This is a genomic window from Moorena sp. SIO3I6 (assembly GCF_010672095.1).
The window spans coordinates 1-57,671 of sequence record NZ_JAAHHU010000008.1; the positions used below are offsets into that span (position 1 = coordinate 1).

Annotated in this window: 49 protein-coding genes and 3 pseudogenes (1 of these 52 running past the window's edge); 24 read left to right on the forward strand and 28 right to left on the reverse strand. The window is 44.5% G+C overall.

Going from position 1 to position 57,671, the window contains the following annotated elements; genetic code table 11:
• Window positions 1-91 precede the first annotated feature (91 nt).
• Window positions 92-223: a hypothetical protein gene (locus F6K49_RS04990; protein ID WP_293094721.1), complete on the forward strand. Its 132-nt coding sequence runs from the start codon at window positions 92-94 to the stop codon at window positions 221-223.
• Between the two features lie 291 nt (window positions 224-514).
• Here the strand turns inward: F6K49_RS04990 and F6K49_RS04995 are convergent, their stop codons facing one another.
• On the reverse strand, window positions 515-769 hold the full coding sequence (locus F6K49_RS04995; protein ID WP_293017885.1) for a hypothetical protein: 255 nt from the start codon (window positions 767-769) through the stop codon (window positions 515-517).
• A 463-nt stretch (window positions 770-1,232) separates the two neighbouring features.
• Between F6K49_RS04995 and F6K49_RS05000 the strand changes: the two genes are divergently transcribed.
• The 5 genes and pseudogenes from F6K49_RS05000 (at window position 1,233) to F6K49_RS05020 (ending at window position 9,149) form a co-directional block, all read left to right on the forward strand.
• Window positions 1,233-3,656 carry an NB-ARC domain-containing protein gene (locus tag F6K49_RS05000; protein ID WP_293017883.1) on the forward strand — a complete coding sequence of 808 codons (2,424 nt, stop codon included), beginning with the start codon at window positions 1,233-1,235 and terminating at the stop codon, window positions 3,654-3,656.
• Between the two features lie 80 nt (window positions 3,657-3,736).
• Window positions 3,737-5,028: pseudogene (locus tag F6K49_RS05005) on the forward strand (IS701 family transposase).
• 28 nt (window positions 5,029-5,056) lie between these two features.
• A pseudogene (locus tag F6K49_RS05010) lies at window positions 5,057-6,688 on the forward strand (tetratricopeptide repeat protein); the annotation flags it as partial.
• A 68-nt stretch (window positions 6,689-6,756) separates the two neighbouring features.
• Window positions 6,757-7,641: an Rpn family recombination-promoting nuclease/putative transposase gene (locus tag F6K49_RS05015; protein ID WP_293080865.1), complete on the forward strand. Its 885-nt coding sequence runs from the start codon at window positions 6,757-6,759 to the stop codon at window positions 7,639-7,641.
• Window positions 7,642-8,228: 587 nt separating this feature from the next.
• Window positions 8,229-9,149 (forward strand): Rpn family recombination-promoting nuclease/putative transposase, encoded by a 921-nt coding sequence (locus F6K49_RS05020; RefSeq protein ID WP_293017881.1) that lies wholly within the window; start codon window positions 8,229-8,231, stop codon window positions 9,147-9,149.
• 144 nt (window positions 9,150-9,293) lie between these two features.
• Here the strand turns inward: F6K49_RS05020 and F6K49_RS05025 are convergent, their stop codons facing one another.
• Window positions 9,294-10,169 (reverse strand): Uma2 family endonuclease, encoded by an 876-nt coding sequence (locus tag F6K49_RS05025; protein ID WP_293017879.1) that lies wholly within the window; start codon window positions 10,167-10,169, stop codon window positions 9,294-9,296.
• Window positions 10,170-10,211: 42 nt separating this feature from the next.
• Window positions 10,212-10,421 carry a hypothetical protein gene (locus F6K49_RS05030; RefSeq protein WP_293017877.1) on the reverse strand — a complete coding sequence of 70 codons (210 nt, stop codon included), beginning with the start codon at window positions 10,419-10,421 and terminating at the stop codon, window positions 10,212-10,214.
• Here F6K49_RS05030 and F6K49_RS05035 point away from each other — a divergent pair.
• Entirely contained in the window at window positions 10,421-10,630 is a 210-nt protein-coding gene (locus tag F6K49_RS05035) for a hypothetical protein (protein ID WP_293017875.1), read from the forward strand. The genes F6K49_RS05030 and F6K49_RS05035 overlap by 1 nt on opposite strands.
• Here the strand turns inward: F6K49_RS05035 and purB are convergent.
• On the reverse strand, window positions 10,553-11,848 hold the full coding sequence (gene purB, locus F6K49_RS05040) for an adenylosuccinate lyase (RefSeq protein WP_293017896.1): 1,296 nt from the start codon (window positions 11,846-11,848) through the stop codon (window positions 10,553-10,555). The two genes, F6K49_RS05035 and purB, sit on opposite strands and share 78 nt — an antisense overlap.
• A 408-nt stretch (window positions 11,849-12,256) precedes the next feature.
• Here purB and F6K49_RS05045 point away from each other — a divergent pair, with 408 nt between their 5' ends.
• Complete coding sequence (locus F6K49_RS05045; protein WP_293017873.1) at window positions 12,257-13,735, forward strand: hypothetical protein; 1,479 nt, start codon at window positions 12,257-12,259, stop codon at window positions 13,733-13,735.
• A 121-nt stretch (window positions 13,736-13,856) separates the two neighbouring features.
• Here F6K49_RS05045 and F6K49_RS05050 read toward each other — a convergent pair whose 3' ends face one another.
• Together F6K49_RS05050 and F6K49_RS05055 are read right to left on the reverse strand one after the other, a co-directional pair.
• Window positions 13,857-14,594 (reverse strand): HAD family hydrolase, encoded by a 738-nt coding sequence (locus F6K49_RS05050; protein WP_293017872.1) that lies wholly within the window; start codon window positions 14,592-14,594, stop codon window positions 13,857-13,859.
• A 161-nt stretch (window positions 14,595-14,755) separates the two neighbouring features.
• Window positions 14,756-16,000 carry a S1 RNA-binding domain-containing protein gene (locus F6K49_RS05055; RefSeq protein WP_293017871.1) on the reverse strand — a complete coding sequence of 415 codons (1,245 nt, stop codon included), beginning with the start codon at window positions 15,998-16,000 and terminating at the stop codon, window positions 14,756-14,758.
• A gap of 715 nt (window positions 16,001-16,715) precedes the next feature.
• On the opposite strand from F6K49_RS05055, the gene F6K49_RS05060 reads away from it, so the two are divergent.
• The 3 genes from F6K49_RS05060 (at window position 16,716) to F6K49_RS05070 (ending at window position 19,357) form a co-directional block, all read left to right on the forward strand.
• Window positions 16,716-17,855, forward strand: coding sequence for a ferrochelatase (locus F6K49_RS05060; protein ID WP_293017895.1), 1,140 nt, complete (start codon window positions 16,716-16,718; stop codon window positions 17,853-17,855).
• A 598-nt stretch (window positions 17,856-18,453) separates the two neighbouring features.
• The gene (locus tag F6K49_RS05065) at window positions 18,454-18,777 is read left to right on the forward strand and encodes a phasin family protein (protein ID WP_008180024.1); all 324 of its coding nucleotides are present in this window, start codon (window positions 18,454-18,456) and stop codon (window positions 18,775-18,777) included.
• 22 nt (window positions 18,778-18,799) lie between these two features.
• A complete protein-coding gene (locus tag F6K49_RS05070) occupies window positions 18,800-19,357 on the forward strand; it encodes an FKBP-type peptidyl-prolyl cis-trans isomerase (RefSeq protein ID WP_293017867.1) in 558 nt (185 codons plus the stop codon).
• A 279-nt stretch (window positions 19,358-19,636) separates the two neighbouring features.
• On the opposite strand, the gene dnaB is transcribed toward F6K49_RS05070, so the two are convergent.
• From dnaB to F6K49_RS05095, 5 genes are all read right to left on the reverse strand, one after another.
• A complete protein-coding gene (gene dnaB / locus F6K49_RS05075) occupies window positions 19,637-20,983 on the reverse strand; it encodes a replicative DNA helicase (RefSeq protein WP_075901949.1) in 1,347 nt (448 codons plus the stop codon).
• A gap of 258 nt (window positions 20,984-21,241) precedes the next feature.
• Window positions 21,242-21,700 (reverse strand): 50S ribosomal protein L9, encoded by a 459-nt coding sequence (rplI, locus tag F6K49_RS05080; RefSeq protein WP_293094728.1) that lies wholly within the window; start codon window positions 21,698-21,700, stop codon window positions 21,242-21,244.
• A gap of 199 nt (window positions 21,701-21,899) precedes the next feature.
• Window positions 21,900-22,445 (reverse strand): EF-hand domain-containing protein, encoded by a 546-nt coding sequence (locus F6K49_RS05085; RefSeq protein WP_293029869.1) that lies wholly within the window; start codon window positions 22,443-22,445, stop codon window positions 21,900-21,902.
• A 120-nt stretch (window positions 22,446-22,565) separates the two neighbouring features.
• Window positions 22,566-23,339: a hydroxyacylglutathione hydrolase gene (gene gloB / locus F6K49_RS05090; RefSeq protein WP_293029866.1), complete on the reverse strand. Its 774-nt coding sequence runs from the start codon at window positions 23,337-23,339 to the stop codon at window positions 22,566-22,568.
• A 3-nt stretch (window positions 23,340-23,342) separates the two neighbouring features.
• Window positions 23,343-23,492: a hypothetical protein gene (locus tag F6K49_RS05095; protein WP_293094731.1), complete on the reverse strand. Its 150-nt coding sequence runs from the start codon at window positions 23,490-23,492 to the stop codon at window positions 23,343-23,345.
• Window positions 23,493-24,250: 758 nt separating this feature from the next.
• Here F6K49_RS05095 and F6K49_RS05100 point away from each other — a divergent pair.
• Window positions 24,251-25,489: an HhoA/HhoB/HtrA family serine endopeptidase gene (locus F6K49_RS05100; protein WP_293029861.1), complete on the forward strand. Its 1,239-nt coding sequence runs from the start codon at window positions 24,251-24,253 to the stop codon at window positions 25,487-25,489.
• A 255-nt stretch (window positions 25,490-25,744) separates the two neighbouring features.
• On the opposite strand, the gene F6K49_RS05105 is transcribed toward F6K49_RS05100, so the two are convergent.
• Window positions 25,745-26,917, reverse strand: coding sequence for a VCBS repeat-containing protein (locus tag F6K49_RS05105; RefSeq protein WP_293029859.1), 1,173 nt, complete (start codon window positions 26,915-26,917; stop codon window positions 25,745-25,747).
• Window positions 26,918-27,690: 773 nt separating this feature from the next.
• Between F6K49_RS05105 and F6K49_RS05110 the strand changes: the two genes are divergently transcribed.
• Window positions 27,691-27,828, forward strand: a complete 138-nt coding sequence (locus F6K49_RS05110; RefSeq protein ID WP_293029577.1) for a hypothetical protein — start codon at window positions 27,691-27,693, stop codon at window positions 27,826-27,828.
• A 116-nt stretch (window positions 27,829-27,944) separates the two neighbouring features.
• Here the strand turns inward: F6K49_RS05110 and F6K49_RS05115 are convergent, their stop codons facing one another.
• Window positions 27,945-28,670, reverse strand: coding sequence for a glycoside hydrolase family protein (locus tag F6K49_RS05115; protein ID WP_293071838.1), 726 nt, complete (start codon window positions 28,668-28,670; stop codon window positions 27,945-27,947).
• A gap of 100 nt (window positions 28,671-28,770) precedes the next feature.
• Complete coding sequence (locus F6K49_RS05120; RefSeq protein WP_293029583.1) at window positions 28,771-29,430, reverse strand: NAD(P)H-binding protein; 660 nt, start codon at window positions 29,428-29,430, stop codon at window positions 28,771-28,773.
• A gap of 420 nt (window positions 29,431-29,850) precedes the next feature.
• Between F6K49_RS05120 and F6K49_RS05125 the strand changes: the two genes are divergently transcribed.
• Entirely contained in the window at window positions 29,851-30,558 is a 708-nt protein-coding gene (locus F6K49_RS05125) for a DUF1997 domain-containing protein (RefSeq protein ID WP_293029586.1), read from the forward strand.
• Between the two features lie 249 nt (window positions 30,559-30,807).
• On the opposite strand, the gene F6K49_RS05130 is transcribed toward F6K49_RS05125, so the two are convergent.
• Window positions 30,808-31,272: a DUF4079 domain-containing protein gene (locus F6K49_RS05130; protein ID WP_071105518.1), complete on the reverse strand. Its 465-nt coding sequence runs from the start codon at window positions 31,270-31,272 to the stop codon at window positions 30,808-30,810.
• A 125-nt stretch (window positions 31,273-31,397) separates the two neighbouring features.
• Here F6K49_RS05130 and F6K49_RS05135 point away from each other — a divergent pair, with 125 nt between their 5' ends.
• Window positions 31,398-31,544 (forward strand): hypothetical protein, encoded by a 147-nt coding sequence (locus F6K49_RS05135; RefSeq protein ID WP_293094735.1) that lies wholly within the window; start codon window positions 31,398-31,400, stop codon window positions 31,542-31,544.
• A gap of 123 nt (window positions 31,545-31,667) precedes the next feature.
• On the opposite strand, the gene F6K49_RS05140 is transcribed toward F6K49_RS05135, so the two are convergent.
• The 3 genes from F6K49_RS05140 to F6K49_RS05150 form a co-directional block, all read right to left on the reverse strand.
• Window positions 31,668-32,792: a transposase gene (locus F6K49_RS05140; RefSeq protein WP_293029596.1), complete on the reverse strand. Its 1,125-nt coding sequence runs from the start codon at window positions 32,790-32,792 to the stop codon at window positions 31,668-31,670.
• Window positions 32,779-33,408 carry an IS607 family transposase gene (locus tag F6K49_RS05145; protein ID WP_293029599.1) on the reverse strand — a complete coding sequence of 210 codons (630 nt, stop codon included), beginning with the start codon at window positions 33,406-33,408 and terminating at the stop codon, window positions 32,779-32,781. Before F6K49_RS05145 ends, F6K49_RS05140 begins: the two co-directional genes overlap by 14 nt.
• A gap of 219 nt (window positions 33,409-33,627) precedes the next feature.
• Window positions 33,628-34,128, reverse strand: a complete 501-nt coding sequence (locus F6K49_RS05150; protein ID WP_293094738.1) for a peptidoglycan-binding protein — start codon at window positions 34,126-34,128, stop codon at window positions 33,628-33,630.
• 510 nt (window positions 34,129-34,638) lie between these two features.
• Between F6K49_RS05150 and F6K49_RS05155 the strand changes: the two genes are divergently transcribed.
• Together F6K49_RS05155 and F6K49_RS05160 are read left to right on the forward strand one after the other, a co-directional pair.
• Window positions 34,639-35,691: a GHMP kinase gene (locus F6K49_RS05155; RefSeq protein WP_293094741.1), complete on the forward strand. Its 1,053-nt coding sequence runs from the start codon at window positions 34,639-34,641 to the stop codon at window positions 35,689-35,691.
• Complete coding sequence (locus F6K49_RS05160; protein ID WP_293094744.1) at window positions 35,678-36,562, forward strand: UTP--glucose-1-phosphate uridylyltransferase; 885 nt, start codon at window positions 35,678-35,680, stop codon at window positions 36,560-36,562. Before F6K49_RS05155 ends, F6K49_RS05160 begins: the two co-directional genes overlap by 14 nt.
• Before the next feature lie 34 nt (window positions 36,563-36,596).
• On the opposite strand, the gene msrB is transcribed toward F6K49_RS05160, so the two are convergent.
• Together msrB and radC are read right to left on the reverse strand one after the other, a co-directional pair.
• A complete protein-coding gene (msrB, locus tag F6K49_RS05165; protein WP_293094747.1) occupies window positions 36,597-36,995 on the reverse strand; it encodes a peptide-methionine (R)-S-oxide reductase MsrB in 399 nt (132 codons plus the stop codon).
• Between the two features lie 524 nt (window positions 36,996-37,519).
• Window positions 37,520-38,251 (reverse strand): DNA repair protein RadC, encoded by a 732-nt coding sequence (gene radC, locus F6K49_RS05170; protein WP_293040279.1) that lies wholly within the window; start codon window positions 38,249-38,251, stop codon window positions 37,520-37,522.
• Window positions 38,252-38,356: 105 nt separating this feature from the next.
• Here radC and F6K49_RS05175 point away from each other — a divergent pair, with 105 nt between their 5' ends.
• A complete protein-coding gene (locus F6K49_RS05175; protein ID WP_293094750.1) occupies window positions 38,357-38,524 on the forward strand; it encodes a hypothetical protein in 168 nt (55 codons plus the stop codon).
• A gap of 388 nt (window positions 38,525-38,912) precedes the next feature.
• Window positions 38,913-41,717, forward strand: coding sequence for a hypothetical protein (locus F6K49_RS05180; protein ID WP_293094753.1), 2,805 nt, complete (start codon window positions 38,913-38,915; stop codon window positions 41,715-41,717).
• A gap of 32 nt (window positions 41,718-41,749) precedes the next feature.
• On the opposite strand, the gene F6K49_RS05185 is transcribed toward F6K49_RS05180, so the two are convergent.
• The 4 genes from F6K49_RS05185 to F6K49_RS05200 all read right to left on the reverse strand — a co-directional run bounded on the left by F6K49_RS05185 (window position 41,750) and on the right by F6K49_RS05200 (window position 46,186).
• Window positions 41,750-42,154 carry a hypothetical protein gene (locus F6K49_RS05185; protein ID WP_293023509.1) on the reverse strand — a complete coding sequence of 135 codons (405 nt, stop codon included), beginning with the start codon at window positions 42,152-42,154 and terminating at the stop codon, window positions 41,750-41,752.
• A gap of 26 nt (window positions 42,155-42,180) precedes the next feature.
• Window positions 42,181-43,182, reverse strand: a complete 1,002-nt coding sequence (gene secF / locus F6K49_RS05190; protein WP_293069538.1) for a protein translocase subunit SecF — start codon at window positions 43,180-43,182, stop codon at window positions 42,181-42,183.
• Between the two features lie 362 nt (window positions 43,183-43,544).
• Entirely contained in the window at window positions 43,545-44,936 is a 1,392-nt protein-coding gene (secD, locus tag F6K49_RS05195) for a protein translocase subunit SecD (RefSeq protein ID WP_293023503.1), read from the reverse strand.
• A 266-nt stretch (window positions 44,937-45,202) separates the two neighbouring features.
• Entirely contained in the window at window positions 45,203-46,186 is a 984-nt protein-coding gene (locus F6K49_RS05200; protein WP_293023500.1) for an alpha-ketoacid dehydrogenase subunit beta, read from the reverse strand.
• A 406-nt stretch (window positions 46,187-46,592) separates the two neighbouring features.
• Here F6K49_RS05200 and dnaK point away from each other — a divergent pair, with 406 nt between their 5' ends.
• From dnaK to F6K49_RS05215, 3 genes are all read left to right on the forward strand, one after another.
• Complete coding sequence (gene dnaK, locus F6K49_RS05205) at window positions 46,593-48,614, forward strand: molecular chaperone DnaK (RefSeq protein WP_293023520.1); 2,022 nt, start codon at window positions 46,593-46,595, stop codon at window positions 48,612-48,614.
• 227 nt (window positions 48,615-48,841) lie between these two features.
• The gene (locus tag F6K49_RS05210; protein WP_293094771.1) at window positions 48,842-49,885 is read left to right on the forward strand and encodes a DnaJ C-terminal domain-containing protein; all 1,044 of its coding nucleotides are present in this window, start codon (window positions 48,842-48,844) and stop codon (window positions 49,883-49,885) included.
• 922 nt (window positions 49,886-50,807) lie between these two features.
• Window positions 50,808-50,975, forward strand: a complete 168-nt coding sequence (locus F6K49_RS05215) for a hypothetical protein (protein ID WP_293094759.1) — start codon at window positions 50,808-50,810, stop codon at window positions 50,973-50,975.
• Here F6K49_RS05215 and F6K49_RS05220 read toward each other — a convergent pair.
• Window positions 50,946-51,101: pseudogene (locus F6K49_RS05220) on the reverse strand (glycosyltransferase); the annotation flags it as partial. The gene F6K49_RS05215 and the pseudogene F6K49_RS05220 sit on opposite strands and share 30 nt — an antisense overlap.
• 240 nt (window positions 51,102-51,341) lie before the next feature.
• On the opposite strand from F6K49_RS05220, the gene panB reads away from it, so the two are divergent.
• Together panB and F6K49_RS05230 are read left to right on the forward strand one after the other, a co-directional pair.
• Entirely contained in the window at window positions 51,342-52,124 is a 783-nt protein-coding gene (panB, locus tag F6K49_RS05225; protein ID WP_293094762.1) for a 3-methyl-2-oxobutanoate hydroxymethyltransferase, read from the forward strand.
• Between the two features lie 30 nt (window positions 52,125-52,154).
• On the forward strand, window positions 52,155-53,891 hold the full coding sequence (locus F6K49_RS05230; protein ID WP_293094765.1) for a glycoside hydrolase family 9 protein: 1,737 nt from the start codon (window positions 52,155-52,157) through the stop codon (window positions 53,889-53,891).
• A 65-nt stretch (window positions 53,892-53,956) separates the two neighbouring features.
• Here the strand turns inward: F6K49_RS05230 and fusA are convergent, their stop codons facing one another.
• The 3 genes from fusA to F6K49_RS05245 all read right to left on the reverse strand — a co-directional run.
• The gene (fusA, locus tag F6K49_RS05235; RefSeq protein ID WP_293017829.1) at window positions 53,957-56,044 is read right to left on the reverse strand and encodes an elongation factor G; all 2,088 of its coding nucleotides are present in this window, start codon (window positions 56,042-56,044) and stop codon (window positions 53,957-53,959) included.
• Between the two features lie 318 nt (window positions 56,045-56,362).
• Window positions 56,363-56,656 (reverse strand): hypothetical protein, encoded by a 294-nt coding sequence (locus F6K49_RS05240; protein WP_293017827.1) that lies wholly within the window; start codon window positions 56,654-56,656, stop codon window positions 56,363-56,365.
• Window positions 56,657-57,091: 435 nt separating this feature from the next.
• Window positions 57,092-57,671, reverse strand: partial view of an ABC transporter permease gene (locus F6K49_RS05245; protein WP_293094768.1) — the 3' portion only. 485 nt of this gene lie beyond the right edge of the window; the window shows 580 of its 1,065 coding nt (coding positions 486-1,065); its start codon lies beyond the right edge, outside the window; it ends in the stop codon at window positions 57,092-57,094.

The window sequence follows — 57,671 nt, forward strand, 5'->3', positions numbered from 1 at the left end:
TGGTGATAGGAGTGCAGGCGTGTGGTTGTCGGGGGAGGGGGAGATGGGGAGATGGGGAGAGGGGGAGAGGGGGAGATGGGGAGATGGGGAGGTGGGGAGATGGGGAGATGGGGAGATGGGGAGATGGGGAGATGGGGAGATGGGGAGAATTTTTATTAAGGGGAATTTCCGGATAATAACCTTAAACCTTGAACATCCCAACCTTAAACCTTCAACCGAATAACCTTTAACCTTCAACCTCCCAACCTTCAACCAAAAAAAATAGCCGCAGAAATACTTTCCACGGCTAGGAGTTATCCTTATGACTCAACTTTGTAAACCAAACCAGACATAATCCGATTTAATCAGACCGTAAGCTGTCAGCTTAAGCGCTACGCGAACAGTTATCAGCTATTATCATTCAGCTATTAGCTATTACCCAAAGGCCAAGGGCTGACCGCTGACCGCTGACCACTGACCACTGACATCAGACCTGATTTTTTTGCCAGGGGGGTAAAACCCCCCGCCAATTAGTTTAACCGATAATTAAGTACTTCGTCATCATCGTAATGAATTCCCCTGGGATTCCAGTGGGCTGAAGGGGGCTCCACTCCGAGATTTCCGCGTAACGCAGTGCATAAAGGGTATGCATGGTATTGAGTATTGCTTTACGTGACCCCTTCAAAATGTGCTTAACTGGGAATTTTTTTTGGGAAGGTTCCTGAGGAGTATTATCGGGAGTGGTCTCTTCAGGATTGTTGTTTTCGTTTGGCACAAAGTCTTCAGTCATAATTAAACTCGTGTTTGAAATTAATAGATATAATCATAACGATTATAGAATTAATTGTCAAGGGTTTTTAGAATTTTTTTTTTGAGGGGGTATTGAAAGAAATCCTACGGTAATGAAATGGGATATTGTTTTTTTAGGGAATCGGGAATCGGGAATCGGGAATCGGGAATCGGGAATCGGGAATCGGGAATCGGTAACAGAATAAAAATGTTAGCGATCGCGTAGCGTTGCCTTCGGTCAATCGCGTTTTTTTTTGAGTTTAGTTACTGATATCATCGGCAACAGTAACTAAAAAAAATGATAGATATCAGATAAATTGTGATAGGTATATAAAATGAATTGTTATAACTTTTGTTCCCTGTTCCCTGTTCCCTGTTCCCTGATTTTCCTGTGTTAGACTAAATCAAAATTGGGTTTCAAGCATCTACTGGTCAATGCAATATAGTTAACTGGCAGCTAATCGGTGAGTGATTCAACTAGCTTGGTCAAAATGTATGATCACACGGAGGTGATCCTTAGGTGGTTACATCTGACAGACCTTCACATGGGTATGAAAGGCTCAAAAACTCTCTGGCCAAATGTTGAGGAAATTTTCTTTAAGGATTTAGAGTACCTTTGTGAAACGGTAGGCCCAATCGATTTGGTAATGTTTACTGGCGATCTCACTCAGCGCGGCAGTGAATCGGAATTCCAACAGCTAGACAAACTCTTAGATAAGTTCTGGAAAAAGTTTCGCGAGATGGAATTTGAGCCAAAGTTTCTGGCTGTACCTGGCAACCACGACCTGGTTCGACCAGATCAGTCTGACTCCGTATTGATTAATCTCCAGGATCGGTGGGACGATCATGAATTCCAACAGGCATTTTGGGCTAACAGCAAATGTCCTGAGCGACAACTTGTAGACAAGGCTTTCGATAATTATCTTCAATGGTGGCAAAATACGACCGTACCTAAGCCCGACATCTATTCAAAAGGCATACTGCCAGGAGATTTTTCAGCAACAATTGAGAAGGATGGGTTCAAACTCGGAATTTTAGGACTCAATAGCGCGTTTCTGCAACTGATGGACGGTAGACACGGTAAGCTGGCTCTAGATATGTGCCAGTTCCATGAGGCATGTAATGAAAGTCATGACCATGGGCCGTCTTGGGCACAAGACCACGATGCCTGTTTGCTACTTACCCACCACCCCCAGGATTGGCTAAACAAAGAAGCCCAAGAGCAGCTAAAAGGGGAGATTTATAGCTCGCCGGAACGATTCGCTTTACATCTGTTCGGACATATGCACAAGTCCAACCTGAGCAGCTGGGCGGAAGGTGGTGCTAATCCTCGAAGCACACTGCAAGGCTGCTCCCTGTTCGGCCTTGAAAGCTGGGGGAAAGAAGAAGAGAAACGGCTCCATGGTTATTCACTATGTGAATTGAAGATCGAAGGAAACACCGCCTCCCTCCGCATCTACCCCCGTCAAGCAGGCAAAATACAGGACGGTGGGCGGGATATCGGTCCCGATCGTACCTTCAGATTGCCCAAAGGAAAGGACGGCACAAAACCAATACCAGTGGAGTTATTGCGCAAACGACCAAACAACCCGATTCCAAGGGGAATAAAAAAAAAATTAAATCCCCCCACTAACATTATCAATCGTGGCACTCCCTACTTTGTCGGTAGGGATGCTCAACTTGAGCAGCTCCATCGGGAACTTCAACAGACCAATAAACTAGCAATTTGTGCCATTGCCGGAATGGGTGGTGTGGGCAAAACCGAGTTAGCTCTACAATATGCTTTGAAAAATCAGGATAATTACCCTGGTGGTTTGTGCTGGTTCCAAGTGCGAGGGTTGGATCTCGGGACTCAAGTTGTTAGTTTTGCCCGTACAGAATTAGGATTAACCATTCCAGATCAACTAGAATTCAACGAGCAGGTAAGATACTGCTGGAGAAATTGGCCAGAAGGAACAGCATTGATCGTGTTGGATGATGTGCCTTCTTTCAGCAACGACTATAAACAGAGAATTCAGCCCTATTTACCTCCAGCCCAATCCCGCTTCAAAGTACTGGTCACCAGCCGTCAGCGTCCAGGGGCTTCTTACCGACGAATTGACCTGGATGTGCTATCCCCAGGGGCAGCATTGGAATTATTGGAATCCCTTGTTGGAAAAGAGCGCATTGAGAAGGAACGAAAAGAAGCAGAAGTCTTATGTGAATGGTTGGGTTATTTGCCCTTAGGTTTGGAGTTAGTCGGACGATATTTAGATATACATCCGAGCTTAACCATTGCTAAAGTTCAGAAACGTTTAGAGAAAAAGAAATTAGCAGCAAGGGCATTACTTGATCCAAAAGAACAAGGGGAGATCACAGCCCAGTTGGGTGTAGCAGCAGCCTTTGAGTTATCCTCGGAAGATTTGAAAGATTGTCCAGAAGCCCAGCAGTTGGGATGTCGTCTGAGTCTGTTTGCTCAAGCTCCTTTTGAGTGGTACCTGGTAGAGAATTGTGTGATCGAAACTGAAGATGAAGAGGAATGGGAAGAAGAACAGGAAGAATTGGAAGAATTACGCGATCGCTATCTGGTCAATCGTAATCTGTTGCAACTGACCGAACAGCAAACCTATCGGCTCCATCAATTAATTCGAGAATTTTTCCAGACCAAGCTGGCTCAATTACCAGAGGCCGATAGCTACAAGCGAAGCTTTTGTAAGACAATGGTGGCTAAGGCAAAAGAAATTCCCCAGATACCAACTCAAGATCAGATTGCAGTAGTTACCCCCGCTATCCCTCATTTAGCCGCAGCTGCCACAGTTCTAACTGACTGGCTGAAGGATGAAGATTTAATCTCGCCCTTCACGGGCTTAGGAAAATTCTATTACGGTCAAGGTACCTATTGGGACTAAGCGCGATAATCAGGGACAGAAATAGTGCTAATATATATAGGATAACCTTTTTAGGTTAGTCGGTTGTCCCAATCAATCCAATGAGAGAAACAATTTCGACAGCCATGCCTCCTTGCTTTGAGAGATGGTGTCAGCGTTTTGACGATGTCTTCCACAATAAAGCCCAGAGAAAAGAGTTTAGACACTATCTGGGAGGATTATTGGGAGAAAGTGAAAGGAAAAACCTATCTCAGCTCGCTATGAATGCCGTAGATGTGTCTTACCACAGCTTACGGCATTTTACCGTTCGGGCTTCCTGGTGTGAACAGGACATCAACGAACGCCGGTTGCAGGTGATGAATAGCTGTCGTCAGACGAAAATTCCCCGTGGTTTCTCTTTGATTGTAGACGACAGTGGACATAGAAAGAGTGGGAATTTCACCGATGGTGTGGGAAGGCAATATATCGGAGAGATTGGCAAAGTAGATAACGGCATAGTGGTGGTAACAACCCATCTGTATGATGGTCGAAAAAGCCTGCCGTTGGATATTGAGTTATATGAGCACGAGAATTCTTTACCCTCAGGAAAGAAAGACCCCTCATTTCTCAAAAAACCAGAGCGGGCATTAAAGTTAATTGAACGGACGTTAAGTCGAGGCTATCATCCGGGAATTGTCCTAATTGATGCCGGTTATGGAAATAATACATCTTTCCTTAATGAACTAGAAAATCGAAAATTAAAGTATTTAGGAGGAATCGCCAAAAATGCGCCAAAAGCGCACGCTACGCGAACGAAAAGTTACTGTCACCCGAGCCCAGGAATCTGTGGAAACTTATCGAGTGGATAAGTTAGCCGAAAGCTTACCCAAAGAGGCTTTCACCGAAGTCAAACTCAATCTCAATAAGTCAAAAGCCCTGTGGGTGGCAACAATGGAAGTTAAAATTTCCCGCTTGAGTGGAAAACGAAGTCTGGCCATCGTCATGAATCAACCGACATAAGCGTGAAGCCACAGAGATTGACTATTTTTTGACAAATGTTGAAGCGGATGTGGTGACTGCAGAATGGGTGGTGAAGACTTACGCTCAAAGAAATTGGGTGGAAGTCTTTTATCGGGAGCAAGCGGGATGGTTGGGACTCAAAGAATATCAAGTCAGGCACAAACGTAGCCTGATGAGACATTTCATCTTGGTGATGTGTGCCTATACTTTTATTCTTTGGCATCAACTCACAGGAGGATTGCGAAGGCGATGGAGCCACAAACCATTAAAGACATTTGCTGAAGCAATAGATGCATTTCGGAGTGCTATGTCTTGCCGTTTTGTCCATTGGATCCATCAGAACTGGGACGTATTTGTCGCTTATAAAGCGAGTAAGGGCTATATTTGGGCTTGAATTTCGCGCTTAGTCCCACTATGACCAGGCTGAATCATGGTATGAGCGATGTTTAGAAATAACTAGAACCCGCTTGGGTCACGACCATCCCGATGTGGCCACCACTCTCAACAACCTGGGATTACTCTACAACTCAATGGGGCGCTATGATCAGGCCGAACCCCTCTCTCATCAGGCTTTGGAGATGAGAAAGCAGCTGCTGGGTGAGAACCATCCCGATGTGGCCACCAGTCTCAATAACCTGGCATTTCTCTACAAGTCAATGGAGCGCTATGACCAGGCCGAACCCCTCTTTCAACAGGCATTTGAGCTGTTTAAACAGCTGCTGGGTCAGGAACATCCCCATGTGGCCACCAGTCTCAACAACCTGGCTGGACTCTACAACTCAATGGGGCGCTATGACCAGGCCGAACCCCTCTATCAACAGGCATTGGAGATCAGAAAGCAGCTGCTGGGTCACCACCATCCCGATGTGGCCACCAGTCTCAACAACCTGGCTGGACTCTACAACTCAATGGGGCGCTATGACCAGGCCGAACCCCTCTTTCAACAGGCATTTGAGCTGTTTAAACAGCTGCTGGGTCAGGAACATCCCCATGTGGCCACCAGTCTCAACAACCTGGCTGCACTCTACTATAATCAGGGGCGCTATGACCAGGCCGAACCCCTCTATCAACAGGCATTGGAGATCAGAAAGCAGCGGCTGGGTGAGAACCATCCCGATGTGGCCACCAGTCTCAATAACCTGGCTGCACTCTACAAGTCAATGGAGCGCTATGACCAGGCCGAACCCCTCTTGGTCCAGGCATTGGAGATCAGAAAGCAGCTGCTGGGTCACGACCATCCCCATGTGGCCACCAGTCTCAACAACCTGGCATTTCTCTACGACGAAATGGGGCGCTATGACCAGGCCGAACCCCTCTATCATCAGGCTTTGGAGATGAGAAAGCAGCTGCTGGGTGAGAACCATCCCGATGTGGCCACCAGTCTCAACAACCTGGCATTTCTCTACAAGTCAATGGGGCGTTATGACCAGGCCGAACCCCTCTATCAACAGGCTTTGGAGATGATAAAGCAGCTGCTGGGTCACCACCATCCCGATGTGGCCACCAGTCTCAACGGCCTGGCAAATCTCTACGACGAAATGGGGCGCTATGACCAGGCCGAACCCCTCTATCAACAGGCATTGGAGATGAGAAAGCAGCTGCTGGGTCACCACCATCCCGATGTGGCCTCCAGTTTCAACAACCTGGCATTACTCTACTATAATCAGGGGCGCTATGATGAGGCCGAACCCCTCTATCAACAGGCTTTGGAGCTGTATAAGCAGCGGCTGGCTCACCACCATCCTTTGGTGGCCACCAGTCTCAACAACCTGGCATTACTCTACTCCTCAATGGGGCGCTATGATGAGGCCGAACCCCTCTATCAACAGGCTTTGGAGATGGAAAAGCAGCTGCTGGGTCACGACCATCCCCATGTAGGCACCAGTCTCAACAACCTGGCTGAACTCTACCGATATCAGGGGCGCTATGACCAGGCCGAACACCTCTATCAACAGGCATTGGATATTTTAGAACACAGGTTAGGGTCAAATCATCCTAACACTGTAACCTGCCGTGAGAATCTAGAAAGTTTGCGCAATGATTTGTCACAGTAATCAGTAATATTATTCATTAATTAGTTAGAAATACTATATACTGACTTGGTCTTGCTTTTCCTAAGTGAATGACTTACGACAGTACCCTAAAATATTTAGTTGAACAATATCCCCAAGCCTTTACCCGTTGGTTGTTTAATCAAGAACCAGCAGAGGATATCGAAATTCTCAACACCGAATTAAGCACAGAACCAATTCGGGCAGATGCCTTGTTTTTTGTGCGAGTTGCTGATGCTATTTTGCATTTGGAATTTCAAACCTTACCCCAATCTGAACCTCCCTTACCCCTGCGGATGCTGGATTATTGGGTGAGGTTATATCGTCAGTATCGCTGTGATATTGAACAGGTAATAATATTCCTAAAACCAACCCGATTAGCCGGAGTATTTGTCAATCAATTTACCGAGATAAACCTATCCTTCCGCTATCGGGTGATTCGGATTTGGGAATGTGATCCACAACCGTTACTAACAACACCGGGGTTACTACCCTTGGCTGTGTTAGCACAAACTGAAGTGCCAGAAACCTTGCTATCCCAGGTAGCAGCCAGAATCGATATGATTGAAGATAGACAACAGCAGCGTAACCTATCTGCTTGCGTGCAACTGTTGGCTGGGGTGAAATTTGATGAGCAGTTAATTCAAGCCTATTTTCGGGAGGATATGATGCAAGAGTCGGTAGTTTATCAACGAATTATTCGCCAAGGATTAGAACAGGGATTAGAGCAAGGATTAGAACAAGGATTAGAACAAGGATTAGAAAAAGGAAAGCGCAATGAGCTTAATTTAATTATCCGTCAAATTAACCGTCGCCTAGGTGAAATCAATCCCCAATTACAAAATCAAATTGAGAAGTTATCCTTTGACCAGTTGGAGGATTTAGGAGAAGCTTTATTAGATTTTGAAACCGAAGTGGATTTGACCAATTGGTTGAACCAGTTTAGGGATAAGTAAAATCCGGTTAGGTGTAGCACTCAAAAGCAGTGCTATCAAGATCTGATTGAGTGGGTTTGGATTTGCCTTACCCACTCTACTATTGCCCAAAAATCCAGATAATTCTTGTTCCCCCCTTTTTTAAGGGGGGTTAGGGGGGATCTATATATTTAACTGAAGTAAGTCACTCCCGATTGCTTTTTTAAGGGGGGTTAGGGGGGATCTATATATTTAACTGAAGTAAGTCACTCCCGATTGCTTTTTTAAGGGGGGTTAGGGGGGATCTATATATTTAACTGAATTTAATCCCTCCCGATTGTAGCGAAAAAACTCTTAAAGTTATTAACTAAATCAAAAGTAACATTATGGCTAATAACTGTGATAAAATAGAATAATATTCCCCAACAATAGCCATAAGTTTCCCTGGTTTTTATCCCCCGATATACCGTTAATGATTGTCGGGATTTACTGGGATTTAAAGAGTTAGTTAAGTAGCCGATATTTCCGACATACCTTTCCCTGGGTTGATTGAAGATGATTTGGGATAGGTTCGAGTCGTCGAATTTGTGGCTAGAAACACTGCTTTCGATTAGTTAACCAGATGTGTAATGACTTACGACAGTACCCTAAAATATTTAGTTGAACAATATCCCCAAGCCTTTACCCGTTGGTTGTTTAACCAAGAACCAGCAGAGGATATCGAAATTCTCAACACCGAATTAAGCACAGAACCAATTCGGGCAGATGCCTTGTTTTTTGTGCGAGTTGCTGATGCTATTTTGCATTTGGAATTTCAAACCTTACCCCAATCTGAACCTCCCTTACCCCTGCGGATGCTCGATTATTGGGTAAGGTTATATCGCCAGTACCGCTGTGATATTGAGCAGGTAATAATTTTTCTGAAACCAACCCGATTAGCGGGAGTATTTGTGAATCAATTTACTGAGAGGAACCTATCCTTCCGCTACCGGGTAATTCGGATTTGGGAATGTGATCCACAACCATTACTTACCACCCCAGGGTTACTACCCTTGGCCGTATTAGCACAAACTGAAGTGCCAGAAACCTTGCTATCCCAGGTAGCAGCCAGAATCGATATGATTGAAGATAGACAACAGCAGCGTAACTTATCTGCGTGCGTGCAACTGTTGGCTGGGGTGAAATTTGATGAGCAGTTAATTCAAGCTTATTTTCGGGAGGATATGATGCAAGAGTCAGTAGTTTATCAACGGATTATTCGCCAAGGATTAGAACAAGGATTAGAACAAGGATTAGAACAGGGATTAAAACAAGGATTAAAACAAGGATTAGAACAAGGATTAGGACAGGGATTAGAACAAGGAAAGCGCAATGAGCTTAATTTAATTATCCGTCTACTTAACCGTCGCCTCGGTGAAATAAATCCCCAATTACAAAATCAAATTGAGCAGTTATCCTTTTCCCAGTTGGAGGATTTAGGAGAAGCCTTGTTAGATTTTGAAACCGAAGTGGATTTGACCAATTGGTTGAACCAGTTTAGGGATAAGTAAAATTCGGTTAGGTGTAGCACCTAAAAGTAGTTTGACCCGGTGGTGCGTTACGGAACGGGCTTTTCCAACGGTGACGACGAGGCTGAAAATGAGTGCGAGCCCGTCCCTAACGCACCCTACGAAATTAATTCTAAATTCTAAATTCTAAATTCTAAATTCTTCATTTTCTACTTCCTCAATAGATAAGCCTAACGCTGAACTCACTTGCTCCACTGTTAGTCCCATTGCCAATAGCTTAGGAATAGCCTCTCGTTGTGAACGTTCAGCTTGTTCAGCCCGTTGTTTTTCTTGTTCAGCCCGTTGTTTTTCTTGTTCAGCCCGTTGTTTTTCTTGTTCAGCTCGTTCACTGCCCATCAGCAGTAGATTACCTTCCGTATCCCACCACCTTAGCCACAAGTGATTCTGATTAAGATTCTGATATGAGCCTTCCCATACACCTAATTCTACCCCTAACTGTTCAATAGGATAATGTCCCCTTTCATTAGTCTTCATCTGGTGATATTTACCATTAACTAGATGATAGACCTCTAACTCTCCAGTATCAAAGATATAGATGCCGTAGTAGGGAATGCGAATAATTTGTTCATAAACCCAGAATTTACCTGGTTTAGTTTTTTCTTCCCCAGTAGCAGATAAAGGAGTAGAATCCCTTTCTTCGTCTCCATTACCACTAGCAAATTCCAGAGCAATCAGAGGTGCTAGGTGTTCTTGCCAAAGTACATAGGAACGACGAAGTTTACCATCTAGCAAAGGAGGTACTCCCGGTACATAAAACCAATCCGGAGCTTCTGCTCCTCTTTCTAAAGGTTCTGTAATCCGCCAATAGATACCTGAGTCTTGACCAATAGCGTATTGTTTGTCGGGATGAATTTTCTGGAGAACCGGTTCAATAGAATCAGTTAAAATAATGCTTTGGGGATGCTCATGGAAGTTCTTCACAAATTCGCCATTGGATTCTGGTAGTTGAGTATGATCCGGTAACGAAATAGTTAGACCTTTTCGCTCTAAGCTCTGGGTCATGACAACCTCATCTTGGGAAATGATTTAGGTATACTTACTATTCTATAGCGTTTGTATTTGATAGGTGAACATAGGATTGATCGGAAAAGGGAGTAGGGAGTAGGGAGCAGGGAGTAGGGAACAGGGAACAGGGAAAAAGGAAAAAAATAGGCGTTGCTGAATCAAGCAATGAATAGGAGTAGAATGGGCATCCTGCCCGCCCGAAAATAAGCATGAAACTGGCAAGATGCCAGTTCCACGCCTGATGCCCATTGCACAAAACTATTAAAATCATTCCATTATTAAGCAACGCCCTGCCTACTCCCTACTCCCTACTCCCTGCTCCCTACTCCCTAAAACCCAGAGAGTTGTACCTGACCGAATTGAAAACCGCTGAAAGCGAGCTAGATTCCCAACCGTTGATAAACCTCTTCCAAATGTTGCAAATGGTGCTGGGGATTAAAACATTCTTCTATTTCTGAAGGGGTTAGCTTACTAGTAACTTGAGGATCCTTAGTAATTAAATTGTAGAAGTCTCCCTCAGGTTTATTCCAGGCTTGATGGGCACAAGACTGAACAATACTGTAAGCATCTTCTCGAGTCATCCCCTTTTCTACTAAGGCTAACAACACCTTTTGGCTAAAGACGACACCGCCATAAACATTCATATTCCGCTTCATATTTTCTGGATAAACTAACAAGTGTTTCACTAAATCTGTGATTTCCACTAACATGAAGTGAGTTAAAATACACACATCTGGCAGAATCACTCGTTCTACAGAGGAATGAGAAATATCCCGCTCATGCCATAGGGCAACATTTTCTAAAGCAGCCACCGCATGACTCCGCAGAATTCGTGCCATCCCGCTTAGCCGTTCAGAACGAATTGGATTACGTTTGTGTGGCATAGCAGAAGAACCTTTCTGTCCTTTAGAAAAGAATTCTTCTACTTCTAAGACATCAGTTTTTTGGAGATTGCGAATTTCCACAGCAAACCGTTCAATGGTTGCCCCTAACAGAGCTAACTGTTGGACAAACTCACCATGGCGATCGCGGGAAATAATTTGGGTTGAGGCAGTATCAGGTTGCAGTGACAGGTTTCGACATGCGATCGCTTCCACTTGAGGATCAATATTGGCATAGGTTCCCACAGCACCAGAAATCTTGCCCACAGATATGTTTTGACGCAGAGCCACTAAGCGATCGCGATGGCGGCAAACTTCTGCTAACCAACCGGCCAGCTTAAAACCAAAGGTAATTGGTTCAGCATGAATTCCGTGAGAACGACCAATCATTACCGTGTAGCGATGTTGTTGTGCCTGGTAGCGAATCGCTTGAGCAAGCTTCTCGATCTGTTCGAGAATAAGATTTAGACTAGCAACCAGTTGCAGTGCCAAGGCAGTGTCTAAAACATCGGAACTAGTCAAGCCTAAGTGAATGTAGCGTCCCACATCCCCTACATACTCATTCACATTAGTCAGAAAGGCAATCATGTCATGGCGGACTTCTCGCTCAATCTCTTGCACCCGCTTGAGGTCAAAATTCGCCTTTGCCTTAATTTCCTCTACAGCTTCACTAGGAATCTTACCCAGTTCCGCTTGTGCTTCACAAACAGCTATTTCCACCTGAAGCCAGGTTTTGAGCTTGTAGGTATCCGTCCACAATTCCCCCATCTCGGGTAGGGTGTAGCGCTCAATCAATTCCAATATCGCAGAACACAACCTTACTATTGTAGCAGTTATCAATCGGGTAAGGGACTTTCGTCTTGAGTTTTAGGGAGTCGGGAGTCGGGAGTCGGGAGTCGGGAGTCGGGAGTCGTTAGTCGGGAGTCGGGAGTCGTTAGGTAGTGCGGTATTGGGGGTCTCCAGCAGGCTTACAAGGTATTGAATCTATCTGATTATTATAATTAACGCTATATAATTGATTAATCATTAATGATTAATCATTCGTTAAATCCCCTATCCCCTGTTGTCTGTTGCCTGTTGCCTATTGCTAGCATGCCTGTTACCTATTGCTTATTGCCTTTTGTCAGGTACCATCACCAATTTTACTCTCAATTATGGGTCTATATTAAGCTTTAGTACCAGATCAACAATCGGAGGTCACACTTGACTAAGACAGGTATGATTAAACACCATTACTGGGCTAAACGCCCTCTAATTGCTTTAATACTCCCAATTTTAATACTCCTATCGGCCCCACCAGCCCTTGCCCAAGCTGATCTCACCATCACCCCTAAAAGTATGACTGTAGCAGGTACCAGGGGTTCTAGCACAAGCCGCAGCTTACTCTTGCGCACGACTAACGCCGTCAAGGATTTACAAATCATCTCCCTAGACCTGAATACTCAGGATGGCCAAGAAATTTTCCCCGCTAAATTGATTCAGCCTACTTTACCAGACAAGGAGATTGAGGCCAATAGTCTACTATCTCTCCCGATCCAGTTTCAATTAGATGATGCCCCCAAAAGTGGAGAATTTAGTGGTGAATTCCTGATCAAGTTCTCAGAAACTGAACTAAGCGTACCATTAACAGTCCGAATCAAAGACCCCTTCCCCATACCTCTGGCAGTCATATCCATTGGGGTTATATTGAGCATAGCTGTGTCCAGCTACCGTAATCGAGGGAAACTACGGGACAAAATTCTGGTGCGGGTTGGTCAATTGCGTACCCAACTGCGCAGTGACCCCCAGTTAGCTGAAACATCACTAGTCGATCAATTCAACTCAATACCAAATCCCTTCAAGACCCGAATTGAAGCCCATCTGCTAGATGTCGAGATGGCTTTGCAGGGGGAACGTTGGAACGATGGTAATCAGGCAATTACCCAAGCAGAGTCAGTGTGGCTGAAATGGCGCAAAGGTCGTGAAGACTGGCTAGCACTCCTGAACTATTCTCAAACCCTGGAAGAAAAAATACCCACCACTCCTGATCTTGACCCCCCTTATCTACAGTCAGTACGCCGTAATTTGCCACTGGCAATCCGAGAGGCACCTGACCAAAATCCTCAAGACTTGTATGAGCAGTTAGATGACTGTGCAAAACAGATTAATAAATACCTGCAACTGGATGCTAAACTCAGGGACTTGGACAACTTGCTGCTGGAAACCACAATATCAACACAAGAGTTACAGAGTTGGCAACGTCAGCAAAAGAATTTGCGCAGTAAGTTGAATAATCTCGAACCTACCGATAAAAAAGCTGCTCAGGAGTTGAATGGTCAAATCGAAAAAGCGATCACTCTACTAGTCAAACAAATACCACCTAACTCCACTAAGTTAGGCTTTCTCATCACCCAACCTGAATTATTGCAGAGAGCACCAGGGATCGAGACACCACGCATAGTTATCCAAGAGCCAAGACTAGCAAAGATTCGCCTTTGGATTTTCTCTGCAATCAGTTATGCGATCGCAATTGTCCTGCTTGCTGGTAGTGGCTTCATTGAGCTATACACCTATAAATCCACCTTTGGCGCTAACCTCTGGGGTGACTATGGCGTCCTCCTGGCTTGGGGGTTTGGTGCCGAAGCCAGTCGGGATGCGATTACAAAAGTCGTGGCAAATTTGGACTTACCAGGATTGAAATAATCACTCGATCAGGTGAGCAGGTTGAAGGTTAGCAGGTTAGCAGGTTAGCAGGTTAGCAGGTTGTTCGCCAAAGGCGAACAACCGAACATAAGGAATTCAATTAATAAGTACCAATATGTTTTTAAATAATTTTAATGTCATCCAGGCTCGCGATCGCTATATCAGCTCCCTCTAAATGGGCAGCTTCTGGCTTTCCCCAGCAAATACCAATGCAACCCGCTGCACCAGCACCTTTTGCCATCTCAATATCACCTGCTGAATCTCCTACCATTAGGGCCGAAGCAGGTTTTACCCCTAAAGATTGGCACGCTTGTAGGAACAACCTGGGATCAGGCTTACTGATTTCAGAATCCACACCCTGCTGTAATTGGATATAGGGGTCTAGCTGGTGTCGATGGACAAAGGCTTGTACGCCAGCCGTAGAGTCTGCCGATAGAATACCCAGCTTTAAACCAGCTTCCGAGAGGAATTTAAGGACTTCCAGGCTACCGGCAAACATTGGGGAAGTTCCAGCCGCATCTTGCAAGTACTTCTCGGCTTCAACAAAGGCACTGCCAGCGATTGCCAATGACTCTAACCATCCCCGACCAGTCTCAGCAATATAAGCAGCAGCAGCAATTTCATTTTCCCGACGGCTACCTACTGCCATTAACCCGGTAGGGTCAAGGGTGTCATCTTGGACACCAAAGGCCATCAGGAGGGGTTCTCCAATACCAGGGATTTGGGCATCAATTAAACGCGATCGCTTATAGGCTAGTTCTCTTAAATAAACTTGTGAATCCTCTAAGGTACCGTCTTTATCAAATATGACTGCTTCAATATTGGGGAAAGTCACCTTCCCACAACGAATGCTTACCAAGGGTTTATGCCGTTGTTTATTTTAATCAACTTTATTCTACTAGCTAGTTGATCAAGATTCGCACCTGCCAATTTCTTTGCTCTTGTTCCGGAACAGGGCCATCAATACAGATTAGCCATTAGCCTCAGCTAACGGCTAATTCTTGTGGCTGCACCTGGTTGTTACTCGTCGATGGCAGCTGCTACAAACTCTCCCTCTGGCACTGCGTCTTCTTGAGGCTCTGGGGACTCTTGGGACTCTTGGGGCTCTTGGGACTCTTGAGCCTGAACAGGCTCTTGGGACTCTTGAGCCTGAACAGGCTCTTGGGACTCTTGAGCCTGAACAGGCTCTTGGGACTCTTGAGCCTGAACAGGCTCTTGGGACTCTTGGGACTCTTGGGGCTCTTGGGGCTCTTGGGACTCTTGAGCCTGTTCAGGCTCTTGGGGCTCTTGAGCCTGAACAGGCTCTGGGGACTCTTGTGGCTCTGGGGACTCTTGTGGAGTCATACTTTCTGGAGTTATACCTTGCTTTTGTGCTAGCATCTTCTCCCGGTACTTCTGAGCCATTTCTTCTGCCTTCTCGAAGACCACTTCCCGGTTGTTAATCATATCTCCCGGTTCTGGCTCTAATTGCTTTGTTGACAGAGAAATCCGACCTCGGTCAGCATCCAAGTCAATGATCATCACTTTTAGTTCATCATTGACATTAAACACACTATGAGGCGTATCGATATGATCATGGGAAATTTCCGAAATGTGCAGCAATCCGCTGACCCCGCCAATATCAATGAATGCACCGTAAGGTTTGATGCCTCGTACTGAGCCAATCACCACCTCTCCGACTTCTAGGCGGTTCATCTTGCGCTCGACTAGAGCACGACGGTGGGATAGTACCAAACGATTACGGTCTTCATCTACCTCCAGAAATTTTAGGGGCAGTTCTTGGGCCACCAAATCTTCCTTGGCTGCCCGAGTGCTAATATGAGAACCAGGAATAAAACCGCGCAACCCTTCAATACGTACCAACGCTCCACCACGGTTAGTGGCGAATACCAGAGAACGCACCGTAGCATCCTCTGCTTGTAGTTGGCGCACTCGCTCCCACGCTCGCATATACTCAATGCGACGGATAGAGAGAGTCAACTGTCCATCTTCATTTTCATCGGTCAGGATGAAAAATTCCCGTGTTTCGTTGGATTGTAAAACCTCATCAGGATTATCAACTCGATTTATTGACATTTCCTGAATCGGAATATAGGCTGCGGTTTTCGCACCAATGTCAATCAGAGCGCCCCTCGGCTCTAGACTGAATACCGTACCCGGAACTATATCCCCTGGGTTAAAATGATAATCATACTTATCCAGAAGGGCAGCAAAATCTTCGTGAGTGAATCCTATATCTGTAGTTTTTGTTTTCTGACTGAGCATGTGCGTTGTTTGTCCTAGTTTGATTTGGTTTTAATGACTATGCCTCCTGTTGATGTACAAGCACGTCAGCATTGTGCTGCTTACACCGACATTGCGTTGTCCTACTTGTGACATCTCCCACACCTGTTGGGGTAAGGGGGTAGGTGTGGGCTTCTCGCCAACCCCAGCTATCGCTATTTCCTTACGGAAACCGATCCGCATTCGGGTACTCGACAAGCTTTACTCTTGACGGGATGCCTCACCGCCAAGTTTGTGATCTGAATCTGATCTGATTTTAATTGCTCTATTCCAATCAGGTTTTGGGTCTACTGTCAAAACCTAAGGGCATTTTCGGCTTTGGTTATCAAATAGACATAAATTTACCCCAATTTATGTCCATTATAAGTTATTAGACAAAACCTGACCTGAGCTTTCCGTCAAAAAACACCACCTCAACCTTCAACCAAGGGGCAAAGCTTGCGCGTTTGGTAGAGGCTAGGGGGCTAATCTCGGACTGATCAGCTCATTTAATAAGATTTAATTAAGACCAGAAATCCTATTATAACCTAATCGAGATTTTGTTATTAGTATCTTTACCGAACTTTTCCGGGGTTTTTGGTATCTCCTTTATCCCCCCATGGGGGATGTTAGCCTAATAAATGCCAGGGGTACATTCTCCACCAAAAACAAGGCAGGGATACCCCAGCAATCGACCTTTAGCCAGCAGGAATACCAAGTGGTTGCCACTCCAGAAAAATCTCAATCAGTAAAACCTTCCCCAACCCATGGTCACGAGCGAGTTGCGGTTTTACTCATGGGTTATGGAGAAGTCGAAAGCTATGAAGACTTCGCCAACTACAACGAACAAGCCTTAAACTTGCTCACTGCCAAATTTGCCCCAGTCCCCAACTGGATCTATCCACCCTTAGCCAAAATATTGGCAATGTTTGACTTCCACGAGTGGGGGCACCAGCATGACAACTTTATTTCACCCCACAACAAGATTTTTGAACAGCAACGGGCAGGTATTGAAAAACAACTGCAAGCTAAATGGGGCGATCAGGTGAAGGTATTCAAAGCCTTTAACTTCTGCGCTCCCTTTCTGCCAGAACAAGTCCTCAGTGAAATTAAGGCGCAAGGTTTCCAAAAACTGCTGATCTATCCCCTGCTAGTGGTGGATTCCATCTTTACTAGCGGTATTGCGGTGGAACAAGTCAATAAAGCCCTAGGTAAATTAGAGGATGGAGATCAACACTGGGTTCACGGATTGCGTTACATCCCGTCTTTCTATAACGAACCAGAATACATTAATCTAACTGCTCGATTGGTGGAAGAGAAAATTACTACCGATTTAGCTCAAGCCTATCTGCCCTCCCAAATTGGCATTGTCCTGATGAACCATGGCTGTCCCCACGAAGCTAAAGGATTTGTCTCTGGGATTGACGAAAGTCAGGCATTGTATGAGGCAGTAAGGGAACAGTTGATGTATAAGTATCCCCTAATCTCTGTGGGCTGGCTTAACCACCAAACTCCCTTAATTAAGTGGACTCAGCCTCACGCGGAATTAGCAGCCCAGAACCTGATTAACTTAGGGGCTAAAGCGATTGTGTTTATGCCTATTGGCTTTGCCACAGAGAATCACGAAACCCTGTTAGATGTGCATCACATTGTTCACGCTCTAAAACGTCGTAACTCAGAGGTTACCTACGTAGAGATGCCCTGTGTTAATGATCATCCAGAATTTTTACAGATGGCAGCGGAGTGGGCTAATCCTCAAATTGAGGTACTTATATCAGAAAATGCTCTATCTATCAACCCCCAGTTGGCAGCTGTGCAGGCATTAGAGCACCATCATCACCATCACCATCACCACTGATTCACCAAAGCGTTTTAGCTAAGACCGCGATTCATCGTTTTGAGATCGTCTATAATGAAAGTAGTAGGGAAGACAAATTAAGAGCTAACCGCCACCTACGTGCTTTAAAATCGAACTTTTCTGTATTGTAAGGCGTGCGGAGGGGCATCCCGGAGACGAAACCTTAGAAGAGTGGAGCCTTAATCATAAAGTTTTAACCCTTTTATGCATAGCCTGCTAACCATAAAGGCTCCACTCTTCTTGCGGTAACTTCTGACCGTATCGTTAATAAAGCTTGCCGAGTATCCGTTCGCGCAGCGTCGGCGAAAGCCGATACCGATAGGTGGAGTTGGCAAGAAGCCCACACTGAACTCAACGAGTCAGTGTGGGAGTATGTCACTAGCTTGCTTTATATTTAGGTTGCTTTATATATAACCTTCTTGCACCTCTTCCGTTCTCCTCCGACTGTTCTCCCTCTTCTCCTGTTCTAGGAAAGATGTCACAGAATAGAACTGTAGGCTGGGAATCAATGAAACTTCTCCAATCATAGGAAAGCCTAGCTGATCCCAGCCCCATAAAGTGCCGAGTGACAGGATAACAGGATAACAGGATAACAATTATGGATAATAACGACTGGCTCAAGCAGTTATTGTTGGTTGGGGTTGGCACAACCTCAATGGTTGCCGAAAAACTGCGAGAGGTAAGTGATGAATGGGTTAAAGATGGTAAAATTAACTCCGACCAAGCTACCGCTTTTGTAGATGATCTGATGAATCAGATCAAGTCAGAGCAGGGTAACTTTGAGAGCAACATGGAACGGCAGTTGCGCAATATGTTGCAGGATTTAGGGGTTCCTCGCCAATCAGAAATGGATGAATTGCGAGGTCGTATTGACCGTCTGGAGCGTCAGGTGCGGGATTTAGAAAATAAGCTCTGGCGTTGATAATCAATTAGGAGAACAGATTTTGAAACAAATTCTGATCAGCATAGGCGTTATAGTAGCCTTTGGGTTGCTGTTGGTTGTGGCTCAAGTGGGTATGGGTAAAAAATCTACCACTGCTGGAGAAATTACCAACACTCAGCTGGAAGTAGTGACAACAGCTAACAGTGCTAACCCAGATGTTAATGATAAACAAGATCTAGCTATGGATTCTAGTTCAGAAAGCGGAAGCAATTTGGATCAGGCGGTTACAACACCGTCGGGCTTGAAGTACATTGACATAGTTGAGGGTGAGGGAGCAATGCCTGAGACGGGACAGACGGTAGTGGTTCACTACACTGGTACCCTGGAGGATGGCAGCAAGTTCGATAGTTCTCGCGATCGCAATAGTCCTTTTTCCTTCAAAATCGGTATAGGACAAGTGATTAAAGGCTGGGATGAAGGGGTTGGTTCTATGAAGGTTGGTGGTCGTCGTCAGCTGATCATTCCCCCAGAATTGGGTTATGGTGCCCGTGGCGCGGGTGGGGTAATTCCGCCTAATGCTACGTTAATTTTTGATGTGGAATTGTTGAAAATTAACTAATAAATTAGCAATAAATTAGCTAATTCAGCGATGAGCTGAATACTTTCTCCCAGTTGGTGAATTCTCGCTGATTGGGAGTTTTAGTTAACAGAAGAACACGAGAAATAGGATCGCATTTTTGTTACAAAAGATTAAGACAATCTGGGTGCAGAACTAAAATGCACAACTAAACTAGAGGTTAATGGTATAAAATGCGTTCCCGTAGCGGCTCTTTGCTGAGCATCGCGTAGCGGTTCCAAACGTTAGATCACATAACGTTCACTTCTGAGTTGTAGGAGTTCACACTCTTTGATTGGCCATATTCAGGAACTTGGTTAACCCAGGTTTAAAGATAAGTTTCACCGTTCCTGTCGGACCATTACGATTTTTAACAATGATGACTTCTGCCGTATCTCCATCTGGTGAATCTGGGTTATAATAAGAATCTCTATAAAGCATCATGATTAAATCCGAGTCCTGCTCAATGGAACCCGATTCTCTCAAATCCGACATCATGGGTCGTTTGTTGGTGCGAGATTCCACAGCTCGACTTAACTGAGACAGAGCAACCACTGGGACTTTCAGTTCCCGAGCTAATCCTTTAAGAGAGCGAGTAATCCGAGACAACTCCTGAACTCGATTTTCACTACCACTGCCTTCCATTAACTGTAAGTAATCGATTAAAATTAACCCCAATGGGCTCCCTTGGGCTGCTTGAAGACGACGAGCATGCGATCGCATTTGCATCACAGTCTGGTTAGCGGTATCATCAATATAAATCGGCAACTCTGATAACATACCGATTGCTTCGCTCAAGGGTGCCCACTGATTTTGAGCAATGCGCCCAGCTCTGAGAAAGTTACTGTCAATTTTCGCTTCACTAGCTAACAACCGCTGCACTAGTTGTTCTCTTGACATTTCCAAGCTAAAAATCGCCACTGGCAATTTTTCAGCTACGTTACGAGCAATTCCTAACGCTAAGCTAGTTTTTCCCATTGATGGTCTACCAGCAATGATAATTAAGTCAGACGGACTTAACCCCCCAATTTGGGCATCCAAATCATAGAAGTCTGATGGAATACCAGGCAAATCAATACCCTGATTCCGATTTTCTATATCTTGGAACGTCTGGACTAGGGTTTCAGAAATCGGGATGAGACCTTGCTGAGGACGCAATTGGGTGAGGCTGAAAATTTTCTGTTCCGCTTGGTCAAGGACTGTTTCCAATTCCAAGGATGTCTCATAACCCAACTTAAAAATCTCGTTACCGGCTTCGATTAGCTGACGGCGCAGGTACTTGTCCATCACTAACTTAGCGAACCTGTCAATATTGACCGCTGAAACCGTTTGTTCAACTAGCTGAGCTAACTTAGCTTGACCCCCAACTTTCTCTAATAAGTCATTGTCATAAAGCCAGGTAGTAACACTCATCAAATCCGTCGGTTTCCCCTGGCTATAAAGTAATAAAGCAGCTTCGTAAATGGTTTGGTGAATCCGGACATAGAAGGCTTTCGGATTCAGGAAATCACCAATTCGACCCATGGCTTCTGGGTCTAATAAAATTCCTCCGATAATAGACTCCTCGGCATCAATATTTTGGGGTGGTATAGAGTTACCAAACGCTGAAAAATCTGGTTTTTGAGTCATAGTAAACTAGTCGTCTATTGAGTTCAGGGTAAAGGTCAGCTAATGCGCTACGCGCACGCTACGCGAACAGCTAAAGGCTGACTAATACAATCTGAACAAATTAAGCACCTAAGGTGCGCTTTCCGTGATGGCGAACGCGCCCCGCGTGACCTACGGTCAAGGGATTGCTCGCCATCACGGGTCGCACCTGTTATTTAATTGACAGTTGACAGGATGATGCAGTCAACTGTCAACAAACTAAACAAACTATTAATTAACTTATTTGGGAACAACATGAATTTCTACAGTAGCTGTAACTTCTGGATGAAGCTTAATTTCTGCATTATAGAAACCAAGTTGACTAATCTCAGGTATAGTTATACCTCGGCGGTCTATTTCTTTGCCAGTAGACTCTTGGATGGCATCTGCCAAATCTTGGCTGGTAACAGTACCGAAGATAGCATTATCTTCGCCCAACTGCTTCGCGATAGTAAAGCGGCTAATGGTTTGTAGAGCAGTCTTCATGGACTCAGCTTGTCGCTTGATTTCGAGGATACGCTGCCGTTCTTGCTCTCTGCGCCGCTCAACTTGCTTGAGAACACCAGAGGTAGCCCTAACTGCAATTCCTTGGGGAATGAGATAATTGCGAGCATAGCCGGGAGCTACCTCTACCAGATCACCGTCTTTTCCAAGTTTCTGAACGTCTTTGCTTAAAACGACTTGTACACGTTTTACCATAGTGTTTAATTCCGGGTATAGTTTAGAGTGAAGGATAATGCTTCGACAAACATTCGATCTTACGACAATATGTAAGCGATCGCAACTTAGCGCTGAGTGCTGAGTGCTGAGTGCTGAGGGCTGAGGGCTCGGTGTCAATTAAAACACTTTTTAAACCCTTTCGGGGATAACATATCCGCCAATAGGCAAACCTAAATCATCAGTAGGAACCGAAAATCCAGTTTCCTGGAGCCTCTGGATCTTGACTGTAATAGAATTCGGTAACTAGATCTAATATCTCTTGTTTGTCAATGTAACCATCATTGTTCTGATCGAAGCGTCCAAAAATTTCTTCAATTTGACTGTCGTCAATACCGTAAGCCTTAAAAAACTGTCGGTATTCTTCCAGAGTAACTTTATCGTCTTTATCAGAATCTAATAGGAAAATAATCCCTGCCGCTTTAGCATTGACTACTGCTTCGTTACCGTCGGTGTCACTCAGGACATTTTCGTGATAAGTCAACCATTCATCCAAGGTCACTTGCTGGTCTTGATTCTGGTCGGTAAATTTTTGCACGCCATTCCAAATCCTCATGTAAATAGCCAGAAGATTGTCATAATATGGCGACCCCGGTGTCCAACCCCTGATCGCAGCAAGGTTATCAGTAATCCGTTCAAAATCGGCTTGGGTTAAAACACCGTTTGTTTGCTGATCGTACAGGTTAAACAACCTGGTCAATTTTCTCTGCTGCAATTCGCTAAGCATGGGTTTTTTCTATTGCTTGGATTAACTAAATTTATTAACTCAACCTTGATTATAGTCCAACTAATCAAGGGACATATTCTCAAGGAAATATGTCCCTTGATCAAGGCTTTATCAATAATCTTAGAATCGGTCTTTCATTTCCCGTAACCGTGCAAATGTCTTAACGGGTTCTTTTGCTTGAGCAGCCGACTGTAGGGCAGGCTCATCCCAACGTAAAAATGGATTGGTGTGCTTTTCAACCCCTAAGTGGGAAGGTACCGTTGCCTCTTTACGATCACGCGCCTCTTGGACTTGGGCAAATCTCCCTTGTAAGTCCAGGTTTTCACCATCGACACTCAGGGCAAATTGGATATTTTTCAGGGTGTATTCATGAGCACACCATACTCGTGTATTATCTGGTAAATCCCTTAGCTTGCTCATGGATTCTACCATTTGGCCTGGTGTTCCTTCAAATAGTCTGCCACAACCGCCCGCAAATAGGGTGTCGCCACAGAAGAGTTCACCGGTTTCACCAGGGACTACTGGAGGAAAGTAGTAGGCAATATGTCCTCTGGTGTGTCCGGGAACGAACAAGACTTCACCAATCCGATCACCAAACTCGACGCGATCGCATTCTTCTAAAAACACCTGTTGACCAGGAATCCGACCCCGGTCTTCAGCTCCCCCATATACACACACATCTGGAAACTGCTGCATCAACTGTCGATTTCCCCCCACATGATCCATGTGATGGTGAGTGTTGAAAATAGCCACTAATTCAGCATCCAGTTCTGTCAGACGCTGTACCACTGGTTTAGCCTCGGCTGGATCAACAACAGCAGCAATATTCCCCTTGGCGTCGTGTAATAAGAAGATATAGTTGTCAGAAAGGGCTGGAAGTCGATGAACCTGCATAGTTTAACACCATCTGTTTAACTTACAATTTATATACCAAAGGGAACAGCGGATCTGGGAGTAGGGAGTAGGGAGTAGGGAGTAGGGAGTAGGGAAAAGGTAACAAAAATTATCACAATTCCTACACGGATTGGTATAGTTTTTTTTGCTCAACAACAGATGCTATATATAGTAGACCTTACCTACCTAATTTTTATTATTATAATTTTTTGTTAAAAAACATTATTTTTTATATTCCTTATTTTCCCTACTATTATATGGTAATATTTGGTTTAAAAATTTAACAAGTTTATCTTACATAATCCGAATTTAACTGACACGACGTTACCCTTGAACACACTTCCTAAGTAATCAGTAATCGGTAATCAGTAATAGTTAGCGAATCACCAATTACCCATTATCCATTACCAACTCACTATAGGTAGGATTCCTGACACTATTTCATCTTAGAAGTGTATGGATGTTCGGTTAACCCATCACATATTGGTAGTATTGTCAACCTCCATTACTAGGGGAATGCGCTAGACTAATGATCATATTGGATAGGAACTATTTCTCCCTGCTTGCCCCTAGGCTATAGCCCCCAAAGCAAAGGGCTGCTTCCCTAGCTAATTCTATTACCGATTGTTCTCAAGTCCCAACCCTCAATAATTTTAATCTAAGTTAAACACTGCTCTCACATAAAATTAACAGAAGATGTCTAGATTAAATTATAGGACTTACGCAGAAACCCGGTTTCTTAACGTAATTACACCGATTTCAGCCTTTGATTGATCAAGATAAACCCGGTTTTAATAAACTTAGTGCGTAAATCCAGCAATTATCAAAGCCCAGTCATTCAGGAACTGATTCAAAACCAATATCAAGCCCACTGCCTCCCAGTCGATCTACCCTTTTGTCAACAGAATCTTATGCTAGTAGACCATCAAACCCCCAAATCTAATCACACCACCCGTAATCCCTTAAAAAAAGCAGGAACTTATGTATCACTGTTGTTACTGGGAGCAGGGTTAGGCTTTTCCGGCGGTTATGTAGCATTACGTAACTCTGTTCCCGAATCCACATCCCCTCAAGCAATTGTCCCTCAGAACAAAACAGCTAGGCTTCCAGGCAGTAAACCTGTGGTGACTCAAAATCCCAACTTTATCACCAATGTGGTAGAACAAGTTGGACCAGCAGTGGTGCGGATTAACGCTTCTAGAACCGTCACCAGTAGAGTCCCAGATACTTTTAGAAACCCAATGTTCCGGGAATTTTTTAGGTTCCCATTTCCCGATGTACCCCAAGAGCGAGTTGAACAGGGTACCGGTTCAGGTTTCATTATCGATACCGATGGTTATATTCTCACCAATGCCCATGTAGTCGATAGTGCGGATAGTGTTAATGTAATCCTCAAAGATGGTCGCCAATTTAAAGGGACGGTAGTGGGAAGCGATCCCTTGACAGATGTAGCCGTGATCCAGATTGAGGCGGAAAACCTACCTACCGTTGCTCTGGGTGATTCCGATCAACTTACCCCAGGAGAATGGGCGATCGCAATTGGTAATCCCCTTGGTTTAGATAGTACTGTAACCACTGGCATCATTAGTGCTACGGGTCGTTCTAGCTCTCAAGTCGGTGTTCCCGATAAGCGAGTGGAATTTATCCAAACCGACGCTGCTATTAACCCCGGTAACTCCGGTGGACCCCTGCTCAATGCCTCTGGTGAAGTGATTGGCATGAACACAGCTATTATTCGAGGTGCTCAAGGGTTAGGATTTGCCGTTCCCATTAATACGGTGGAAGGAATTGCTGAGCAACTGATTGTTGATGGTAAAGTAGAACATCCTTACTTGGGCATCCAGATGGTAACCTTAACCCCAGAGGTTAAACAACAGATCAACAGTAATCCCAATGCTGGGTTGATGGTTGATGAAGAAAAAGGAGTATTGATTGCCAAAGTAATACCTAATTCCCCAGCTGCTAAAGCAGGATTGCGTGCGGGTGATGTGATCCGCAAAATAAATGATCAGCCAGTCAAAGATGCAACAGAAGTTCAGAAGTCTGTGGCTAAAACCAAAGTAGGTAGTGATTTAATCCTAGAGTTGCGCCGCAATCAACGAGATACCAAATTGACTGTGCGACCTGGTGCTTTTCCTACTGGTAAGTAGTAGTTATAGCACTACGCATTAAGGTGTTTGACATTTCTAAACTCCGAAACTTAGTCATAGCTGTTTTCTGACTTCTGACTTCTGACTTCTGACTTCTGACGCTAAGCGTAGCGCTATAAGTAGTAGTTGAAACGATTAATATCAAGTTCAGTTAATCACTTTAGTATCGGGCTTTGGATCACATTAGCATTCAGCTGACTGCTGAATGCTAATTGCTTATTGAATCACTAATGAATAATTAACCAGACTGGCATATTAAACATAGCTTTGCCAGTCGTCCCCTGTTAAGGACTCGGTGGCAACTGCCTGCTGTAGCCCCGTTTGATTCATTAGCCAGATCTGATTTTGTCCGGTAGTGCCATTACGCAACAGGACATCGTCAAAACCATTATCGTCAAAGTCCATAGTACCACGAATTTCCCACTCACCGCTGATTGGTGCTGAGTCAATGAACACTGACTCTACATACTCAGTACCATCCATCCGCCAGTAGTAGACATCTTGGTTTTGAGTATTGCGCCACAGAATATCCGCGTCACCATCGTTATCTAAATCTCCAGCACCTTCCATTTGCCATAGACCGTCTTCTGGTACTACCAAATTCTGACCATCATTCTCCCTGGTAATCAAGACTCCCTGATCCAGCTCCGTGCCATTCATCAACCAAACCGCATTTTCTCCGGTTTCGGTATTACGCCAGAGAATATCTTCTTCTCCATCACTGTCGAAATCTCCCGTGCCACGGATTTCCCAGTTGAGGTCTGATACCTGGGTGCTAGATGCTCCGCTTTTGAACTCAAAGCCTTCCATTAACCAGAAGCCAACATCTCCGGTATCGGTATTACGCCAGAGAATATCCTTTTGCTCATCGCTGTCGAAGTCTCCAGCACCACGCATCTCCCAGGGACTGTCAGCTGGTTCCGATTGAATCGAATTTGACTGACCCAAGTTGGTGCCATCCATGATCCAGGCAAGATTGTTTCCAGTTTCGGAATTACGCCAGAAAATATCCGCAGAAGGGGCATCAAGTTCATTAAACTCAATGAAGTCAATTCGGGTCAATTCGCCGCCATCAGAAGTACCGTTAATTGTGATCAGGTCTCCATTCTCGATGAATACGGTACTGCTAATTTGTTGATTGACAAAACTATCAGCATTAGGCGTATTACCAGCACCAGGAGGGGGGTTATTGAAAGTTAAAGTTGGCAATTCGGTATCGCCAATAGTGATATCTATGGTGCTATCCCCATCAGTCTCATCAAAGTAGCCCAACCTTACTTCGTAGTTACCAGTAGGTAGGTCAAAGGTTCTAGTAGCAGTACCAGAATCCTCAGATATCCTGATGACTGAACCACCCTCAGCATCGCTATTATTCTCAATTACAAAATTCGTTAGATTTGGAAAGCTTTCAGCTTGAATTTTTACCATAATTTTTCTTTACTCAAAAATAATAATCTGTCGCTTTTGACTAGTTATTCGGAAATGTTACCTAGTCTGCTTTTCAGTGTTTACTAGGGATTCACCATCACAAGGTTACCCATTAAATATTTCATGACTTTATCCTTTGATCAGGATAATTTGGTCACCCCCCCAGGTTTCTATGATGGGAGGCTTAGTTATGGTTCAACAGTACCCTTAAGGGTACTTTTTGGCTCTGTCCTGTTTGCTAAACTGTTAACTTAAATTACCTAAAATTATTGCTGTGTATAGCTTTTAAATTTTGATAGGGTGCATCTCACTTTTGGAAAAACAACACTCAGGACCATTGAATGCTAATATAATGTCATGATATATTTCAATAAATATAGCGTTTCTAGGACTCATGAGGTACACATTATTTTTTACCTCTTCCCTCTTCCCTTTTCCCTCTTACCTGCTCCCTGCTCCCTGCTCCCTACTCCCTAAAAACCAGAAATTTGTACCTCAAAAGTCGTAGAATTGCTATAAGCTATCTATATATAGCATGGATAAATAGGTTATGAACAATCTTGATTATTTATAATAAAATCCCAAACTATTCGGAACTATTTACTAGTTTTCCCTGTTCTCTGTTACCTCTTTTTATCAATGCTATGTTTACATCTCATACCGAGTTGCATTCAAAGAGAGTAGATTGGTTGGATAGGGAGATAGGGAGATAGGGAGATGGGGAGATGGGGAGATGGGGAGATGGGGAGATGGGGAGATGGGGAGATGGGGAGATGGGGAGATGGGGACCCACCCCTAACCCCTCCCAGGAGGGGAATATGGGGAGATGGGGAGATGGGGAGATAGGGAGATTGGCGGAAGAGAAAGTTGTACGTTTGACCGCAACTTGGTATCAAATAAAAATACTATAGCAAGTATAAAATAGGTGAGGTACAAAACAAACAGGACTTTGTACCTCACCAAATTAATAAATGTTATAAAATGCTATAAAATTGTTAATTGCCTGCCTGCCTTCCAGCCTGCATAATTATTGCTTTAGTTCTTCCTCAAGCATCCGTTGATAAACCTTTGGCAAGTGCTTACTCATGCTATTTGTTTCTATGCCATAACCTAGACTTGTCCAAGTACCAGACAACCGCCGCAACACTTTATCTAAATTTCCTTGCCGCAATTCTTTGGGAATATCCATCCCCCAGGCTCTACTATCCTTGAGCCAATCGTGAACCACAGCATCCTGGAAGTGTGGCTCAAAGCTATACTGCTTCCAAAACAAAAAGCCTGAGGGTCTGGGGTGATAGCGTTGTGCCTTTTCTTTCCAGGTAAAATCAAGGAACTGATACCGTCCCGCTGCTGTGCTACATTTTCCAACATTAGGACCAGCGACTATGGGAACACATATTTCAGGATGACGCCTTAAATCAGAAACGTGTTGACCCCCATAGATAATCGTGTAGGGTTGGGGGTCATTGGCTTCACTAGCTGTGATAGTACGCATTAGGGCGCGAATGTAAGGATCTCCCCCCCTCATCACTAAGGGAGGGGTGCCGTGAATACTGGTAGGATAATCAGATAGCGATCGCGAAACCGGGTAGTAAGCCCATCTATTAAACACATGTCTGAGATAAATCCCCAATAATAAGCTCACTATCACTAAGGCTGAAATATTGTAAAATAAGCCTTTGAGTGTAAATTTATAGGAAGTATTTGGAAATCCTCTTAACTTTCCGTACTTCTGCCGGGGTGATGAAGACACTCAGTTGAATAATCCTTACTAGTGTTAATACTGTGAACTTAATAGTGTTCACAAAATGCCATTGACGGAACGTCACGCTAAGCGAACGCTCAACACTCCCTCAACCTACGTCAGCAAATAGCTGTTCCCAGCCTTGATCGGGAGCTTCTGCTGAGCTAACCACTTCTACTATTTTATTCCGAGCTTCCGGTTCCGACAGCGCCTCAACACAAACTTCTGCTACTTTGGTGCGAGGTATGCTACCTTCAAATAGAGTATCTGCCCCAGACATCACAATCGGGTCTGAGTTGTCTTCGTTTCTGAGACCACCTGGTCGCACAATGGTGTAGGTCAAGCCGCTTTTTTGGATATATTCCTCTGCTTGCTTCTTCCAGACCAGAATCAGCCAGAATAGGTTGAGGGGATGGAAAAACTGGGACACACAGAGAGAAGAAACCAATACAAAGTGTTCTACCCCTTTTTGCTTAGCAGCATCTACTAAATTTTTAGTGCCTTCGTAATCCACCAGGTAGGGTGCGGTTGGGTCAAAGGTAGGGCGAGCAACAGTGGCGCACAGCACTACAGTACTATCTCCGATCGCAGCACTGATGCTCTTGGGTTTGAGCACATCCCCCACCACTAATTCTGCTGCTGGTGGTAATATTTCTTGAGCGTAGTCTAAATTTCGCACTAAAGCCCGTACAGGAATATCACGCATAACCAGTTCCTGTACAATCCGCTTTCCTGTTTCTCCTGTTGCTCCAGCTACACATGCTTTCATAGCAATTTCCGTACAATTCACCTAGTAGCTTAGCTAGTTTACCAGTTATTCTGAGTGAAAATTAAACTAGGCCATTCAATCGAGAATTATTGGATTTTTCCGTAAACCCCAACCTCTCGGTTGTATAAGTTTCTAGGTCATGTGTTCTTCTAAGACTTTGTGGGTGGATCTAATTAAAACCTGCTATAGTCAGTGATCTAATAACTGATCTAATAACTGATCTCGCATCACCATAAACCCAGCTAGATCAGTCCCCCAAACTTTACACTTGTTTACATAGCTCAACTTGTTTTTGTCCGACTCCTGATGAACTCAGCCAGAGGAGCTGGATAAGCAAGAGCGACCCATGGACATTTCTCAACTAGGCTCTCAACTAGTTTCTCAACTAGTCACAAGGCAATAAAATGAAGAGGATGAGGTATGCGATCGCATTTTATTAACCATCAGTCAATTGAGGCAAAACAGGTCGATTTGAATACTCCTGCTATAAAGGCCAACACTGACCCTATTGTTCCATCAGGGTCTTACTCAGGTAGTGAGCCGACTCGGTTTCAGTGTCATTTTCAAGACTGTATGGAGATGTATGCTTCAGCTGAGCAAGTGAGTGCCTATCTAAATACTCACCAGGATTGGTTTTGTCGCTGCGCTCATCCTATGAAAGTAGAACTGCTCACAGACAATGGCTATATCTTGACCATTGGTAGCTTTGGGGCGTTTGGCTATAGGGTAGAGCCAAAAATCGGTTTGGAATGGGTACCTCTTGACGAAAATTCCTATCAGATTCGGACAATTCCCATATCCAATTACGTCAGTCCAGGCTATGAGCTTGATTTCCAGGCATCTCAGACCTTAGTAGAAGTACCAGCAAGGGAGTATTTTCAAGACCATCAGCTGGAATCGGAGTCCATACCATCAGCGATAACCCGCGTGGAGTGGCATCTTGACCTGATTGTTTACATGTGGTTTCCCAAGGCAATTCAGAAACTCCCTCAGTCCTTGATTCAACGCACAGGCAACGGAATCTTGCAGCAAGTTGTGCGTCAAGTTTCCCGGCGTTTAACCCACAAGGTACAGCAAGACTTCCACAGCAGTAATGGTCTACCTATACCGAACCAATCACAGCGGTAAAATCTACAGTAATATTTACTCTAGGGGGGGTACAATACCAGTAAGCATTCAGCCGTCAGCTATCAGCTATCAGCTTATGGGCTACTTGAGGTGCTACGTGAACAGCTAAAGGTCTGTGGCCACGCTACACCGAACAGTTTATGCCCATAGCTTAGGCTACTAATTTTGCTTTTGAATAAAATAAGCTGACGGCTGACGGCTGATAGCTGAATGCTTACCAAGACCACACCCCTAGGTAAATTAAATCATCTACGGATTGCTAAGAATCTTCTGCACAATTTGCATGCCGGTGATGGCTTGCCAGCTGAATAGTCCCAAGAGTGCAACATTGAGGACGATGTGACTATAGCGAGCCCAAGTTTGACCTTTCTGCATTAATGGTGTTAGAGAGGCAGAGGTAGCAATAATTCCGGTCATGCCTAAACCAGCCAGCAAATGGGGTCCAAAAAACAACTTGCCATTGTTAATGTAGGTTACTGCCATACCTCCGATTGTACCGAGTACCATCATGGCTAGCAACGCTGAACCCACAAGATGGTGCTTAACATTATATTGACCCTTAACTAGCGCTTTCTTTTCGTCACCTTCCGCCGTTCTAGTCTTTTGGATTTTCAAGCCCAGATAAAGAGCATAGAAGGCTGCCGCTAGGAGCACCCACATCAGTAAGGGGTGGAAGAATTGAGACCAAAATTTAACAGACTCTGGCAGGTTCATAATGTTATGTCAATTTTCAGGAGCTTCATGAAAATTAACATAACATAATTGCCGTTATCAAGTCTAATGTGCTAATAACTCAGTTAAACAATATGGTACTATAGCTCTGCTCCTTGTCGCTGAATTTGGGGATTGTTAAGGATGTAGAAATGTTGCCATTGCATGGTAGTTGCCATTGCATGGGTTTGGTAAGCGATCGCGTCTTGCCACTGATGCCTAAATCAATTCCGGGGAAAGATACAGGAACAGAACTGTTAGCTTACCCCAGTTAGCTTACAGTTTGGCGTTCATATCCGTATTTCTTGCTGCCCATCTCCCCCAAGCGCACCCCTGAACACCCCGTCAGCATACCAAGTTGCCTTTATAATCTAGTGCAACATTTAACCTCTCTAAACCTACCCATCAGCAGGAATGATCTGTATAGCACCAGGTGAAAACCTGGTGGTTGTTGCCGACAAAGCACGAATCATTATGTTCCGTGCGCCATTCCAATCCCGTGGTAATGAAAAACCACATTTTGGACATTGGAATTTTTTATTACCACCTAATCTCTCATGAATATGCCCGCACTGTGGACAAGTTTTACTGGTGTAAGATTCGTTCACCAAAACCACTTTTACATCATTGCGATCAGCCATCTGAATCAAATGCTGGCGAAATTTGTAATGACTCCAAGTAAGCAGATTGCGAGCTGTCTTCTTGTTCAATTTTCTGGCTGATTTTACGACCATCTGAGAAGTTTCAAATGTTGGTATAAAAATCAGCTTGTAATTATGAACAAGGAAGGAAGCTGACTTGTTGTGACAATCTTTTATCAGGTCTTGAATCTTTTGGCGTAAACGGTGGGCAGCCTCTCTCATTGCTGCGCTTTGGCGCACGCTTCGCGAACGTCTCTGCCGTTTTGCAGAGCTTAAGTCAATGCGACTCATCAATCGATCTAGCTGCTGACAAAGTCTTTGAATCCTGCCAATATCATTAGACCCTATTTCTATGTAATTTTTACCATCAAAACCAGTAAGAAACGTCTTGATACCTGGATCTAAGGCTATCACTCGATCCTCTTTGGTGGGAGTAGGCTCAATATATTCAGGGAAAATCCCGTACCATTTACCTTTGATCCAAACCAATTGAGTACCGTAGATGGACTCGTCAGGAAAACCTTGAGGTGAACGGAAAGATAAGCCTTTTACTTTTGTCGGATACCAGGAACCTTTCTTGAAATTTCCGGCTTTGAATTTAATAACCTGACTTGTTTCCCGACAAGACTTGAATCTAGCAAAACCCCTATTAGCTTTAGCTTGCTTGACTGCATCGATCGCATCTGCTACAGCTTCTTGTAACTGGTGACCTGGTAAAGTTTTAACCCATTCCGGTCTATCAGCTTTTCTAGCTAATTTCTGCAAATCGTAAGCACTACCTTTGTAGCCATTTTTTATGGCAGCTATCGACCAGTTGTAGACCCACCTGTAGGCATTAAGCCAAGTTTTCCAAACCTTGTGAAGTTCTTTAGATGGAAACACCCTGATCTTCAAGACACTGTTTGGTGTCAACTTCAGCGTCTGGTTCCGAGGTTTTGTCTTGTACCGCTTGCGTGACTTGCGTGATTGTTTTTCGGAGTCCGTAAAGCCTAGCAGAGAAACAGTGGAGGATGGACAAGATATCTTCGACCAGCTCCTGCTTTGGGGACAACTTACGTTCATTGAGAACCAGGAGTTTGACTCCACCTTTTTGACATAACCATTCAAGCAATGGGAAACCAAACCTGACTGCTCTGTCTGGGTAGGCGACAACAAATGCTGAGATATCAGAGCTGTATATTCGTTCCAATATTTTGATAAACTTTCGCCGTTTAAAATTGAGTCCCGATCCAACTTCTGAAATAACTTCAGCGTTTGGGTATTTTGACCGTAAAAATTCAGCTTGTCTATCAAGGTCGTCTCGTTGGGAATGTGTAGAGACTCTTGCATAAGCGACAATGGGCTTACTCTGCGGGTCTTGTCCTTCAACACAAAACCTTCTTTGATTCCCTTGAGTCCTGATGCTGTCAAGTCTTCCGTCTTTATCCCATCTCCTGAGTGTTGTAATGGAGACACCGTAATATTCGGCTGCCTCTTTTGGGGTGACATATTTTTTCATAACGGCTTAACCTCTACAAATCTATAATAGCAGATTTGTAGAGGTATGACGAGGTTTGATAAGATTAAATGCTAATAGTTACACCTCCCTGCTCACCTGCTCACTCCCTCACCAGTTCAAAGGATAATATCTTTGATTGATCGCAACATTGATCGCAACTTGGTATCAATGTTTTACGAGAGGACTAAAGCACTAATAAACATAGCCTAATAGACTAGCCTAATAGACATAGCGAGGCATCTCGCTCAAGGCGTTCCAGGTGTGTTCAATAACTACACCATTGCCTAGCAAACCCCTGTCGAGTTGGAAGCGTTGCACTGCTTCGAGTGTCAGGGAAGCGAAGATGCCATCAATCTCAGCGGTATAGTAGTCACTAATCCAAAGTACTTCTTGGACTGTTTTGACAGCCTCACCAAAACTACCAGGATGTAGAATTGGCATATTGACGGGAGTACCACTCAGAAGAGCTTGCCAGGTCTTTTGGTCTACAATACCAGTTGCTCTGAGAAATACCTTTTGCTGGTAGCCTTGCACAGCATATTCAATCTCTGTGTCAAAGATACCATCTAATGGACCAAAGTAATATCCCCGGTGAGCCAAGATACTTTGTAATTCTACCACATAAAGACCAATTAACCCTAGATAAAGAGTGTGCTTTCTGAGCCAAGCAGTGACACAAGCACTGGTCTGGGAGGTTTCCAAATTAATCAAAGCTGTCATGCTAGATTTCCCTGATGAAATTTTTCCTGGCATTCTTCATAATCAAATATCTGAGGTTGAGCAGGGGTGATTTAAGTTTTAATAAGTTGTTAACCTTCTGCCAGTAAAGCGTGATTTGAATCACTGGGTAACTATGTATAGTGTTAAGTGTTGACTAGTGATTGTTGACTTTAGGGATGCACAGCCAAGGCTTGCATGCAGTAGCTAACATAAAACGTTCCATGTAGTTACCCCACTTTACGTTTATTTATATATACCCACATAGAGGTTTCAAAATTTATAGTTAATACCAAGTAGCATTGATCGGTAGGACCCTCTATCGAGAGTTTACCCGTCTGATGGTATCTTGCCGTCTTTGAATGCAATCCCTCTGATGGCAATGTCATACTATAGTTCTTTATATAGTGCTTTGCAGCTCATTAAAATACACTGTAGCCTCTCGGAAGCTCCTACTGCAATCACCGGCTGTATTGTATTCCAATCAAGACTGCGTTTGCATTTAACTCAGTAATGAAACTGTTTGTCCCAGGTCGCCTTTGTCTATTTGGGGAACATAGTGATTGGGCAGGAGGCTATCGCTGCCTAAATCCCCAGCTGGAAAAGGGCTACACCTTAATCACCGGAACCAATCAGGGAATTTATGCTCTGGTCTTATCTCATCCGACCGAGCTGATTATTCGTACTTCCCTGAGGGTGGGTAAACCCACCGTTTCTATTAGTGTACCAATGGAAAGGAGTGCTCTGCTCGCTGTTGCTAAAAAAGGCGGTTTTTTTAGTTATGCTGCTGGGGTTGCCTACCAGTGTCTCTGTCGCTATCCTGTCGGTGGAATTGAAATCGATAATTACCGCACTGACTTACCGATCAAGAAAGGGCTATCCTCAAGTGCCGCAATTTCCGTCCTAGTTGCCCGCAGCTTCAATCTCCTGTATGACTTAAACATGAGCCTCCAAGAGGAAATGGAGTTAGCCTATCTAGGGGAAACCACCACCCCTTCCCAATGTGGTCGGATGGATTTCGCCTGTGCTTATGGCAATCGACCAATCATGATGATGTTTGATGGTGATCACACCGATATTACTGAACTCAAGGTACCTCGGAATCTATTTTTTGTAATTGTAGACCTCGGTGCCAGTAAAAATACCCAGGAAATACTCGGTAAACTGAATCAGTGCTATCCATTCGCCACTAACGAAATACAACAAAATGTTCAGCACTATCTTGGTTCAATCAGTTCTAAAATTACTCAGGAGGCAGTTGAGGCTCTGCAAACGGGTGATGCTGAACGGATTGGTGCCTTGATGAACCAGGCACAAGCTGAATTCGACCGCTATCTTATCCCTGCTTGCCCTGAGCAATTAACTGCTGGAGTGCTGCACCAAATCCTGAATTATGAACCAATTCAACCTTATATCCTAGGGGGAAAGGGAGTTGGCTCTCAAGGGGATGGCAGTGCACAATTTATTGTTAAAGACAAGGAAACTCAACAAAAGTTAATTAAAATTATTGAGCGTGATTTTCCCCAAATGGAATCTTTGGCGTTAACGATTTATGCAGACCAATAACGTTCGCAAAGCTGTAATTCCCGCAGCGGGTTTTGGAACCCGTTTGTTTCCAGCAACCAAAGTGGTAAAAAAAGAGTTATTTCCGATTATTGACCGGGATGGTAGGGCGAAACCAGTGATTATGGCGATTGTGGAAGAAGCGGTCAGTGCTGGTATAGAAGAAGTGGGGATTGTGGTTCAAAAAAGCGATCGCAAACATTTTGAAGACTTGTTTAAGTCGCCCCCCAAACCCGAACTCTTCGAGAAACTCTCTCCAGAAAACCAAGCATACAGCCAATATTTACAGGATTTAGGCCAGAGAATTACCTTTCTGATTCAAGAGGAGCAAGAAGGCTATGGTCATGCTGTATTCTGTGCCAAAGAATGGGTAAACGATCAGCCTTTTCTATTGTTGCTGGGGGATCATGTTTACACTTCTGACCATGAAACCTCCTGTGCTAGTCAAGTTCTAAAAGTTTATAACCAGGTTGATCAGAGCGTTGTTGCCTTGACCGTAATGCCAGGAGAGATTATTCATAAAGCTGGTTGTGTGACTGGGATTTGGGAAGAGTCAGAATCACAGTTGCGTGTGACAGAGCTTTATGAAAAGCCTACTCTTGAGTATGCGCGAGCCTATCTCCATATGGAAGGAATGGCGGAGGATCAGTTTTTAGCGGTATTTGGTATGTATGTACTTAAGCCGAAAATTTTTGACTATCTTGAAGACCACATCAACCACAATATCCGTGAAAAAGGTGAATTTCAGCTCACATCCTGTCTTGATAAATTGCGACAAGAAGAGGGCATAACCGGTTATCTAGTTAAAGGCAAGTATTTTGATACCGGAATGCCCCAGTTTTATCGACAGACCATAATTGATTTTCCCAATTAAACTCAGGTGACTTGATCTGATTAATCCTGTTTTTCTAATCCTGTTTCTCGAAACTAAGGGAAGCAGAATTCATACAGTAGCGTAAGCCTGTTGGTGGTGGTCCATCGTTAAATACGTGACCTAGGTGAGCGTCACAGACAGCACACAACACTTCTGTCCTGCGCATAAATAGGCTGTTATCCGGTTCCTCCTTCACATTCTCTTCTTTGATAGGTGCGTAAAAACTAGGCCAACCTGTCCCAGAATCATATTTGGTATCGGAGTTAAATAGCTCTGTGCCGCAACAGATACATTTGTAGATACCCTTGTCCTTATTGTTCCAGTATTCTCCAGTGAAGGCTCTTTCCGTTCCCTTCTGTCTGGTGACTTTATACTGTTCCGGTGTTAGCTGCTCTTTCCACTGTGCTTCAGTCTTTTGGACTTTACTAACCATGGCTGAATCCTTGTAATAGTTTTTTGTTGATACGTGGGAGGTGATAGATCACCAATAGGGTGATCTGGTCTTTTGTAAAAAAAAGACACGTTTTGATACTTAACTTAACATTTTCTGGCACACAAGAGATGGGTATTTTAGGGCGTGTGGGAAGTTTGGGGTGTGTGAGGAGATGGCCAGGGTTTGATGACGGGTAATAATTCAAAGGTAATTATTAGCCCATGAGATGAATGGTGAGATAACCCTTCCGTTTCTGCCACAGTTAAAGGTCATAGTAAGTTGCGGTCAAAGGTATAACAGAAGTCAGAAGTCAGAAGTCAGAAGTCAGAAGTTAAACTCTTCCTAGACTTAGGTTTGAGACTTTTGTCATGTCCTAACTGCCCTGGCGACTGCTATATAACTTTCTTTTCCCCCAATCTCCCCAATCTCCCCATCTCCCCATCTCCCCATCTCCCCATCTCCCCATCTCCCCATCTCCCTATCTCCCCATTCAACCAATCTACTATCTTTGAATCCAACTCGTATCAATCTTCCTGGGGATAGTCATCCCACAGTTTGGTTACTTGTCGTATGCTCTGGTAATTACCATTGCCAACAATCAAGTGATCCAATACCGGAATACATAAGAGTTGACCTACCTGTAATAACCGTTCCGTTAGAGTAATATCTTGAAAACTTGGGTCAACACTGCCAGTGGGATGATTGTGAGCTACAATTACCTGTGTTGCTCCCTGACGCAGCACTTCTCGGAAAATATCCCGGGGATTAGCAATGGTTTCTGTTGCGGTACCAACAGTAATAATCTGAGTACCTAACAAATGATTCTTAACATCCAGTAGCAACACAGCAAATCGTTCATGATTTTGCCACATTAAGTCATGACTCAAAGATGCTGCTGCTGAGGCTGGACTATCAATGATTACACCTTCTGTTGGTCGAGACAGAAATGCCCGTTTTCCCAGCTCCACTGCTGCTAAAATCGTTGTGGCTTTCGCTAGTCCAACACCATGAATTTGGGTCAATTCTTGAGCTTTAATATTCCGCAACACAGCCATTGGGTCTCGTTGGTCTTTGGCAAGTTCCTGTAAAATCAACTGTCCCAAACCCATGGCAGAAAGCTTTCCTTTGCCTTGACCTGTACCTAAAAGAATTGCTAGCAGTTCCGCTGTCGCCAGATTTTTAGCTCCTAGAGCAACTAATCGCTCACGAGGACGTTCACTGATGGGAATATCAGCAATTCTCAGACAATATGTCATAGATGTACACTGACCAAGACTGAAGGGATTTATTTTTAGTTATCCCGTTTTGAGCTAAGAAAGCTAGATTCGATTGGCAATATCCCGATTATCCCAATAATCGAGATGGGGAGATGGGCGATGGGAGGATGGGGAGATGGGGAGATGGGCGATGGGAGGATGGGGAGATGGGGAGATGGGGAGATGGGGAGATGGGGAGATGGGGAGATGGGGAGATGGGGAGATGGAGAAATTAGGTGTAAACAAACACAGGTGAATAGCACAATTCAATAATAGTGTCGGGCCAAATTGGCGGTTTTGCCAAATCTTTACATAACTAATTTTATTTAGTGCATAAATATTTGAACAAAACCAAGAAGCTTGAGTGGTGGATTGTCTAGGAAGGTTATCCCTTGATTAGCGGAATTTTCGGCAACACCAATTACCTACCAACAATGAAAATTCCATAAATTCTAATTATATTGACTGACTTAATACCTCAAACGGCGTAGTAGATATTTTAAAGTAATTAATTATTTCCCATCAACATATAAAGATTTCCCCTAGACTGCCTCAGAATTACGTAAAATTTTGATTAATTTATCACAATCCTAGTCCCAATCACTAGGATTAACTGAGATGATGGCAAATCGAAAGGATATATACATCTACCAACTTAACTATGTCAAATCAACTATTCAATATCTCAAACCTTAACGGCAGAATTGGGTTCTCTATTAATGGTGTTACATTAGGTGACCGCTCCGGCTACTCAGTGAGCAGCGCCGGAGATATCAACGGTGATGGCAATCTTGACCTGATTATCGGAGCCCCAGGAGCTGATCCCAATGGCCTTTTTTCAGGTACAAGCTATGTGGTGTTCGGTGGTCCAGATGTAGGTGCTAGCGGTAGCATCGCACTCAAAAACGAAGACGGTACTGATAAGCTAGACGGTACTAACGGTTTCGTTATTAAGGGTCTTAATTCAAATGAATTCTTAGGCTTCTCGGTTAGCAGTGGTGGAGATATCAATGGTGATGGTACGAATGACCTACTGGTAAGTGCTCCTGGTGCTGGTCCCGACAACAAGAATGGCGTGAGCTATGTAATATTTGGCGATTCCACTGTCGGCTCTACTGGTAGCGTAGATCTCTCAGCTCTAAACGGTACCAATGGCTTCGCTATCAATGGCGTCGATGATGCATTATTTTCTGGTCATTCCATCAGCAATTTAGGGGACGTTAACGGCGATGGTAAAGATGACCTCTTAATTGGTGCTCCTGATGCCTTTTTGCCTAATGCCTCGTTGCCTATTTCTTCTAAGCCTGTTTATCCTGGCAAGGCTTATGTGGTATTTGGGGATACAGTAGGTACTAGCGGTAGCCTAGACCTCTCCACTCTGGACGGCACTAATGGCTTCCTCCTCACCAGTGGTGTTGCCGGAAACTTGGCAGGTTTCTCAGTCAGTAGTGCTGGGGATATCAATGGTGATGGCATCAAAGACTTCGCTATCGGTGCTCCTGGTAGTAATGATGCTCGGACTGACAACAGTTCTGCTGGTAAGACTTATGTAGTCTTCGGTGGTTCAGGTCTGGGTGCCACTGGAACTCTAGACCTCTCATCGATACCCTCCTCCGAGCCCAAAACTGGCTTCGTCATTAATGGTATTGATGAAGGTTCCAGCTCTGATCTCGGTGACAGGGCAGGCTGGTCCGTGAGTGATGCTGGGGATGTCAATGGTGATGGTGTTAGTGACTTAATCATTGGGGCTCCCTTTGTTGACGCTGGTGACCAGACTGATGTTGGCCAGGCTTACGTAATCTTTGGCGGCACAGATGTTGCTGGTACAGGGAACTTAGACCTTGCAAGCCTCAACGGTACCAATGGCTTTGCTATCACAGGGATTGAAGCAGAGGGTCTCCTGGGCTCGTCAGTTAGTTATGCTGGGGATCTCAACTATGATGGGTTTGCTGATGTTGCGATTGGAGCTGAAGGTGCAGGTAAAGTTTATGTGCTGTTCGGCAGTGAAGAGTTGGGAGCTACTGGCAGTGTAGACCTTTCTACCCTAGACGGGGAAAATGGCTTAGTTATCGAAGGTAGCGACTCCCTAGGCTTCTCAGTAAGTGGAGCAAAAGACGTTAATAGTGATAGCATTGATGACCTAATTATCGGCGCACCTGGTCTTGAACTTAGTGGAGACAATGGCAACACCCCAGGGAATAGCTATGTCCTATTCGGTAATCATGCTCCAGTGATAGACCTCAATGGTGTATCGGTCACAGATACCACGACTGATACCACGACTGATACCACGACTGATACCACGACTGATACCACGACTGATACCACGACTGATACCACGACTGATACCACGACTGATACCACGACTGATACCACGACTGATACCACGACTGATACCACGACTGATACCACGACTGATACCACGACTGATACCACGACTGATACCACGACCGAGCCAATTATTGCAGCTGCCCCAGCTATTGCAGCTGCCCCAGCTCCAGATACCGACGGCATTGATGCTACTATCACATTTACCGGTAATCAGCTGGCACTGTTCCCAGATAACAAATTGACTCTGAGTGATGCTAATAACACCACTCTGGTTGGCGCAACAGTAACAATTGCCAATCTGCTGAATCCCGGAAAAGAACTGCTTACTGTTGACAAGACTGATACTGATATAACGGTTAGCTTCAATGCCACCAATGGTATCCTTAAGTTAGAAGGGGTAGATACCATCCAAAATTACCAGCAAGTCCTCAACACCCTAGAGTATGAAAACACATCTGGTGTGACTGATGCCTCTGGTCGCATTATCCAGTTTGTGGTTGATGATGGTTTAGCTTTCAACAACGTCAGTGAGGTAGCTACTCTGATTACCATCCAAGATAATGACTCGACGGTGATTGGTACTTTCCAGGATGATACCTTGCTTGGGGGTAATGGCAACGATAGCCTAGAAGGTAGCTCAGGCGATGACTTACTCGACGGTGGAGCGGGTAATGATACCCTGGTTGGAGGAGATAACTCAGACACCTTGCACGGTGGTGACGGTAATGACCGCCTTTCTGGTGGGACTAATGAAGACTTACTGGATGGTGGAGCGGGTAATGATAACCTAAATGGTGGAGAAAACTCAGACACCTTGCGCGGTGGTGACGGTAGTGACCGCCTTTCTGGTGGTAACGGTGATGATATATTAGAAGGCGGATTAGGGGATGATAATTTATTTGGTAATGGTGGCATTGACACCTATGTATTGAACCCTGGTGAGGGAGAAGATACTGTGAATGATTTTCAAGATGGAATGGATTTATTCAAGTTAGGTGGAGGTCTGACCTTTACTGACCTGAAGATTGTTGGTAGTTTAGACAGTACTATTAGTATTGCTGACACTGGCGAAGTTTTAGCACAAGTGTTCAATGTATCTGCGACTCAGCTCACAGAGGCAGATTTTATTGTTTAGTTCTGGCCTTGAGAAGGATATAATCCTCTAATTCAAGAGCCGCACACCCACTTCCAGAGTGGGTGTGTTGGTCCTTGCTGACAAATCCGCTGTACTTGTTGCTCCAGACGTTTCTGTTCTAAGGGTGGTAATCCAAATAAAATATTGCGACTTTGCCAAACTAAGACGGCTAAGGTTGTGCCAATACAGATAGCCAGACCTATTGCAGGCACATGGTTGTAGATAATACTATACCGGAGTGCTGCCCAGGTAAAATGCGATCGCATCAGGGAAATTTCATAGTGCCAACCCCACAGGCTTAATGGAGCAACAGTTATCCAGAGGATGCCTACGAAAACCCACCTACCATAAACAGTTATTTGATGTAATCGTTTTACCCTGGCCTTAAAGATGGGGTCAAGGGTAATTTTTCTTCTTTGGCTACCTGGCTGCTCCATAATCAGAAAACTATTGAAAATTAGAACTAAACTTCATCAGAAAATTCTGCTTCAATCACTGAATTCCCCTCCTTTTCGGGATTAACCGGAACCTCTACTACAGACTGAGCTTTACCAGTGCGCTCTCTCCACCAAGCTAAGAGGGTACTGGCAATAAAAATACTGGAGTAAGACCCTGCTATAAAACCAATAATCAGTGCTAAGGCAAAGAATTTTAGGGTTTCTCCCCCGAACAGCAAGATTCCTAACAGGGGTAGCAAGGTAGTTAAGGTGGTATTGATGGAACGGGTTAAGGTTTGATTAACAGCATCCTCTACAATTTGATTGATATGTTGACCTGGCTTGAGTTTAATTACTTCTCGCACCCGGTCGTAAATCACCACAGTATCATTAACCGAAAAACCAATAATTGTCAATAGGGCAACCACAAACAAGGTATCGACTTCTACCCCTAGCACCAAACCTAGGATAGAGAAAAGACCAATGGCGATTAAGACATCGTGGAAGAGGGCAACGAAAGCGAATAGGCCATAGTCAAATTCGAATCGGAAGGTAAGGTAGACAAAGATGCCCACAAAGGCCATAAACAAAGCGATTAAGCCAGAAACAAACAGTTGTCTGCCCAAGGTCGGACCAACGGTGTCAATCTGAGTAGATTTGGGATTGAAAACACCAAGACGCTCGGTTAGGGCAGTTTGCAACTGGGTGCGTTGTTCAACATCTAATGTTTTAGTCCGAATTGTCAGGGCTTGTTTTTCCTCCCCTAGAATTTGGATACTGCTATTGCCAAGACCTTGTACTGTCATCACCTCCCGTACCATAGCCACATCAATGGGTTGGTCGCAGTTTCCAGGTTGAGTACAGTCTCTCTCTAGCTGTAGGCGGGTACCACCAACGAAATCCAGACCTAACCGTAAAGGGGCTCCTAGTTGGAGAAAAGAAATCACCATGGCAATGATACCGACGGTAATCAGGGAGGTTGAGATGCTCCACCAAAGCGATCGCGTTTTAATTACATTAAGTTTCATATTGACTTTTTTATTAGTAAATCCTGATATAGCAAAGGGAGTAGGGAGTAGGGAGTAGGGAGTAGGGAGTAGGGAACAAAATTATCACAATTAATTTAATTTAGGATTGCTATAACCTAGGAATTATGAATGATGAATTATGAAATGGGTTTGTTGATGGAAACTGATCATGGTCAACTAAACACTTTATCCACAACTCTATTCACCACTTTATCTACAACTAGGATGAAGGATGAAATAGGTTTTTTAGTTAAACCGGATCATGGTGAAATAAACGCTTTATCCAAACCCTTGAATTACACTTCCTACTTCCTAGTTTCTACTTCCTAGTTCCTACTTCCTAGTTGCTAATTTCTAAACTATTAGGTTGGTAAATTAGGGCAGAAGAGTTCTGGTTTCTGACGTACCCCTGGAAGTCCTAAAACTGTCACGAGCATCAGCGTGCGACTACAGGTAAGGGCGGTAAACATACTGATTCCTACCCCAATGCCTAGGGTGACAGCAAAGCCTTTGACTAGACCTGAGCCTAGCCAAAACAGTACTGCACAAGCGATTAATGTGGTCACAGTTGCATCTACAATACTAGAAAATGCTCGGTAAAACCCGGACTCCACTGAGCGATACAAGGTCTTACCAGCACGTAATTCTTCCCGTGTCCGCTCAAAAATCAGCACATTGGCATCAACTGCCATACCGATACTAAGGATAAAACCAGCAATTCCGGGTAGGGTTAAGGTAACATCTAGTAGGGCAAATGCTGCGATGGTAAGTAAAGCGTAGATACTCAGAGCAATATCAGCAATGATGCCAGGGAGTCGGTAATAGACCACCATAAAGATTAATACTAAAATCAGACCCACTACAGCAGCATAGATACTACGTTGAATACTATCTCGTCCTAAGGTTGCCCCTACGGTGCGATTCTCCACGATTTCCACTGGCAAGGGCAAGGAACCTCCCCGCAGCTGGGCAGCAAATTCATAGGCACTTTCGGCATCAAAGTTACCCGTAATCACTGCTGCACCACCACTGATGCCATTTTCAGCATATTGCGCTGCCACACTCGGAGCACTAATTAGTAAATTGTCGAGGAAAATACCAATGCTGCGTCCTGTACCGGCAATGTTCTTGGTCAGCTCAGCAAACTTTTGAGCTCCCTCACTATCAAATCGGATAGCTACTTCCCAAGCACTACCACTTTGAAGAGGTTGGGGACGAGCATCTTTGAGGTTTTTGCCAGTCAGACCAGTACTTTCAAATAGTTCAAGGATGGCTTGGTTACTACGATTGATAGCAGCTTGATTTTCTGCGATCGCATCTCCATCACCACTGTTGCGTAATACTTCTTGGTTGAATTGTTGTTCTTGTAGCACTTGCTGTTCAACCCGCAGCTGTGCTTCTGTACCAATCTTTTGATTGAGAAAATCCAGCTGTGCTGTTCCCCCTAGTACCCGTTCCGCTTGTTGCGGGTCATTGACACCAGGTAGCTGTACCAAAAGCTGGTCTTTGCCAACGGTTTGCACTACCGACTCAGAAACCCCTAGGGCATTGACTCGGCCTTCTATAACCGTTTTAACTGCGGCTAATTGCTCAGCCGTGATTTCCGTAATCTCTTCGGTAGTGTTAATCTGAATTGTAAGTTGAGCCCCTCCCTGCAAGTCCAGTCCTAACCGGATCGGAATTTGCACCAGTACTATGATTGCTGTAATTACAAGTACTAGGATTAAGGCTAATAGTGAACGCTGTTTTTGCATGACTACGACCCGCCGCAACAAATGCTATGATAATCTGTTTTGGCGAGTGTAGTAACTGAGAAAGTCTGAAGTCTGAAGTCTAAAGTCTAAAGTCTAAAGTCTAAAGTCTGAACTCTGAAGTCTGAAGGCTGGAGGTTTAAGTATTCCATCGATTGGTTACTTAGTATAGTTAGTCACCAATCGGGATCTTTTTAACCTCCAGCATCCAAAGATCAGCAACGCCCCCTGCATGGCTAATGCCTAAGCTTTATTTGCCAAGCTTTAAATTAAATCCGCAAAGCCATCATCTTTTTCACACCCTCGACAATCTGATCGGGTTGGACAATGGTGAGATTTTCCAGAGTCCCGTTGTAGGGAGTGGGAATATCTTGAGATGAAAGCCGAAGCACTGGTGCATCGAGTTCATCAAACCAGCGCTCGTTAATCGATGCTGTTAATTCTGCCCCAATGCCACCGGTTTTCATGCACTCTTCTACAATAATGACTCGGTGGGTTTTGGCCAGTGAAGCACCAATGGTTTCAAAGTCTAGAGGCTTGAGGGAAATCAGGTCAATTACCTCAGGATCATACCCCTCTTTTTCCAGCTGCTTAGCCGCTTGCATGGCGTGGTAACGCATCCGGGAGTAGGTGAGAATGGTAACATCTTTACCGGAGCGTACAACTTCAGCTTTATCAAGGGGTACCAAGTACTCCTGTTCTGGCAGATTTTCTTTGAGATTGTAGAGCAGGACGTGTTCAAAGAACAGTACTGGGTTATCATCTCGAATGGCAGATTTCAGCAACCCTTTCCCATTGTAGGGGGTGGAGCAAGCAACGATTTTGAGACCAGGAACTGCCTGAAAGTAGGCTTCTAGACGCTGGGAGTGTTCGGCTCCTAACTGACGTCCGACACCACCAGGACCTCTAACCACCATCGGGATTTTAAAATTACCACCAGAGGTATAACGCAGCATCCCAGCATTGTTGGAAATTTGGTTGAATGCCAGGAGTAAAAACCCCATATTCATGCCTTCGACAATTGGTCGTAAACCTGTCATTGCTGCACCCACAGCTAGACCAGTAAAGCTATTTTCGGCAATGGGGGTATCCAGAAGCCGCAAGTCACCGTATTTTTTACACAGATCTTTGGTAACTTTGTAGGAACCACCGTAGTGACCAACATCTTCACCGATTACAAATACTGTCTCATCCCGTGCCATTTCTTCGTCTATGGCTTCACGCAGAGCATTAAAGAATAGTGTTTCTGCCATTAATAATTCAATATAGGGGGCTACTGTGATCGTAGCATTGCCAGAGCCATCGGATAAGGCACAGGGAAGTTTACCAGAGGTAAGTCGGGCAGATGCAAGCCTTAATCAATAGTTTGTTGAAGCTAATTCACTCTATCGTCCCGTTTGCTAACATAATCTCTATTATGATAGGATGCTTATTTTAAAATTATGCTCAATTTGAGCATAACTCAAGGGATAGAATAGATTCAGCACTTCGGGGCATCCCTTACCATAACTGAAAGCGTCAGGGGTCTAGGGTGACTACGCTTCGGAAAACCGAACCACTGGCTATATACAATTTTAACCAAAATATCATCTATATATATAGTAGTTGAAATTCATTGAACGAGTTGACAGCATTCATCTTGAGGAGAATAAAGGACGCATGGGCAAGGTAGTCGGCATTGACCTGGGTACAACAAACTCCGTGGTGGCTGTCATCGAAGGCGGTAAGCCGGTGGTAATTGCTAATGCGGAAGGTATGCGCACAACTCCGTCAATGGTTGGCTTTAGTAAGGATGGGGAAAGGGTTGTAGGACAATTGGCACGCCGCCAAGCTGTGCTTAATCCCCAAAATACTTTCTATGGGGTGAAGCGGTATATTGGACGTAAGTATGCTGAACTGAATCCAGAGTCGAAGCGGGTTGCCTATACCATTCGTCGGGATGAAAATGGTAATGTGAGAATTAAGTGCCCCCGCTTGAAAAAAGACTTCGCCCCAGAGGAAATTTCTGCGATGATTCTGCGGAAGTTGGCGGATGAGGCCAGCCGCTACCTGGGAGAGGAGGTAACAGGGACAGTAATAACAGTCCCGGCTTACTTTAATGATTCTCAACGGCAAGCCACACGAGATGCTGGACGAATTGCTGGGTTAGAGGTTCTGCGGATTCTTAATGAACCAACAGCAGCGTCTTTGGCTTATGGCTTGGATCTTGAGGCAAGTCAAACAATCCTAGTATTTGATTTGGGTGGGGGTACCTTTGATGTCTCTATCCTAGAGGTGGGGGATGGGGTGTGTGAAGTCCTATCCACCAGTGGTGATACTCAACTGGGGGGCAATGATTTTGATCGAAAAATTGTTGACTGGTTGGCAGAGCAATTTTTGGAATCAGAAGGAATTGATCTGCGACGCGATCGCCAAGCCCTACAACGGCTGACTGAAGCTGCAGAAAAAGCCAAGATCGAGCTGTCTGGGGTGGGTGTAACTGATATTAATTTGCCCTTTATCACAGCTACAGAAGATGGTCCAAAACACCTAGAAACTAGGCTGAAGCGCTCCCAGTTTGAAGAGCTATGTGTGGATCTAGTTAGTCGTTTGCGCAGACCCCTAAAACGAGCTTTCAAAGATGCTGGCTTAACTCCTATGGAAATCGATGAAGTGATCTTGGTAGGAGGGGGAACCCGCACCCCGATGGTACAACAATTGGTGCGCAGCTTAATCGATCGGGCACCAAATCAAAACGTTAATCCTGATGAGGTAGTGGCAGTAGGAGCTGCAATTCAAGGAGGAATTCTCAACAGTGAAGTCAAAGATATCCTATTGCTGGATGTAACCCCGTTGTCCTTGGGTTTGGAAACTATTGGTGGGGTGATGAAAAAGTTAATCCCCCGTAACACGACTATCCCAGTCCGGCGGTCTGATATTTTTTCGACGTCCCAAAATAATCAGACTTTGGTGGAAATCCATGTGCTGCAAGGGGAACGGGATATGGCAACAGATAATAAGTCCTTGGGTCGGTTTAAGTTGACTGGTATTCCCCCAGCACCACGGGGAGTGCCCCAAATTCAGGTGGCTTTTGATATTGATGCCAATGGGATTTTGCAGGTATTGGCACTGGATAAAACTACTGGTCGAGAACAAAGCATTACCATTCAAGGGGCTTCTACCCTGAGTGAGGCGGAAGTCAACAAAATGATTCGTGAGGCAGAAGAATACGCCCAGGTTGACCGGGAACGAAGGGAACGAGTAGAAAAGCGCAATCGGGCAGAAAGTTTGGCTAATGAAGCGGAACGGCAACTGAGGGAGGTAGCCCTAGATTTTGGTAGACAGTTTGCTAGTGGTTATCGGCGTCAGATTGAAGGCTTAATTCAGGAGATGCGTCAATCCGTTGCCCAAAATGATGACCGGGCTATTGATCGGGCTCAAGGTGATCTACAAGATGCCCTCTATGAGCTCAAGCGAGAGGTACGGCTGCAATATGAGGAAGAAGAGGATGATGACTTCTTTGGCTCAATTCGTCGCACCTTTACCGGAGATAGTGACACAGACAGATATTCTCAACGGGATTACCGCCGGGGGGGGGACTCCTATGACTCCTATGGGGCTAGTTCATCGAGATCCAGTCGCGATCGCTATCGCAGAAATCCCCTTGAAAATGATTGGGATGAGGATGATGATTGGTTCTAAATTAGTCAATAGTTAGTTGTCAGTAGTCAGTAGCCACAACTAATTAGCAATTAGTGTTTAGGTAAAAGCAAACTGGGCTCTTCGCTTCAAAAAATACTGACAATTGACCATTAATCAAGAATAGATCAAAAAAGCGATGCAGCCCCTTAATACGGGGGTTTCCCCGATGAGGGAATGCATTAAGACACTGACAATGGACTAATGACCAATGACTAAGACCAATGACTATGCAAAACTATCGAGATTACTATGAAATGTTGGGTGTACCCACAGAGGCATCCAGCGAGGAAATTAAAAAGGCTTATCGGCGGTTAGCTCGACAGTATCACCCTGACCTGAATCCTGGAGATAAGACAGCAGAAGACAAGTTCAAGGATATTGGTGAGGCATATGAAGTTCTCTCTGACCCGAATAGGCGATCGCAGTACGACCAATTTAGTCGATATTGGCAGAAGAATTTTGGTAGAAAAGCGGCTAAAGCGGCTAGTTTGATTAAAAATGTAGGCTGGAACGGCAATGGTCGTGGTTCATACCAAGCAGAGGATTATGGCAATTACCGGGACTTTAACACCTTCGTTGATCAACTACTCGGACGCCGCTCTACTAGAAAGGCAACATCAACCCCACCTCCAGGGACTCGGGTAAGTTCCGACAGTGCGTTTCGACCAGGGAAAACTAAAACAGCCTACACGGTTAGTTCTCGTCTGAGACCTCAACCCAAATCCCAGCCTCAGCCTCAACCTTATCCCAAACCTCAACCTCAAGATATTGACGCTCGATTAACCCTACCTTTGGAAAAAGCCTATAAGGGGGGTCGAGAGCGAATTCGCCTAGAAGATGGACGGGGTTTAGAAATTGAGCTACCTGCTGGGATGGTAACCGGTGCCCTGGTGCGGCTCCAAGGTCAAGGTATTGATGGTGGATGTTTAAATTTAAAAATCACTGTGTCACCTCATCCCTTCTTTAAATTAGAGGAATTTGATGTGATTTGTGTAGTACCAGTAACACCTGCTGAAGCAGTATTAGGTGACTTAATAGAAGTTCCCACCTTGGATGGTATAGTGCAAATTAATGTTCCTAGTGGGGTGAGGTCAGGACAAAAATTGCGCTTGGCCAATAAGGGTTATCCCAATCAAGAAGGGGTGCGAGGGGATCAGGTAGTAGAAATTCAGATTGTTGTGCCCACCGAAGCCACTCAGGAGGTCAGAGAACTGTACGAAAAACTACGGCAGATTGATAATTTTAATCCTCGCCAGGATTTACCGGTCTAGGAAAAAGGCTGACATCCAAGCATCCACAAGTATGGTTAGAGTCGATGCCTAGATAGGGCTTGCTGAATAAGTCTGGGAAAAACAACCGATGAATTATTTAGTTATTTAAGCCTGAAGCAAAGATGAGTGTTTATTGTTGACAAGTCCCATGATTATTTAATAATAATTGATGCCATAAAAAGGCGTTATTTTGTTTGAAGCAAAAAAAAAACTGCGGTGGTGAAAATTAGCCTATAAGGTAGATTTTATAAGGGAAGCAGCCCTGTAACATCGTAGATAATCGGGCATTTTGTGGCGATAAAAACGAAGTAATTATTGAATGATTTCTGATCCAAAAGACATTGAAACCAACCAATTTTTACCATGCAATCCAATATGTCGTGGGTACACTTGCGATCGCTTAATTTTGATTAAGTCTACCAATAGCGTAAAATTCGATAGTGGTCAAACTCTAATCAGTTTTGCGCTTGCATAATTTTAATTAAAAATAGCGCTATAGTAATTTTCTAGAAGTAGCCAACTAAACAAGCCATAGGATCACTTAATTTTGATTAAGCCAATCGATAGGGTAAAATTCGATAGGGTAAAATTCGATAGTGGTAAAACCATCACCAGTTTTGCGATCGCGTAATTTTGATTAAGTCTATCAATAGCGTAAATCCGATAGTGCTCACCTAATTACAAGCCATGGGCTAGCATAATTTGGCTAAAATTAGCGCGAATCGTGTAAAATCCGATAGTGCTCACCTAATTACAAGCCATGGGCTCGCGCAGTTTAGATTAACTCTACCGATAGGATAAAATTCGATTACTGGAAAAATCCTCACAAGCATTGCGATCGCATAATTTTTAGTTAACTATAGCGCTATATTAAATTGATCTAATTTGCTTTCTGATCACAAATATGTAAAAAACACAACTTTTGCTTCCCCTATTCCCTACTCCCTACTCCCTACTCCCTACTCCCTACTCCCTACTCCCTACTCCCTACTCCCTACTCCCTACTCCCTACTCCCTACTCCCTACTCCCTACTCCCTACTCCCTACTCCCTACTCCCTACTCAACTATGTTACGGGTGCGATCGCTTGAGGCATTATCGACCACAATTACTTCATAATCGGCAAAATCCTGCTGTAGCAAGCTATCAATGGCTGCACCCAAATATTCTTCACGATTGTGGGTGCAGATTATGGCAGAAATTAGAGGCTCTGACATAGGGAACCTGATCAAGGAAGCTTCATTCTTAGTATTCCCTACTCAACCAGGATTGTTCAACCTTTTTTATTACCATGATTAACCCATATAGTGTTAATGGGTTATAAATCAGTTGCACAGAGACATTACACTGAAGTCAGTAGTTCACGCTTCTTTACAAAGATTCCCATACTTCGGTTTACTCTTTTTATAAGCATCTTTGAGAATTATTAATCCAATTTACCGAAACTCTTATTGGTTATGGCAGTTACTATCAAGCAGTTGAATCAATGGAAACAAGAGGAGCGCCAGATTGTGGTGCTGACTGCTGCGGATTATGCGATCGCTCAGCTGTTGGATGAAGCGGGAGTAGACATAATCATGGTCGGGGATTCTCTAGGAATGGTTACGCTGGGTTACTCGACAACGCTGCCAGTGACCCTTGAGGAAATGATTCACCATGCCAAAGCGGTCTGTCGGGGTGTTAAACGGGCATTAGTGGTTTGTGATTTGCCGTTTTTGAGTTATCAGGAAAGTCCTCAGCAGGCAATCCACTCTGCCGGTCGAGTTTTGAAGGAAACTGGGGCAGTGGCAGTGAAGTTGGAGGGAGGATACCCTGCCATGGCTGAAACTGTGGCCAGACTTACCGCTGTGGGAATTCCGGTGATGGGTCATGTAGGTTTAACACCGCAGTCTATTCATCTACTGGGTTTACGGCAACAAGGCAAAACAGCGGAAACTGGGGAGCGGATTTTGCAGGATGCGATCGCATTGGAGCAAGCTGGTGCCTTTGCTATCGTTTTAGAGCATATTCCCCCCGATTTGGCAAGGTCAATTACACAAAAATTAACTATTCCCACCATTGGCATTGGAGCTGGACCCAACTGTGATGGGCAGGTGTTAGTGACAGCGGATTTACTAGGGCTTTCCGAGCGCCAGCCACCCTTTGCTAAGTCTTATGTTAATTTGCGCGAGGTAATTACCCAAGCCGTGCAGGAGTTTAGTACAGAGGTTCGTTCTGGAAAATTTCCAAAAGACCCATAATCAAGATATCATTGAAGTAAAAGCTTCACGATGAAAATAGATAGAAGATTTTTTATTATTGGCTGGATTAGTGCGATCGCTTATGGATTTTTTTCCAAGCTTAATGCTCAACCCTATAATCCAGCAGCTAGAGGAAAAATTGTTATCAATCAAATAGGCTATTACCCAACTGGGCCTAAGTTGGCTTTCTTAATCAATGCCCCCAATTCGGAAAAGAAGCAGGTTGAACTGGTTGATTTAATCACTCACAAAACGGTTTTTGTGACCAACCTGGGAAATTCTGTAAGCGATAAAGCCAGTAATGATAAAATTAGAGTTATTGATTTTACTAAATTCGATAAATCAGGTAGCTATTACCTCAAATACGGCTATAGTCAGTCTTATCCGTTTGGCATTGGTAAGCAAATCTATAAGGATACCTTTACAAAGCTACTCCGGTCATACTATTTGCAACGGTGCGGTGTTGCTGTAAATGATTCAGTATCTGGAGTAAAACATCCCCCCTGCCATCTCAAAGATGGGATTATTGCCCACAACGATGAGTTTCATAAAGCTGGTGACTTCAAATCTGCCCAAGGTGGTTGGCATAATTCTGGGGATTTTGCTAAATATGTTGCGCCAATGACAGTCACCATCGGACGGTTGTTAAGCTTGTACGAGCAATATCCTAAATTATTTAGGGACAACCAATTAACTATACCAGAAAGCGGCAATGGTAGACCTGACCTACTCGATGAGGTCAAAGTAGGATTAGATTGGCTGCTGAAGATGCAGCGGCAGGATGGTGCTGTCTACCGCAAGTTGTCAGGAAAGAATTGGCCAGGGGAAATTCTACCCAATCAAGATACTCAGCCACGGTACACTTTTGGTATCTCTACACCTGAAACTGGCAAGTTTGCAGCAGTAATGGCAATGGCTGCTAGAGTTTATACTCCCTTTGACAAGCAACTGGCTCAAACCTACTTACAAGCGGCACAGAAAGCCTGGGGGTTTCTCCGAAAACAGCGGTCTATGAAGGTGGATTGGCAAGAAGGAGATGACACCGGTTCAGGTAAGTATCTTTTTGGAGAGTGGGATCAGCAAGAATCCTTAAAAACCGATCAAGATGACCGCTTCTGGGCAGCCGTAGAACTGTATATTACTACAGGGAAGACTAGCTACGAGAAATACTTAGCTAAAACTATCACCGCCTTCGACTATGGTGAGTTTGGTTGGAAAGATCCCTCTCCTCTAGCAATGGTTAACTATTTGGTGCAGAAACAAAGGAAGGGGTCAGACAAACTGAAATTAGAAATCACAGCTAGGCTGATGAGAAGGGCGGATAGTCTGATGGAAAAGATTAACCGTAGTGGCTACCGTTTAGCTATTGATAAATTCCATTGGGCATCTAATCACAAGGTAGCTGAAGAAGGAATTACTCTACTCTATGCCTACCGCATCACTGGGAATCGAGGCTACTATAAGGCAGCTGTTGAGCAGTTAGATTATTTGCTGGGGCGGAATCATTTTAATCTTTGCTTTATTACCGGTGTTGGTAGCAACTCCGTGCGTAATGTTCATCACCGGATTTCCCGAGCTAAAAAAATTGTCATCCCTGGTCTGATGGTAGGGGGTCCTAATACTGATGCCCAGGATGGGATTGCGCCTAAAGGGTTGGGAATGTTGAGTTATGTGGATGATGAGCGGTCTTGGGCTACTAATGAATATGCTATTGATAACAATGCTTCGGTGATTGCCTTGATGGGCATGGTGATGGCACAGACTTAATCATTGATAACATGATGTTCCTGGCCAGTCTAAAAGCAGCCAGGAACTCTGGTTAAATCAAAAGATTATTTAGCGGCTTCCTCGCGTTCCTTCACTTCTTTAATCACCTCTTCTGCCACATTATTTGGGCAAGGGGCGTAGTGGGAGAACTCCATTGAGAACTGACCACGACCGGATGTCATAGTACGCAGGTCACCAATATAGCCAAACATCTCACTCAAAGGCGCATCTGCCTTAATGCGAGCACCAGTAAGAGTTTTCTCCTGAGACTTAATCATCCCACGGCGGCGATTGAGGTCACCAATTACATCCCCCATGTAATCTTCTGGTGTGAATACATCCACTTTCATAATTGGCTCTAACAATTGAGGTGAAGCCTTGCCAAAGGATTGCCGATAAGCAGCCCTGGCCGCAATTTCAAAGGCTATAGCCGATGAGTCTACGGGGTGGTAAGCACCATCAGTCAAGGTAACCTTGAAGTCCACACAAGGGAATCCAGCCAACAGACCCTTTTGAATACTGCTTTCAAAGCCCTTTTGCACAGCAGGCCAAAATTCTCTGGGGACATTACCACCAGTGACCTTGGACTCAAACTGGAAGCCAGTACCGGTTTCACCAGGTTCAATAACGTAATCGATTTTACCATATTGACCAGAACCACCAGACTGCTTCTTGTGGGTATAGCTGTCTTCGATGCGCTTAGTAATGGATTCACGGTATGCCACCTGGGGCTTACCTACCTCCACCTCAACGCCATGAGTCCGTTTCAGGATATCAACCTTAATGTCTAGGTGCAGCTCACCCATGCCCTTAATGATCGTTTCCCCACTTTCCTGGTCAGTTTCAACGTGGAAAGATGGGTCTTCCTGAACCATCTTGCTTAGGGCAATGCCCATTTTCTCAGACGAACCTTTTTTCTTAGGTGCGATCGCAATGGAAATCACGGGGTCTGGGAAGACCATCGGCTCAAGAGTAGCAGGATTTTTCGGGTCACAGAGGGTATGCCCAGTCTGGACATTTTTCATCCCAACGATGGCAACAATATCACCTGCCTGGGCAGAGTTAATTTCTTCCCTGGAATCCGCATGCATTTCTACCAAACGACCAATACGCTCAGTTTTACCGGTGAAGGTATTAAGTACTGTGTCACCCTTGGATAAGGTTCCTGAGTAGATACGGGTAAAGGTCAGAGCACCAAAGCGGTCATCCATGATCTTAAATGCCAAAGCACGCAAAGGTTTTTCTGGGTCAACATAGGCAAGTGTACCGGTTTCGTTACCTTCTAAATCGATTTCTGGCTGGGGTTTGACTTCAGTGGGATTCGGCAGGTAGTCAACTACAGCATCAAGTACCAACTGCACTCCCTTATTCTTGAAGGATGAACCGCAGTAGGTAGGGAAGAAAGCCAGCTCACGAGTTCCCTTGCGAATGCAACGCTTAAGGCTTTCGATATCTGGTTCTTCCCCTTCTAGATACTGTTCCATCACTTCGTCATCCTGCTCCACAGCCATTTCAATTAACTGCTCGCGGTAGGTTTCCACATCATCAACCATGTCGGCGGGAACATCTTGAATCTCATAGTTCATGGGATCCCCAGACTCATCCCATACCCATGCCTTACGGGTTAGCAAATCCACTAAACCCACAAAATCGTTCTCAGTTCCGATCGGCAGTACCATTACCAGAGGCTTAGCACCAAGGACATCTTCTACCTGCTTAACCACTCGGTAGAAATCAGCCCCGAGACGGTCAAGTTTGTTTACGTAGATAATCCGAGCAACTTTTGAATCATTGGCGTAGCGCCAGTTAGTTTCTGACTGGGGTTCTACACCACCTGAGCCACAGAAAACACCAACGCCACCGTCAAGAACCTTCAGAGAACGATAAACCTCAATGGTAAAGTCTACGTGACCTGGAGTATCAATAATGTTGAGTTGGTGGTCTTTCCAGAAACAACTGGTGGCGGCAGACTGAATAGTAATACCGCGCTCTTGTTCCTGTTCCATAAAGTCCGTTGTAGCTGCACCTTCGTGAACCTCACCAATTTTGTGGATTTTCCCGGTAAGTTTTAGTATCCTCTCTGTTGTAGTTGTCTTGCCTGCGTCCACGTGAGCAAAGATACCGATATTTCGATAAGCAGTGAGGTCTTTCATAGTTACTCCTTATATTTACTCCTTAATAAAATTTAAACAAAATCTATGCATATTAACAATATGCCCAGCAGCGGTGTGATGGTTGTCGTGATCAACAAGCAAGAGGAAATATCAATCAGAGAATAACCAGCCCTCCCAATCATTGCCTGTTCAAAAAAATTAATCACGGAACGACGGTTATATTGCTCTATCGGTGATTCAGCAGCTGCTTTGAGGTTAGGGCTATGAATTATCCCCAGTCAAGCCAGAGAGCTTGGGCAAATGCGATCGCTATTTTTGGGACTACTTGAATAGTCTGCTTGTGTCACCTAATAGCCCTTATCCGTAAGAAAAAAACTCAATTTGAGGTACCAATGGGTCTTGAACAACACCCACACCAACAAACCCCCACCGTTCCAGCAAATTCTTCAACTGACTCCCAGAAACCGACTCTACAGAAAATTGGTCAGCTAAATCAGCACCGTGGGTATTGATATAACTCAGGGCATCAAAGTGTTCGCGAAACATCAACAGATATCCAGCGCCAGCCTCTGGGCTACCAGCTTTGGGTTGGGCAACCAGATAACGACCGTTCCTTCTAGAAAGAATCAGATAATGAATTTGGGTAAACATCTTGAAAATAGGTAAGCATTCAGCTATCAGCAGTCAGCAGTCAGCTAATCAACGGAAGGTATAAAATCAGCTTACTGAGTGGTACTGCTGCTTGAAAATCCCTGCTCATTTTACTCATCCGACCCAGTGCAGTGAAAGTGTCTGCTAGCACATCAATTAGCGTGCGGGTAGCGCATTAGCTGATAGCTGATCGCTGATCGCTGACGGCTGAATACTTACGAAAATAGTGCTGAGGCACGTCCGCGAGTTAGCAAGGCAGCTATGCTGAAGGCATAAGGCAGGAGGTATTAGGGACAATAGTTTCAGTTTTTTTTCCTGATTTAATCAAAGGTCTTATTCTATTTTGGTTGTAAACAAAAATTGACCTAAAAAGGTAACTTCGGACAAGGAAACACAGAGTTACCACTTAATCCTTGAGACTTCATTATCCATTGTCTATTTCAAATCTTCCAGACGAATGCGAGGATCAACCACTTTCAGGAGCAAGTCTGCTAACAAATTACCCAAAATCAGCATTGTAGCCCCCATCATCAAGCTTCCCATTACCAGATAGAGGTCTTGAGCAGTTACCGCCTGTAAAATCAAACGACCTAAACCTGGCCAGTTGAAGAAAATTTCAGCAATAAATGAGCCACTGAGTAGAGAAGCAAACTCAAAGCCAAGGATGGTAATCAGAGGATTGATAGCATTGCGCAAGGCATGGACATAGATAACTCGATTTTCTGGGAGTCCCTTAGCACGAGCGGTCTGAATATAGTCTTGCCGTAGCACATCCAGCAATTCACCCCTAGTAATTCGCTGTAGACCTGCAAAACTAGTAATGGATAGAGCAATAGTTGGCAAAATCATATGCCAGCCAATATCCAAAACCTTTCCAATGGCTGATAAATCATCATGATTGATACTGGTCATACTACCGACAGGAAATAAGGGGGAAAGATTCTGGGCGAGTATGAGCAGCAACAGAGCAGTGATTAGGCTAGGGAAACCCTGACCTGTGTAGCTAATGACTTGT

Excerpts from the sequence above, each read along its gene's own strand:
- F6K49_RS04995 (WP_293017885.1), bottom strand. The coding sequence starts at position 769 with ATGACTGAAGACTTTGTGCCAAACGAAAACAACAATCCTGAAGAGACC.
- F6K49_RS05015 (WP_293080865.1), top strand. The coding sequence starts at position 6,757 with ATGACTTACGACAGTACCCTAAAATATTTAGTTGAACAATATCCCCAA.
- F6K49_RS05020 (WP_293017881.1), top strand. The coding sequence starts at position 8,229 with ATGACTTACGACAGTACCCTAAAATATTTAGTTGAACAATATCCCCAA.
- F6K49_RS05025 (WP_293017879.1), bottom strand. The coding sequence starts at position 10,169 with ATGACCCAGAGCTTAGAGCGAAAAGGTCTAACTATTTCGTTACCGGAT.
- F6K49_RS05030 (WP_293017877.1), bottom strand. The coding sequence starts at position 10,421 with ATGGGCATCAGGCGTGGAACTGGCATCTTGCCAGTTTCATGCTTATTT.
- F6K49_RS05055 (WP_293017871.1), bottom strand. The coding sequence starts at position 16,000 with ATGCTCAGTCAGAAAACAAAAACTACAGATATAGGATTCACTCACGAA.
- F6K49_RS05065 (WP_008180024.1), top strand. The coding sequence starts at position 18,454 with ATGGATAATAACGACTGGCTCAAGCAGTTATTGTTGGTTGGGGTTGGC.
- dnaB (WP_075901949.1), bottom strand. The coding sequence starts at position 20,983 with ATGACTCAAAAACCAGATTTTTCAGCGTTTGGTAACTCTATACCACCC.
- rplI (WP_293094728.1), bottom strand. The coding sequence starts at position 21,700 with ATGGTAAAACGTGTACAAGTCGTTTTAAGCAAAGACGTTCAGAAACTT.
- F6K49_RS05085 (WP_293029869.1), bottom strand. The coding sequence starts at position 22,445 with ATGCTTAGCGAATTGCAGCAGAGAAAATTGACCAGGTTGTTTAACCTG.
- gloB (WP_293029866.1), bottom strand. The coding sequence starts at position 23,339 with ATGCAGGTTCATCGACTTCCAGCCCTTTCTGACAACTATATCTTCTTA.
- F6K49_RS05100 (WP_293029861.1), top strand. The coding sequence starts at position 24,251 with ATGCTAGTAGACCATCAAACCCCCAAATCTAATCACACCACCCGTAAT.
- F6K49_RS05105 (WP_293029859.1), bottom strand. The coding sequence starts at position 26,917 with ATGGTAAAAATTCAAGCTGAAAGCTTTCCAAATCTAACGAATTTTGTA.
- F6K49_RS05110 (WP_293029577.1), top strand. The coding sequence starts at position 27,691 with ATGGGGAGATGGGGACCCACCCCTAACCCCTCCCAGGAGGGGAATATG.
- F6K49_RS05120 (WP_293029583.1), bottom strand. The coding sequence starts at position 29,430 with ATGAAAGCATGTGTAGCTGGAGCAACAGGAGAAACAGGAAAGCGGATT.
- F6K49_RS05125 (WP_293029586.1), top strand. The coding sequence starts at position 29,851 with ATGCGATCGCATTTTATTAACCATCAGTCAATTGAGGCAAAACAGGTC.
- F6K49_RS05130 (WP_071105518.1), bottom strand. The coding sequence starts at position 31,272 with ATGAACCTGCCAGAGTCTGTTAAATTTTGGTCTCAATTCTTCCACCCC.
- F6K49_RS05145 (WP_293029599.1), bottom strand. The coding sequence starts at position 33,408 with ATGAAAAAATATGTCACCCCAAAAGAGGCAGCCGAATATTACGGTGTC.
- F6K49_RS05150 (WP_293094738.1), bottom strand. The coding sequence starts at position 34,128 with ATGACAGCTTTGATTAATTTGGAAACCTCCCAGACCAGTGCTTGTGTC.
- F6K49_RS05155 (WP_293094741.1), top strand. The coding sequence starts at position 34,639 with ATGAAACTGTTTGTCCCAGGTCGCCTTTGTCTATTTGGGGAACATAGT.
- F6K49_RS05160 (WP_293094744.1), top strand. The coding sequence starts at position 35,678 with ATGCAGACCAATAACGTTCGCAAAGCTGTAATTCCCGCAGCGGGTTTT.
- msrB (WP_293094747.1), bottom strand. The coding sequence starts at position 36,995 with ATGGTTAGTAAAGTCCAAAAGACTGAAGCACAGTGGAAAGAGCAGCTA.
- radC (WP_293040279.1), bottom strand. The coding sequence starts at position 38,251 with ATGACATATTGTCTGAGAATTGCTGATATTCCCATCAGTGAACGTCCT.
- F6K49_RS05175 (WP_293094750.1), top strand. The coding sequence starts at position 38,357 with ATGGGGAGATGGGCGATGGGAGGATGGGGAGATGGGGAGATGGGCGAT.
- F6K49_RS05180 (WP_293094753.1), top strand. The coding sequence starts at position 38,913 with ATGTCAAATCAACTATTCAATATCTCAAACCTTAACGGCAGAATTGGG.
- F6K49_RS05185 (WP_293023509.1), bottom strand. The coding sequence starts at position 42,154 with ATGGAGCAGCCAGGTAGCCAAAGAAGAAAAATTACCCTTGACCCCATC.
- secF (WP_293069538.1), bottom strand. The coding sequence starts at position 43,182 with ATGAAACTTAATGTAATTAAAACGCGATCGCTTTGGTGGAGCATCTCA.
- secD (WP_293023503.1), bottom strand. The coding sequence starts at position 44,936 with ATGCAAAAACAGCGTTCACTATTAGCCTTAATCCTAGTACTTGTAATT.
- F6K49_RS05200 (WP_293023500.1), bottom strand. The coding sequence starts at position 46,186 with ATGGCAGAAACACTATTCTTTAATGCTCTGCGTGAAGCCATAGACGAA.
- dnaK (WP_293023520.1), top strand. The coding sequence starts at position 46,593 with ATGGGCAAGGTAGTCGGCATTGACCTGGGTACAACAAACTCCGTGGTG.
- F6K49_RS05210 (WP_293094771.1), top strand. The coding sequence starts at position 48,842 with ATGCAAAACTATCGAGATTACTATGAAATGTTGGGTGTACCCACAGAG.
- panB (WP_293094762.1), top strand. The coding sequence starts at position 51,342 with ATGGCAGTTACTATCAAGCAGTTGAATCAATGGAAACAAGAGGAGCGC.
- F6K49_RS05230 (WP_293094765.1), top strand. The coding sequence starts at position 52,155 with ATGAAAATAGATAGAAGATTTTTTATTATTGGCTGGATTAGTGCGATC.
- fusA (WP_293017829.1), bottom strand. The coding sequence starts at position 56,044 with ATGAAAGACCTCACTGCTTATCGAAATATCGGTATCTTTGCTCACGTG.
- F6K49_RS05240 (WP_293017827.1), bottom strand. The coding sequence starts at position 56,656 with ATGTTTACCCAAATTCATTATCTGATTCTTTCTAGAAGGAACGGTCGT.